This is a genomic window from Paracoccus lutimaris (genome assembly GCF_003337565.1).
GTDB classification, from domain to species: Bacteria; Pseudomonadota; Alphaproteobacteria; order Rhodobacterales; family Rhodobacteraceae; genus Paracoccus; species Paracoccus lutimaris.
Genome location: NZ_QPJL01000023.1, coordinates 1 through 56,400 on the forward strand (window position 1 = coordinate 1; position 56,400 = coordinate 56,400).

The 56,400-nt window shown below is 66.3% G+C and carries 53 protein-coding genes, 1 other RNA gene and 2 pseudogenes (1 of these 56 only partly in view); 33 read left to right on the forward strand and 23 right to left on the reverse strand.

The features are described from left to right. Positions 1-346: 346 nt before the first annotated feature. Positions 347-658: pseudogene (locus DFP89_RS16045) on the forward strand (transposase); the annotation flags it as partial. Between the two features lie 262 nt (positions 659-920). Here DFP89_RS16045 and DFP89_RS16050 read toward each other — a convergent pair. Then, the gene (locus DFP89_RS16050) at positions 921-1,505 is read right to left on the reverse strand and encodes a YceI family protein (RefSeq protein WP_114350403.1); all 585 of its coding nucleotides are present in this window, start codon (positions 1,503-1,505) and stop codon (positions 921-923) included. A gap of 289 nt (positions 1,506-1,794) precedes the next feature. On the opposite strand from DFP89_RS16050, the gene rpsF reads away from it, so the two are divergent. The 4 genes from rpsF to DFP89_RS16070 all read left to right on the forward strand — a co-directional run bounded on the left by rpsF (position 1,795) and on the right by DFP89_RS16070 (position 4,075). After that, positions 1,795-2,229: a 30S ribosomal protein S6 gene (rpsF, locus tag DFP89_RS16055; protein ID WP_114350404.1), complete on the forward strand. Its 435-nt coding sequence runs from the start codon at positions 1,795-1,797 to the stop codon at positions 2,227-2,229. An 18-nt stretch (positions 2,230-2,247) separates the two neighbouring features. Beyond that, complete coding sequence (gene rpsR / locus DFP89_RS16060) at positions 2,248-2,475, forward strand: 30S ribosomal protein S18 (protein WP_020949472.1); 228 nt, start codon at positions 2,248-2,250, stop codon at positions 2,473-2,475. Between the two features lie 12 nt (positions 2,476-2,487). After that, positions 2,488-3,072, forward strand: coding sequence for a 50S ribosomal protein L9 (gene rplI, locus DFP89_RS16065; protein WP_114350405.1), 585 nt, complete (start codon positions 2,488-2,490; stop codon positions 3,070-3,072). A gap of 154 nt (positions 3,073-3,226) precedes the next feature. After that, positions 3,227-4,075, forward strand: a complete 849-nt coding sequence (locus DFP89_RS16070) for a hypothetical protein (protein ID WP_114350406.1) — start codon at positions 3,227-3,229, stop codon at positions 4,073-4,075. A 9-nt stretch (positions 4,076-4,084) separates the two neighbouring features. Here the strand turns inward: DFP89_RS16070 and chrA are convergent, their stop codons facing one another. The 4 genes from chrA to DFP89_RS16090 all read right to left on the reverse strand — a co-directional run bounded on the left by chrA (position 4,085) and on the right by DFP89_RS16090 (position 9,260). Then, positions 4,085-5,452: a chromate efflux transporter gene (chrA, locus tag DFP89_RS16075; RefSeq protein WP_220269856.1), complete on the reverse strand. Its 1,368-nt coding sequence runs from the start codon at positions 5,450-5,452 to the stop codon at positions 4,085-4,087. A gap of 1 nt (position 5,453) precedes the next feature. Further along, entirely contained in the window at positions 5,454-6,290 is an 837-nt protein-coding gene (locus tag DFP89_RS16080) for a chromate resistance protein ChrB domain-containing protein (protein ID WP_114350408.1), read from the reverse strand. 195 nt (positions 6,291-6,485) lie between these two features. Beyond that, positions 6,486-7,820 (reverse strand): trigger factor, encoded by a 1,335-nt coding sequence (gene tig, locus DFP89_RS16085; protein WP_114350409.1) that lies wholly within the window; start codon positions 7,818-7,820, stop codon positions 6,486-6,488. A 543-nt stretch (positions 7,821-8,363) separates the two neighbouring features. Further along, positions 8,364-9,260 (reverse strand): LysR family transcriptional regulator, encoded by an 897-nt coding sequence (locus DFP89_RS16090; protein ID WP_114350410.1) that lies wholly within the window; start codon positions 9,258-9,260, stop codon positions 8,364-8,366. A 144-nt stretch (positions 9,261-9,404) separates the two neighbouring features. Between DFP89_RS16090 and DFP89_RS16095 the strand changes: the two genes are divergently transcribed. Next, a complete protein-coding gene (locus DFP89_RS16095) occupies positions 9,405-9,710 on the forward strand; it encodes a hypothetical protein (RefSeq protein ID WP_114350411.1) in 306 nt (101 codons plus the stop codon). 75 nt (positions 9,711-9,785) lie between these two features. Here DFP89_RS16095 and DFP89_RS16100 read toward each other — a convergent pair whose 3' ends face one another. Continuing rightward, positions 9,786-10,940, reverse strand: a complete 1,155-nt coding sequence (locus tag DFP89_RS16100; RefSeq protein ID WP_114350412.1) for a CaiB/BaiF CoA transferase family protein — start codon at positions 10,938-10,940, stop codon at positions 9,786-9,788. Then, positions 10,940-12,139, reverse strand: coding sequence for an acyl-CoA dehydrogenase (locus tag DFP89_RS16105; protein ID WP_114350413.1), 1,200 nt, complete (start codon positions 12,137-12,139; stop codon positions 10,940-10,942). Before DFP89_RS16105 ends, DFP89_RS16100 begins: the two co-directional genes overlap by 1 nt. Positions 12,140-12,250: 111 nt before the next feature. On the opposite strand from DFP89_RS16105, the gene DFP89_RS16110 reads away from it, so the two are divergent. The 4 genes from DFP89_RS16110 (at position 12,251) to DFP89_RS16125 (ending at position 16,231) form a co-directional block, all read left to right on the forward strand. After that, a complete protein-coding gene (locus DFP89_RS16110; RefSeq protein ID WP_114350414.1) occupies positions 12,251-13,171 on the forward strand; it encodes a LysR family transcriptional regulator in 921 nt (306 codons plus the stop codon). Positions 13,172-13,349: 178 nt separating this feature from the next. After that, entirely contained in the window at positions 13,350-14,405 is a 1,056-nt protein-coding gene (prfA, locus tag DFP89_RS16115; RefSeq protein ID WP_114350415.1) for a peptide chain release factor 1, read from the forward strand. Between the two features lie 6 nt (positions 14,406-14,411). Beyond that, positions 14,412-15,251 carry a peptide chain release factor N(5)-glutamine methyltransferase gene (gene prmC, locus DFP89_RS16120; RefSeq protein WP_114350416.1) on the forward strand — a complete coding sequence of 280 codons (840 nt, stop codon included), beginning with the start codon at positions 14,412-14,414 and terminating at the stop codon, positions 15,249-15,251. A gap of 239 nt (positions 15,252-15,490) precedes the next feature. Next, positions 15,491-16,231: a DUF4167 domain-containing protein gene (locus DFP89_RS16125; protein WP_114350417.1), complete on the forward strand. Its 741-nt coding sequence runs from the start codon at positions 15,491-15,493 to the stop codon at positions 16,229-16,231. A 16-nt stretch (positions 16,232-16,247) separates the two neighbouring features. Here the strand turns inward: DFP89_RS16125 and rsmA are convergent, their stop codons facing one another. The 6 genes from rsmA to lptF form a co-directional block, all read right to left on the reverse strand. After that, positions 16,248-17,096: a 16S rRNA (adenine(1518)-N(6)/adenine(1519)-N(6))-dimethyltransferase RsmA gene (gene rsmA / locus DFP89_RS16130; protein WP_114350418.1), complete on the reverse strand. Its 849-nt coding sequence runs from the start codon at positions 17,094-17,096 to the stop codon at positions 16,248-16,250. Next, positions 17,093-18,058, reverse strand: a complete 966-nt coding sequence (gene pdxA, locus DFP89_RS16135; protein WP_114350419.1) for a 4-hydroxythreonine-4-phosphate dehydrogenase PdxA — start codon at positions 18,056-18,058, stop codon at positions 17,093-17,095. Before pdxA ends, rsmA begins: the two co-directional genes overlap by 4 nt. A 74-nt stretch (positions 18,059-18,132) precedes the next feature. Next, a complete protein-coding gene (locus DFP89_RS16140) occupies positions 18,133-19,404 on the reverse strand; it encodes a peptidylprolyl isomerase (RefSeq protein WP_114350420.1) in 1,272 nt (423 codons plus the stop codon). A gap of 31 nt (positions 19,405-19,435) precedes the next feature. Next, a complete protein-coding gene (locus DFP89_RS16145; RefSeq protein WP_114350421.1) occupies positions 19,436-21,820 on the reverse strand; it encodes an LPS-assembly protein LptD in 2,385 nt (794 codons plus the stop codon). Next, positions 21,820-22,941 carry an LPS export ABC transporter permease LptG gene (lptG, locus tag DFP89_RS16150; protein ID WP_114350422.1) on the reverse strand — a complete coding sequence of 374 codons (1,122 nt, stop codon included), beginning with the start codon at positions 22,939-22,941 and terminating at the stop codon, positions 21,820-21,822. Before lptG ends, DFP89_RS16145 begins: the two co-directional genes overlap by 1 nt. Next, on the reverse strand, positions 22,938-24,086 hold the full coding sequence (lptF, locus tag DFP89_RS16155; RefSeq protein ID WP_114350423.1) for an LPS export ABC transporter permease LptF: 1,149 nt from the start codon (positions 24,084-24,086) through the stop codon (positions 22,938-22,940). Before lptF ends, lptG begins: the two co-directional genes overlap by 4 nt. A 130-nt stretch (positions 24,087-24,216) precedes the next feature. Here lptF and DFP89_RS16160 point away from each other — a divergent pair, with 130 nt between their 5' ends. Together DFP89_RS16160 and DFP89_RS16165 are read left to right on the forward strand one after the other, a co-directional pair. Then, positions 24,217-25,707 carry a leucyl aminopeptidase gene (locus DFP89_RS16160; RefSeq protein WP_114350424.1) on the forward strand — a complete coding sequence of 497 codons (1,491 nt, stop codon included), beginning with the start codon at positions 24,217-24,219 and terminating at the stop codon, positions 25,705-25,707. Further along, complete coding sequence (locus tag DFP89_RS16165) at positions 25,707-26,156, forward strand: DNA polymerase III subunit chi (protein WP_114350425.1); 450 nt, start codon at positions 25,707-25,709, stop codon at positions 26,154-26,156. Before DFP89_RS16160 ends, DFP89_RS16165 begins: the two co-directional genes overlap by 1 nt. Before the next feature lie 90 nt (positions 26,157-26,246). Here DFP89_RS16165 and DFP89_RS16170 read toward each other — a convergent pair whose 3' ends face one another. Continuing rightward, positions 26,247-26,822, reverse strand: a complete 576-nt coding sequence (locus tag DFP89_RS16170) for a retropepsin-like aspartic protease family protein (RefSeq protein WP_114350426.1) — start codon at positions 26,820-26,822, stop codon at positions 26,247-26,249. Beyond that, positions 26,822-27,433 (reverse strand): MarC family protein, encoded by a 612-nt coding sequence (locus DFP89_RS16175; RefSeq protein WP_114350427.1) that lies wholly within the window; start codon positions 27,431-27,433, stop codon positions 26,822-26,824. The genes DFP89_RS16170 and DFP89_RS16175 overlap by 1 nt, the downstream gene beginning before the upstream one ends. A 186-nt stretch (positions 27,434-27,619) precedes the next feature. On the opposite strand from DFP89_RS16175, the pseudogene DFP89_RS21200 reads away from it, so the two are divergent. From DFP89_RS21200 to DFP89_RS16195, 4 genes and pseudogenes are all read left to right on the forward strand, one after another. Next, positions 27,620-27,758 (forward strand): annotated as a pseudogene (locus DFP89_RS21200) (twin-arginine translocase TatA/TatE family subunit); the annotation flags it as partial. Between the two features lie 203 nt (positions 27,759-27,961). Continuing rightward, entirely contained in the window at positions 27,962-28,477 is a 516-nt protein-coding gene (tatB, locus tag DFP89_RS20850) for a Sec-independent protein translocase protein TatB (RefSeq protein ID WP_245948818.1), read from the forward strand. Then, the gene (gene tatC / locus DFP89_RS16190; protein WP_114350429.1) at positions 28,478-29,350 is read left to right on the forward strand and encodes a twin-arginine translocase subunit TatC; all 873 of its coding nucleotides are present in this window, start codon (positions 28,478-28,480) and stop codon (positions 29,348-29,350) included. After that, positions 29,343-30,185: an ATP-binding protein gene (locus DFP89_RS16195; RefSeq protein ID WP_114350430.1), complete on the forward strand. Its 843-nt coding sequence runs from the start codon at positions 29,343-29,345 to the stop codon at positions 30,183-30,185. The genes tatC and DFP89_RS16195 overlap by 8 nt, the downstream gene beginning before the upstream one ends. 245 nt (positions 30,186-30,430) lie before the next feature. On the opposite strand, the gene DFP89_RS16200 is transcribed toward DFP89_RS16195, so the two are convergent. The 6 genes from DFP89_RS16200 to ppk2 form a co-directional block, all read right to left on the reverse strand. Next, a complete protein-coding gene (locus tag DFP89_RS16200) occupies positions 30,431-31,708 on the reverse strand; it encodes a lytic murein transglycosylase (RefSeq protein ID WP_114350431.1) in 1,278 nt (425 codons plus the stop codon). A gap of 86 nt (positions 31,709-31,794) precedes the next feature. Beyond that, positions 31,795-33,567: an SLC13 family permease gene (locus DFP89_RS16205; RefSeq protein ID WP_114350432.1), complete on the reverse strand. Its 1,773-nt coding sequence runs from the start codon at positions 33,565-33,567 to the stop codon at positions 31,795-31,797. A 149-nt stretch (positions 33,568-33,716) separates the two neighbouring features. After that, positions 33,717-34,067, reverse strand: a transfer-messenger RNA (tmRNA) gene (gene ssrA / locus DFP89_RS16210). 173 nt (positions 34,068-34,240) lie between these two features. Next, positions 34,241-35,296, reverse strand: a complete 1,056-nt coding sequence (locus DFP89_RS16215) for an ABC transporter substrate-binding protein (RefSeq protein ID WP_114350433.1) — start codon at positions 35,294-35,296, stop codon at positions 34,241-34,243. A 114-nt stretch (positions 35,297-35,410) separates the two neighbouring features. Continuing rightward, positions 35,411-36,298: a TPM domain-containing protein gene (locus DFP89_RS16220; RefSeq protein ID WP_114350434.1), complete on the reverse strand. Its 888-nt coding sequence runs from the start codon at positions 36,296-36,298 to the stop codon at positions 35,411-35,413. 3 nt (positions 36,299-36,301) lie between these two features. Further along, positions 36,302-37,183: a polyphosphate kinase 2 gene (gene ppk2, locus DFP89_RS16225; RefSeq protein WP_114350435.1), complete on the reverse strand. Its 882-nt coding sequence runs from the start codon at positions 37,181-37,183 to the stop codon at positions 36,302-36,304. 74 nt (positions 37,184-37,257) lie between these two features. On the opposite strand from ppk2, the gene lepB reads away from it, so the two are divergent. Further along, positions 37,258-37,923 carry a signal peptidase I gene (gene lepB / locus DFP89_RS16230; RefSeq protein WP_114350436.1) on the forward strand — a complete coding sequence of 222 codons (666 nt, stop codon included), beginning with the start codon at positions 37,258-37,260 and terminating at the stop codon, positions 37,921-37,923. On the opposite strand, the gene DFP89_RS16235 is transcribed toward lepB, so the two are convergent. Next, positions 37,920-38,843, reverse strand: coding sequence for a homoserine O-succinyltransferase (locus DFP89_RS16235; protein ID WP_114350437.1), 924 nt, complete (start codon positions 38,841-38,843; stop codon positions 37,920-37,922). The genes lepB and DFP89_RS16235 overlap by 4 nt on opposite strands. Continuing rightward, entirely contained in the window at positions 38,843-39,706 is an 864-nt protein-coding gene (locus DFP89_RS16240) for an ATPase (RefSeq protein WP_114350438.1), read from the reverse strand. Before DFP89_RS16240 ends, DFP89_RS16235 begins: the two co-directional genes overlap by 1 nt. Before the next feature lie 229 nt (positions 39,707-39,935). On the opposite strand from DFP89_RS16240, the gene DFP89_RS16245 reads away from it, so the two are divergent. The 16 genes from DFP89_RS16245 to DFP89_RS16320 all read left to right on the forward strand — a co-directional run. Further along, positions 39,936-41,105: an FtsW/RodA/SpoVE family cell cycle protein gene (locus DFP89_RS16245; RefSeq protein ID WP_114350439.1), complete on the forward strand. Its 1,170-nt coding sequence runs from the start codon at positions 39,936-39,938 to the stop codon at positions 41,103-41,105. Continuing rightward, positions 41,102-42,193, forward strand: a complete 1,092-nt coding sequence (locus DFP89_RS16250; RefSeq protein ID WP_114350440.1) for a UDP-N-acetylglucosamine--N-acetylmuramyl-(pentapeptide) pyrophosphoryl-undecaprenol N-acetylglucosamine transferase — start codon at positions 41,102-41,104, stop codon at positions 42,191-42,193. The genes DFP89_RS16245 and DFP89_RS16250 overlap by 4 nt, the downstream gene beginning before the upstream one ends. Continuing rightward, positions 42,190-43,617 carry a UDP-N-acetylmuramate--L-alanine ligase gene (gene murC / locus DFP89_RS16255; RefSeq protein WP_114350441.1) on the forward strand — a complete coding sequence of 476 codons (1,428 nt, stop codon included), beginning with the start codon at positions 42,190-42,192 and terminating at the stop codon, positions 43,615-43,617. Before DFP89_RS16250 ends, murC begins: the two co-directional genes overlap by 4 nt. Then, a complete protein-coding gene (locus DFP89_RS16260; RefSeq protein ID WP_114350442.1) occupies positions 43,614-43,889 on the forward strand; it encodes a DUF2484 family protein in 276 nt (91 codons plus the stop codon). Before murC ends, DFP89_RS16260 begins: the two co-directional genes overlap by 4 nt. A gap of 10 nt (positions 43,890-43,899) precedes the next feature. Next, positions 43,900-44,286, forward strand: a complete 387-nt coding sequence (locus tag DFP89_RS16265) for a hypothetical protein (RefSeq protein ID WP_114350443.1) — start codon at positions 43,900-43,902, stop codon at positions 44,284-44,286. 190 nt (positions 44,287-44,476) lie between these two features. Further along, the gene (locus tag DFP89_RS16270) at positions 44,477-44,758 is read left to right on the forward strand and encodes a hypothetical protein (protein WP_114350444.1); all 282 of its coding nucleotides are present in this window, start codon (positions 44,477-44,479) and stop codon (positions 44,756-44,758) included. A 63-nt stretch (positions 44,759-44,821) separates the two neighbouring features. Then, on the forward strand, positions 44,822-45,742 hold the full coding sequence (gene murB, locus DFP89_RS16275) for a UDP-N-acetylmuramate dehydrogenase (RefSeq protein ID WP_114350454.1): 921 nt from the start codon (positions 44,822-44,824) through the stop codon (positions 45,740-45,742). Positions 45,743-45,872: 130 nt separating this feature from the next. Then, positions 45,873-46,796: a D-alanine--D-alanine ligase gene (locus tag DFP89_RS16280; RefSeq protein ID WP_181870366.1), complete on the forward strand. Its 924-nt coding sequence runs from the start codon at positions 45,873-45,875 to the stop codon at positions 46,794-46,796. Further along, on the forward strand, positions 46,784-47,803 hold the full coding sequence (locus tag DFP89_RS16285) for a cell division protein FtsQ/DivIB (protein ID WP_114350446.1): 1,020 nt from the start codon (positions 46,784-46,786) through the stop codon (positions 47,801-47,803). Before DFP89_RS16280 ends, DFP89_RS16285 begins: the two co-directional genes overlap by 13 nt. Positions 47,804-47,824: 21 nt before the next feature. Next, positions 47,825-49,159, forward strand: a complete 1,335-nt coding sequence (gene ftsA / locus DFP89_RS16290) for a cell division protein FtsA (RefSeq protein WP_114350447.1) — start codon at positions 47,825-47,827, stop codon at positions 49,157-49,159. A 219-nt stretch (positions 49,160-49,378) separates the two neighbouring features. After that, on the forward strand, positions 49,379-51,061 hold the full coding sequence (ftsZ, locus tag DFP89_RS16295; protein ID WP_114350448.1) for a cell division protein FtsZ: 1,683 nt from the start codon (positions 49,379-49,381) through the stop codon (positions 51,059-51,061). A gap of 234 nt (positions 51,062-51,295) precedes the next feature. After that, positions 51,296-52,234 (forward strand): UDP-3-O-acyl-N-acetylglucosamine deacetylase, encoded by a 939-nt coding sequence (gene lpxC / locus DFP89_RS16300; protein WP_114350449.1) that lies wholly within the window; start codon positions 51,296-51,298, stop codon positions 52,232-52,234. Between the two features lie 131 nt (positions 52,235-52,365). Continuing rightward, complete coding sequence (locus tag DFP89_RS16305; protein WP_114350450.1) at positions 52,366-53,208, forward strand: outer membrane protein assembly factor BamD; 843 nt, start codon at positions 52,366-52,368, stop codon at positions 53,206-53,208. Positions 53,209-53,238: 30 nt separating this feature from the next. Further along, on the forward strand, positions 53,239-54,888 hold the full coding sequence (gene recN, locus DFP89_RS16310) for a DNA repair protein RecN (protein WP_114350451.1): 1,650 nt from the start codon (positions 53,239-53,241) through the stop codon (positions 54,886-54,888). 244 nt (positions 54,889-55,132) lie between these two features. Further along, positions 55,133-55,783, forward strand: a complete 651-nt coding sequence (locus DFP89_RS16315; protein WP_114350452.1) for a DsbA family oxidoreductase — start codon at positions 55,133-55,135, stop codon at positions 55,781-55,783. Between the two features lie 126 nt (positions 55,784-55,909). Then, positions 55,910-56,400, forward strand: partial view of an adenosylcobalamin-dependent ribonucleoside-diphosphate reductase gene (locus tag DFP89_RS16320; RefSeq protein ID WP_114350453.1) — the beginning only. It continues 1,774 nt past the right edge of the window; only the first 491 of its 2,265 coding nucleotides appear in the window; the start codon lies at positions 55,910-55,912; the stop codon falls past the right edge of the window.

Genomic DNA, 56,400 nt, shown 5'->3' on the forward strand with positions numbered 1-56,400 from the left:
GCCAGTAAAGGTTGCTCATCATCACCCCCGTCAGTTCGGGAGCTTGAATCACGCAGGCAGACCAGCCTCAAGCCGATTAATGGGTCCTGACCCTAAGTCCCAAAACCTAAGCAAGCTCTGGATCTTTCGAATGCAAATAAAAACCAATCAAGCGGTATCTATTTGCGTTGACATATTAAATATACTCACAGCGAATCGTTATTCGATCAAGCCTTTTCTGCTATCTTCATGATCGCTCAATGAATGGTTGTATTTGAATTCTGTCCGGCGTCAGGGCCTATGGGACAGATTTGGTTGATTGATGATGGGAGGGTTTCTGGCTCATCGTAGCTTTCAAGGAGCGCAGATGAGCGAGAAACTCTTTGATCAGAAGAAGGCTGCCGATCATGTGGTAAGAGATATCCGCCGCGCGACAAGAAAGGTCCATTCGGCCGAGGAAAAGATCCGGATCGTCCTGGCCGGCTTGCGCGGCGAGGACAGCATTGCCGAGCTATGTCGGCGAGAGGGGATCGCCCAGAGCGTCTATTTCAGCTGGTCCAAGGAGTTCCTCGAGGCTGGCAAGAGGCGTCTGGCGGGCGATACCGCCCGCCAAGCCAACAATTCCGAAGTAAAGGATCTTCGTGCCGAGGCTGCAGCACTGAAAGAGGTCGTCGCGGATCGGCGGTCTTGATCCGGGCAAGGTGGTCGGGCAGCAAGGCCATACCCGGATTCCCGCCTTCCGGCAGGTCTTTGCGACCGGCCTTTTGTCTTCTCCTGATTTGATGACGCGCACCCGATAAGCGTTCGACGCTTAATCCGATTTCGGTCACCCTCCGGTCAGGAAAGTGCGGCGCAAAGCTCAAGCCTCATGCGGTCCGTTCTCCGGGGATCGGCGCAAAAAAAAGGGCCTTTCGGCCCTTTCTCTTGCGTGTATGCCGTGATCACTCGGCCTTGACGGCCTCTATCGAGATGCTGATCTCGACCTCGTCCTCGACGGCGGGGGCGAACTGGCCCAGGTTGAACTCGCTGCGCTTGATCTCGGTCTCGGCGTCAAAGCCCGCAGCTTCCTTGCCGGTCATCGGATGGGCCGCGATCTGGTTCAGATCGACATCCAGCACCACCTCTTTGGTGACGCCGTTCAGGGTCAGATCGCCCGTGACCTTGGCTTCCTTGTCGCCATTGGGTTCAACCTTGGTCGATTTGAAGGTGGCGACCGCCGCAGCCTTGTCAGTGTTGAAGAAATCCGGCCCGAACAGGTGGCCGTCCAGCGCCTCGGCGACGGTGCGCAGACCGGCCATCGGGATCGTCGCCTCGACGGTCGAGGCGGCGGGGTTTTCCGCGTCCAGCACCAGCGTGCCGGTCAGGCCGTTGATGATGCCGGTGCTGGTCGAAAAGCCCATATGGGTATATTCGAACACCACCTGGCTGTGATCGGGATCGAACTGATAGGTCACGGGTGCGGCCATGGCGCTGGTGGCACCCAGCAGGGCGGCAAGAGCGGCGACGGGGGCGAGAACGGTTTTCATCGGGGACTCCTGATTGATTTTCTCGTGAACGAATTCCACAAGGAATGCCGCAATGGCAACAAGGGTTTCCCCAACAGGGCCTGACATTTTCGTGTTTCGCCACGGCGCCGAAACACTGTCGCCGGGGTGGCGAATATCCGGGGATTTTCGCGGTTTCGCCTTGCATTCCGCGAGGCGGTGGCTATAAGGCCGCATCCTTCCGCAAATGCGAAACCGGCGCAGCCTCTCGTGGCGGGGCGCGGAGGGATTGTCCCGCCGTTGAAATGCGCCCCGAAGAAAAGGTGCAGACATGCCGCTTTATGAGCATGTGCTGATCGCCCGTCAGGACCTGTCGAACACGCAGGCCGAAGGGCTGATCGAACATTTCTCGACCGTTCTTGCCGACAATGGTGGCAAGGTCGTCGAAAACGAATACTGGGGTGTGCGCACCCTGGCCTACAAGATCAACAAGAACCGCAAGGGCCATTACGCCTTCCTGCGTTCGGACGCGCCCTCGGCCGCCGTGCAGGAAATGGAGCGTCTGGCCCGCCTGCATGACGACGTCATGCGTGTGCTGACCGTCCGCGTGGACGAGCACAAGGAAGGCCCGTCGATCCAGATGCAGAAGCGCGAAGAGCGCGGTGAGCGTGGCGACCGCGGGGATCGCGGTGACCGTGGGGATCGCGGCGACCGTGGTGATCGTGGCGAGCGCCGCGAGCGTCGCGACCGCGACGACCGGAACTAAGGGAAAGGAACCAGTATCATGGCAAACAAACCCTTCTTCCGCCGCCGGAAAGTCTGCCCCTTCTCGGGCGAGAACGCTCCTGCGATCGACTACAAGGACACCCGTCTGCTGCAGCGCTATATCAGCGAACGCGGCAAGATCGTGCCGTCGCGCATCACCGCCGTCTCGGCCAAGAAGCAGCGTGAGCTGGCCCGCGCCATCAAGCGCGCCCGCTTCCTCGCCCTGCTGCCCTATGCCGTGAAGTAAGGAGAGACGAACATGCAAGTCATCCTGCTGGAACGCGTGGCCAAGCTTGGCCAGATGGGCGAAGTGGTCAAGGTCAAGGACGGATTCGCGCGCAACTTCCTGCTGCCGCAGGGCAAGGCGCTGCGCGCCTCGGACGCCAATATCGCCGCTTTCGAGGCCCGCAAGGCGGAACTCGCGACGCGCAACGACGAAAGCCGTGCCGACGCGCAGAAACTGGCCGAAAAGATCGACGGTCAGGTCTTTGTCATCATCCGCTCGGCTTCGGACGCCGGCGCGCTTTACGGCTCGGTCACCCCGCGTGACGCCGCCGACGCCGCCGCTGCCGAAGGTTTCGCCGTCGAGCGCCGTCAGTTCGTGCTGACCGCCCCGATCAAGGACCTGGGCCTGCATGACGTTCGTGTGCACCTGCACCCGGAAGTCGATGCGACGATCCGCCTGAACGTTGCCCGCTCGGCCGAAGAAGCCAAGCTGCAAGCCTCGGGCAAGTCGATCCAGGAACTGGCCGCCGAAGAGGAAGCCGCCGCGGAATTCGAGATCGCCGAACTGTTCGACGATATCGGCTCGGCCGGCCGCGACGATGACGAAGCCGGCAACTGATCGCCGCCTTCGGACTTTGGAACACGGAAAAACGCGCCGCATCCCGGCGCGTTTTTTCATGCCTGATGCTCTGCAGGGGAAAGCGCCGGGAACATTCCCCCGCCCTTGTGGGTTGAAGGGCTGATGCGACACTTCGCCCAAGGATCTGCCCGCCATGTCCCGCAATGACGACCAGCACGACGCCCCGCCGATCACCCGGACCGAGGCCGACGCCACCAGCGAGACCCGTTTCGGCCCGCGCCCGGTCCCCGAGGGGCACCGCCATCCCGCCGGTCCCAGCGAATCGCGTCGCATCCCCCCACAGGGCGATGTCTCGCCCGACGGGCGCCGGGTCTGGCCGCGGCCCTCGCCCACGGCGAAATGGCTGGTCTGGGGCGGCACCGCGCTGGCCGCCGCCGCCGTGACCGCCGGCACGGTGATCGCCGCGCGCCATCTGCTGGATGCTGTCTCGGGGCCCAAGCGCCGGGATGGCCCGGAACGGTCCATGGCGCCCCGCTTTGCCGATCTGTCGCCCGAAGAGCGCGCCGCCATGCGCCGCCGCGTCCGCGACCGCGACGCCGAGGATGCCCGCCACTTCGCCAGCCTGCGCGCCGAGGCCGAGGCCGGGTTGTCGGGGGCAGGGGCCGCGCAGGACCGTCCGCGCCGCCGTCCCGCCCCGCGCCCCAGCCTGATGGAGGAGGTCGAGGCGAATACCGCCGGCCTTCAGAACGGGCTTGAGAATGTCATGCAGACGCTGAACACGGCCGTCAGCGGCTTTCGCGCTGTGGCCGGTCAGACCGGCTCGATCCTGCGCGAATTCGATGGTGCCGCCGAAATGATCCGCGGCATCTTTGCCTGCAAGGAGGCTGGCGCGGCGTCAAACCCCCGATCCGCCCGGCAGGACGCGCCGATGCCCGACCTGCGCGACGATCCCCTGACCCATGATCCGCTGGCCCATGATCCTCGGAACGGCGCGGATACAGAGCAGCCAACCGACCGCAACCCGCGCCTGCACCGGCTGTAAGCGCGGCGCTCAGGCCAGCCCGGCCAGCCGCAGACCCAGCCCAAGCCCCGCGCAAAGCGCCAGCACCCGGACCGTGCCCATCTGCCCGCGAAACACCGCCAGCAAGGCCAGCCCGGTCAGCGCGGCCGCCGCCAGATCGACCGAGGACAGCACCGGAACGCTGAGCCGCAGCCCGAAGCCGGCAATCTCGCGGGTCTGGGTAAAGATCACATGCAGCCCGAACCACAGCGCAAGGTTCAGGATCACCCCGACCACCGCCGCCGTCACCGCCGACAGTGCCGCGCCCAGATGGGGATTGCCGCGCAGCCGCTCGATATAGGGGGCGCCCAGGAATATCCAAAGGAAACAGGGCGTAAAGGTCACCCATGTGCTCAAAAGCCCGCCCAGCGTTCCCGCAAGCAGGGGCGGAAGATTGCCCGCATCGCGCAGTGCGCCCATGAAACCGACGAATTGCGTGACCATGATCAGCGGCCCCGGCGTCGTTTCGGCCATGCCCAGCCCGTCCAGCATCTCGCCCGGCGCCAGCCAGCCGTAATGCTGCACCGCCTCTTGCGCGACATAGGCCAGAACCGCATAGGCGCCGCCGAAGGTCACCACCGCCATGGTGCTGAAAAACCCGGCGATCTGGCTGAAGACATTGCCGGGGCCAAGCAGCACAAACAGCGCCGCGACCGGACCCAGCCACAGCGCCAGCAGCACGCCCGAGATGCGCAGCGCCCAGGCCCGGTTCACCCGCGCATGATCGGGGGTTTCCTCGCCCAGCAGCGTATCGGCATCGGCGACCTGAGTGCCGCCGATCCGGCCATGGCCGCCCGCTTCGGCAAAGCCGGGCCAGCCCGCGCGCGAGCCGGCATAGCCGATCAGCCCAGCCACCAGCACGATCAGCGGAAACGGCACCGCAAAGGCAAAGATGGCAATGAAAGACGCCGCGGCGATGGCCAGCATGGCACGGCTTTTCAGCGCCCGGCGGCCGATGCGGATGACAGCCTGCACGACAATGGCCAGCACCGCCGCCTTGAGGCCGAAGAACAGCCCCCCGACCAGACCGGTCTGGCCCCAGATCGCATAGATCCAGCTCAGCACCATGATCGAGACCATGCCGGGCAGCACGAACAGCAGCCCGGCGATGATGCCGCCGGCCGTGCGATGCATCAGCCAGCCGATATAGACGGCCAGCTGCTGCGCCTCGGGGCCGGGCAGCAGCATGCAATAGTTCAGCGCATGCAGGAACCGCTTTTCGCCCAGCCATTTCTGTTCCTCGACCAGAACGCGGTGCATCAGCGCGATCTGGCCCGCCGGGCCGCCAAAGCTGAGCAGGCCGATGCGCGCCCAGATGCGGGTCGCCTCGGCAAGGGTCGGGTATCCGGGCTTTGGCATGTCAGGCCCTCGGCTTGTTGGTCGGCCAGTTATGGGTCTCGTCGCTGGCATCACGCGCCCAGCGATACAAGGCGTCATAAACCAGCATCCCGGCATCCAGCTGCTCATGGTCATTGGCATAGATCCGCGACAGGCCAAGCGAGATTGCCAGCAATCCCGCCGCCTCGGGTTCCAGATCCAGCCGCGCCGTGTCGGCCCCGCGCACGATGCGCGCCAGATGGTCCAGCGCCGGAATCGTCAGGCCGAATTCGACCAGCATGGTGTCGAAACTGCAAAGCTCGCCGCGATGACTCCAGAATACGCCCTCGACATCGAAGGGCGTAGCGTCAAGGCGCTCGGCCACGCCCAGCACCTCGGTCGGGGCGACAAACAGGATGACCGCGCGCGGATCGAGAAAGCGGCGGATCAGCCACGGGCAGGCGATGCGGTCGATCTTGGGCCGCGCCCGCGTGACCCAGACCGTGCGCCCCTGCACGTCGCGCGGCGGCAGCTTGTCGGGCCGGATCAACGGCAGGTTCACCGCGCGCCAGGCGTCGATGCCGTTCTCCAGATATTCGCAGCCGATACCTTCGGCGCGCAGCCATGCCGCCGCGCCCTGGCTGCGGCGATGGCCGCCCTGGCAGATCGTGACGACTGAGGAGGGCGCGGAATGAGCGGCCGCGGAAAGCCGCGCGAGCAGCTGATCCAAAGCCTGATCGTCAGCCCGGACCGAGCCGGGGATCATGCGCGGATCGGCCTGATAATCGGCATCCGAGCGGACATCCAGCAAGAGCGGCGCGCGGGCCGTGCCGATCAGCCGGGCAAGCTTGTCACTGGAGATGGCGTTGGGCGCGGGCATATGCGTTCCTGTCATGTTGAGGATGGAACGCGATCTTTGGCTGGCGCCTCGTGGGGGGTCGCGGCCCCCATGAAGACAGTAAACCAATTCGCACCTGCATCGTCAATGACGCCCGCAGATTGCCCGGCCCCGCACCGACATGAAAAAAGCCGCCCCGAAGGGCGGCTTTCCGATGCCAGGGCAAAGCCGGGCGGATCAGACCTGATCCAGCGCCTCGATGGCCTTTTCCAGATCGTCCTTGCTGATCGACTTGTCCGAGACCTTGGCCCCTTCGACGATGTGATCGACGACCTTGTCCTCGAAGATCGGGGCGCGCAGCTGCTGCTGGGCCTGCGGGTTCTTCTGGATGAACTCGAAGAAGGCGCGTTCCTGGCCCGGGTATTGACGGGCCTGCTGCAGCACGGCCTGGGTCATTTCCTGATCCGAGACGGTGATTTCGGCTTTCTGGCCGATTTCAGCCAAGAGCAGGCCCAGACGCACGCGGCGCTCGGCCAGCGACTTGTGCTCGTCCGTCGGCTCGATCTCGCCATGGTTATGGCCGTGCTCTTCGGGGTGCTCTTCGTGCCAGAGCTGGTGGGCGATCTGATTGGCCTCGGCCTCGACCAGCGATTCGGGCAGGTCGAACTTGACCAGCGCGTCCAGCTTGTCCAGCAGCGCCCGCTTGAGCACCTGACGTGCGGCGCCCTTGTATTCGGCCTCAAGACGGCCACGGATCTGGGTCTTCAGCGCGTCGAGGCTCTCGGCGCCGAATTTCTTCGCCAGCTCGTCATCCAGTTCGGCCGCTTTCGGGGCTTTCACGGCCTTGACGGTGGTTTCAAAGATCGCGTCCTTGCCGGCCAGCGCCGGGTGGCCGTAATCCTCGGGGAATTTCACCTCGACCTTGACCTCATCGCCGGCCTTGGCGCCGGTTAGCTGGTCCTCGAAGCCGGGGATGAAGCTGCCCGAACCCAGCACCAGCGGGTAATCCTCGGCCGAGCCGCCCTCGAAGGCTTCGCCATCGACCATGCCCTTGAAGTCGATGACGACCTGATCGCCGGCTTTCGACTTGGTGCCCTTCTTGCGGTCCTCGAAGGACTGGGCATTCTTGGCGAGGTTTTCCAGCGCCTCGTTCACCTGCTCGTCGCTGGCCTCGACGACCAGACGCTCCAGCTCGACGCCCGACAGGTCGGCCGCGGGGATCGCGGGCAGCGCCTCATAGGCGACGGTGACGACGACGTCGTCGCCTTCTTTCCAGGTCTCGCCATTGACCATCTCGATCTGCGGCTGCAGGGCCGGGCGGTCGCCGGTCTTTTCCAGATGGTCGCGCATCGCCTTGTCGATGGCTTCCTGCATGGCATCGCCCAGAACGCGCTGGCCGAACTGCTTTTTCAGCAGCGCCATCGGCACCTTGCCCTTGCGAAAGCCCTTCATTTCGACTTCGGGCTGGGCTTCTTTCAGCTTGGCATCGACCTGCGCCGCGAGATCGGCGGCGGGCAGGGTGAACTCATAGCCGCGCTTCAGCCCCTGGTTCTGGGTTTCCTTGACCTGCATGTGTGTTCCTTCATCCATCCTAGCTGCGGGCAGACGCGCATCGCGCCCCTGAGCGGCGCTGCGACCATTTCAGCTTGCGCGCCCCCGCGTGTTTCAGCGCGCTAGCTAGGTGATTTTGCCGCCCATAGCAAGGTCCAAGGCGGATATGACGCGGCTTGCCGCCGGGCGGCGGACGTGCTGGCCGCCCGGTTCCCGAGGGGCGGCGCGCCCCGCCGCTTCAGGGCCGATTCACGCGCCCGCCGCGTCACGCGGCTTGATGCCGGAGCGACCGATTTTTGGCCCTCGCGGCACCACCTGCAGGTTGTGTCATGAAAAGCAGATAGATAGTGAAAACAACGTCATTGAGCATGACCTAACTTAAAGTCAAGTTCCCTTTTCGGCCGCCGTGGAAAATGATGGGGCGCAGTTCAAGTGGTTGTTTGTTCGGTATTGTGGACGGTTACTGGTTATGTTCATGCCTGACTGGCCGAGCGGGGTAAAAATCCGCTCGGCCGGTTGTCTTTTTGCGCCGGGCCCATGCTGCCCGTCGCGGCCTCGATCGCCTTATGGCTGAATCGCGCCGCGCCAGCCCTTCGCCTCATTCTGAAGAAAACGCGCGAAGCCGCCGACCTTGTTGCTGCGGTGCAGATCGACATGGGTCACCAGCCAGACCGGCGATATCCATTCCGGCGGCGAGAAGTCGGGAAACAGTTCGATCAGGTCGGGATCGGGCACGGCGCGGTTGAGAAAGCCGATGCCCAGCCCATGCGCCACCGCCCAATAGGCGACCGAGGGCTGAGGCGTGTGCAGGACAAAGCAGCCCTCGGGCAGGCGATCCAGCAGCCATTGCTGAAACGGCGCGCGGGCATAGTCGCCCTCGGCCCCGACAAGGCGGTGCGCGACCAGATCCTCGATCGAGGCGGGACGGCCATGGCGCTCAAGATAGGCGGTCGCGGCAAACAGCCCCGCCCGCAGATCCGCCAGATGCGCGACGACATAATCGGGATGATCCGGCCTTGGCCCGACGCGCAGCGCCACATGCGCCTCGCCCGAGGCCATTTCATAGGGCCGCTCGTCCGAGCGGTAATGCACCCGCAATTGCGGATGCTCGGCCTGAAAGCGGCCGATGGCGGGCAGCACATAGCGTTCGAGCGAGGGCAGGGCGGTCACGATCAGCTGTCCCGAGACCTGCTGGTCGGCCGCCTCGATCCGGCCAAGCATCTGGACGAACTGCTCATCCACCCGGCTGGCGGTGCGCAACAGCTCGGCGCCGGCCTCGGTGGGGGTGTAGCCGCGCGCGTGACGCTGGAACAGCTTGGTGTGCATCCGCTCCTCGAGCAGGTCGATATGGCGGATGACCGAGGAGTGATGCATTCCCAGCGCCTCGGCCGCCGCGCTGACCCGGCCCAGTCGCGCAACCTGCGCGGCGGTGCGAATCTCGGTCCACATGTTCAACCGCATGATCGCCTCAGTTTTGCACAGTCGTTGTCTATTTTGGCCAGTTTCAGCGCAGAACGGCAATACCGATATGCAATGCAAGCCAGCAAGGAACCATCGTGCCTTTGCCGCAAAGAGATTGTTAACCCTTAGTCAGGAATCGCAAAAATGCTCAACAAGATCGTTCTCGCCGCCGCAGCCACCCTGATCGCCCTGCCCCTGATGGCGCAGGAGGTAAACCCCGGCAAGGTGGCTCTGGCCAGATCGCTGGGCCTTGACCCCAATGCCTATACGCTGAGCGAGCTGACCGCGATCAACGGCGAATTCACCCCGGCCGAACGCGCCAACCGCATCCGCTATATCAACGAGCAGCATGCCCGCGGCAAAAGCGGCACCTCGCATATCCGCTCGACGCCGCGCCACCAGTCGCGCTTTCTGTCGCAGCGGCAGGGCATTGGCCGCAACGATTACTGATCCGCATCCTGTCCTGAAGAGCTCCGAACCGACGGGATCAAGGGGCCGCCCCAGCCGGGCGGCCCCATTTGTCTGTCAGGCGCCGGGGCCCGAGAACCGCCACTCCCCCTCGCCCAGAGCCGGTGCCGCGCGATCTGTGACCAGCGGGCTGCGCGAGAATTGCATCGGGCTGCGCAAACCGGCGATGCCCTCGGGTGCGATCTGCAGGCCGCGCGCCGCGACCTGCGGATCGGCCAGCGCCTCGGCCACGTCATTGACCGGGCCGCCGGGCACCCCTGCCCCCTCCAGCGCGGCGATCAGATCGGCACGGCTCATGCGCGCCGTCGCCCCGGACAGCATCGGCACCAGCCGGTCACGGTTCGCCACCCGCGCCGGGTTGGTCGCGTAATCCGGGTCCTGCGCCAGATCGCCCATGCCCAGCACCCGGCACAGGGCGGCGAATTGGCGGTCATTGCCGCAGGCGATGATCAGATGCCCGTCCAGGGCCGGGAAAAGCTGATAGGGCACGATATTGGGGTGCGCATTGCCCAGCCGGTGCGGCACCTTGCCCCCCAGCAGGTAATTCGTCGCCTGATTGGCCAGCACCGCCAGCCCGCAATCCAGAAGCGACAGATCCAGATGCTGGCCCTTGCCCGAGCGCGCCCGTTCGGCCAGCGCGGCCTGTACGGCGATGGTGCCATAAAGTCCGGTAAAGATGTCGATCCAGGCCACGCCGACCTTTTGCGGCTCGCCATTCGGGTCTCCGGTCAGATCCATGATCCCCGACATGCCTTGTATCAGGAAGTCATAGCCCGGCTGCGCCGCGCGCGGACCGTCCTGCCCGAAGCCGGTGATCGAGGCATAGACCAGCCCCGGATTGCGCGCGGACAGGGCATCATAGTCCAGCCCGAATTTTCGCAACCCGCCCAGCTTGAAATTCTCGATCACCACATCGGCCTGATCGATCAGCGCCTTCAGCCGCTCCAGATCCCCCGGATCGTTGAAGTCGCAGATGACCGAGCGCTTGCCGCGATTGGTCGCATGGAAATAGGCGGCGACGTTTTCCGTCCCGCCATCCGCACGGGGCCGCTCGATGAACGGAGGCCCCCAGCGACGGGTGTCGTCGCCCTCGGGGGCTTCGATCTTGATAACCTCGGCACCCAGATCGGCCAGCGTCTGACCGATCCAGGGACCGGCCAGAATGCGGGCCAACTCGACGACCTTGAGCCCCTTCAGCGCCGGCTCGGCCATCACGAAAACGCCTGCAACCCGGTCTGCGCGCGGCCAAGGATCAGCGCATGGACGTCATGCGTGCCCTCATAGGTGTTCACGGTTTCCAGATTCTGCGCATGGCGCATGACGTGATAGCCGATCTGGATGCCGTTGCCGCCATGCATGTCGCGGGCTTGCCGGGCAATATCCAGCGCCTTGCCGCAATTGTTGCGCTTGATCAGCGAGATCATCTCGGGCGCGAACTTGCCCTCGTCAAACAGCCGCCCGACCCGCAGGCTGGCTTGCAGGCCAAGCGCGATTTCGGTCTGCATATCGGCCAGCTTCTTCTGATAAAGCTGGGTCGCGGCCAGGGGGCGGTTGAACTGATGCCGGTCCAGCCCGTATTGCCGGGCGCGGAACCAGCAATCCTCAGCCGCGCCCATGGCGCCCCATGAAATGCCGTAGCGCGCGCGGTTCAGACAGCCGAAGGGCCCGCCCATCCCCTCAGCATGGGGCAGCAGTGCGTCCTCGCCGACCTCGACATTCTCCATCACGATCTCGCCGGTGATCGAGGCCCGCAGGCTCAGCTTGCCCTCGATCTTGGGCGCGGACAGGCCCTTCATGCCCTTGTCCAGCACAAAGCCGCGCACCTTGCCGCCATGCGCCTCGGACTTGGCCCAGACCACGAATACATCGGCGATCGGCGCATTCGAGATCCACATTTTCGACCCGTTCAGCACATAGCCGCCTGCGGTCTTTTTCGCGACCGTGCGCATCCCGGCGGGGTCCGAGCCGGCATCCGGCTCGGTCAGGCCAAAGCAGCCGATAAACTCGCCCGAGGCCAGTTTGGGCAGGTATTTATGCTTCTGCGCCTCGCTGCCGTAAGCTTCGATCGGGAACATCACCAGCGAGCTTTGCACCGAGGCCATCGACCGGTAGCCGCTGTCGATCCGCTCGATTTCCCGCGCCACCAGACCGTAGGCGACATAGGACGCGCCCACCCCGCCATATTCCTCGGCGACAGTGACGCCTAGCAAGCCGGACTGGCCCATTTCGCGGAATATCTCGGGGTCGGTGGTCTCGTTCAGATAGGCGGCCTCGACGCGCGGGGCCAGCCGGTCGGCGGCAAAGGCCGCGGCGGTTTCGCGGATCATCCGCTCTTCCTCGGTCAACTGGTCATTCAGCAGGAACGGATCGGACCAGGAAAACGGGACACCCTTATGCGATTTCGTCGTCACGTCATGCCTCTTGCGATGAGATGGCCCGGCGAGGGGCGGCTGGATCATTCATTACAGCTTTCAAAACCCCTCGCAAAATGGATAATCCTCATCAGTTGATGCATGGGATGAATGATCTTGCGGCAAAGGCGCTTTCTTCCGAATCTCAGCCTGCTTCTGGCGTTCGACGCGGTGATGCGCCGGGGCTCGGTCACCGGGGCGGCGCAGGATCTGGGGCTGACGCAAAGCACGATCAGCCGCCTGCTGCAAAGCCTTGAGGCGCAACTGGGCCAGAGCCTGTTCACGCGTCACAAGAAACGCCTGACGCCCACCGAGGCGGCCCAGCGGTATTTCCGCGACATCTCGGGTGCGCTTGACATCATCCAGCGCGCCGGCATGTCGCTGATCGCCAATCCCGATGGCGGCACGCTGGATCTTGCGGTCTTGCCCACCTTTGCCACCCGCTGGCTGGCGCCGCGCCTGCCGGATTTCCTGTCGCAGAATCCCGGTATCTCGGTCAATCTGGCGACGCGCTTCTCGACCTTCAGCTTCGAGACGGAACCCTTTGATGCGGTGATCTTCTTTGGCCGCGACGACTGGCCGGGGGCGAAGCATCTGAAGCTGTTCGAGGAACGCCTGACCGCCTGCGCTGCGCCGCAGTTTCTGGCCACGCACCCCATTGCGCAGGCCGAGGATCTGGCGGGTTGCGTGCTCTTGCAGCTGGCGACGCGCCCCGGCGCATGGGCGGATTGGTTCGCGGGTCAGGATGCCACCCGCCCCGAGGGGGTCAGCGGCATGGTCGTGGACCAGTTCTCGATGATGATCCAGGTGGCGATTTCGGGGCTGGGGGTAGCGCTGCTGCCCGACTACCTCGCCCGGATTGAGATCGCCGAGGGCCGGTTGCAGCCGATCCTGCGCCCGGGCGTGCCGGGGCGCGGCGCATATTGGCTGGCCTGGCCGGACCGCAAGGCGGGGCTGAAGCCGCTCGAGGCGTTCCGCGGCTGGATCGCGGCGCGGATGGCGCGGGACGGGGTTCATGCAGATCAGGCATGAGCCGCGACTATGCCGCGCAACCCGGCCAGACAGATCATTCCGCCCCTGCACCGCCGCAGCTTCCGCACGCAGCCGTCGTCGGGCCGGCCGTCCTTTACCCGGCATAAGCCCCATATGTCTGTGCCGCGCGGTCTCAAAGCGGCTTGCCCCCCCGCCGCCCAGCAGCTAATCCCCTGCCATGCTGCCACAGGACCGCCTTTCCCAGATCGTCGCGCGTTTCGAATATCTCGAGGCGCGGCTGAATGACGGCCCGGCGCCGGACGAGATCGCCACGATCAGCCGCGAATATGCCGAGCTGAAGCCGGTGGTGACCCAGATCGCCGAATGGCGCGACGCGCAGGAAGGCATCCGCGAGGCGCAGGCGATGCTGGCCGATCCCGAGATGCGCGAGCTGGCCGAGGACGAGCTGTCGCGCCTGCGCGCCTCGCTGCCCGATCTGGAACACGCGCTGCGCATCGCGCTGCTGCCGCGTGACGCGGCCGATGCCCGGCCGGCGATCATGGAGATCCGTCCCGGCACCGGCGGCGAGGAGGCGGCGCTGTTCGCCGGCGATCTTCTGGGCATGTATCGCCGCTTCGCGGAATCGCAGGGCTGGCAGTTCCAGTTGCTGGAACTGGCCGAATCCGACCTTGGCGGCGTGCGCGAGGCCGTCGCCCGGATCGAGGGCGAGGGGGTCTTTGCCCGGATGAAATACGAATCCGGCGTGCATCGCGTCCAGCGCGTGCCCGAAACCGAATCCGGCGGCCGCATCCATACCAGCGCCGCCACCGTCGCCGTCCTGCCCGAGGCGGCCGAGGTCGATATCGACATTCCCGCCGGCGATATCCGCATCGACACCATGCGCGCCAGCGGCGCGGGCGGCCAGCATGTCAACACCACCGATTCCGCCGTGCGCATCACCCACCTGCCGACCGGCATCGTGGTCACCAGTTCGGAAAAGTCCCAGCACCAGAACCGCGCCAATGCCATGGCCGTGCTGCGCGCCCGGCTTTACGATCTGGAACGCTCGCGCGCCGATGCCGAGCGCGCCGCCGACCGCAAGTCGCAGGTCGGCTCGGGTGACCGCTCGGAACGCATCCGTACCTATAATTTCCCGCAAGGCCGCATGACCGATCACCGCATCGGGCTGACGCTCTATTCGCTGGACCGGATCATGCAGGGCGACCTAGCCGAGATCGTCGACGCGCTTCTTGCCCATGATCAGGCCGAGCGGCTGGCCGCGCAGGGCGGCTAGAGCCGGATGCCCGGGGCTCGTACCGCAATCGAGACATTGCGCGCGGGAATCGCGCGGCTGACCGAGGCCGGCCTGCCCGATCCCACGGGGGACGCTCGCCTGCTTCTGGCCCATGCGCTGGCCCTGCCGCGACATCATCTGAGCGGAGCGCTCTCGCAACCGATGCCTGCTGACGCGCTGCGGCTTTTCGACGCGGCCCTGCTGGCAAGGGCTGCGTGCCAGCCGATCAGCCAGATCACCGGACGCCGGGCCTTCTGGAAGCACGAATTCCGCGTCACCCGCGACACGCTGGACCCACGCCCCGACACCGAAACACTGGTCGAGGCGGCGCTGGCCGAGCCCTTCACCTCGGTCCTTGATCTGGGCACCGGCACCGGGGCCATCCTGATCTCGCTTCTTGCCGAGCGTCCGGACGCACGCGGCACCGGCACCGACATCTCGGCGGCGGCATTGGCGGTGGCTAAAGAAAATGCTGTCATGAACAATGTTTGCGCAAACTTCCTTGAAGCGGACTGGTTCGCGGGCGTCGCCGGTCAGTTCGATCTGATCGTCTCGAATCCGCCCTATATCGCATTGGACGAGATGGCCGGCCTTGCGCCCGACGTCCGCAACTGGGAGCCGCGACAGGCCCTGACCGACGAGGGCGACGGGCTCACCGCCTATCGGGTCATTGCGGCCGGCGCTCCCGCACATCTTCTGCCCGGCGGCCGGTTGATGGTCGAGATCGGGCCGACGCAGGGCCGGCAGGTCGTGGCCTTGATGCAGGCGGCGGGATTGGCCGATCCGCGCGTCCTGCCTGATCTGGATGGCCGTGACCGCGTCGTACATGCGCGAAAACCGGGCTAGACCGGCAATGATTCGCAGCTTTCGCAGCAATTTGCGAAATTTTTGCTTGTGCCTGCCGCTGTGGCATGTTTATTCGCATTTGTGACGGGGGCTCCGCCCACGCACGGGTCACTTATGCTCAGCCATTAACTGGTAATAAGGGGAAGGGAGCGAAGCTCCGCTTCCAGACGGGTATCAACCGTCGATCTGACCCCAACCTCAGCCGGCCTTAAGCCGGTGTATAACCGACAACAAAGCTGATGAGATCATCCAAATCCCGTTCGCGGAACAAGTCGAACAGACAACGCACCCTGGGCAATGTCGTCAACCGCGTCTTCGATTCCTCTGGACCCGAGGGCAAGGTGCGTGGCACCCCCCAGCAGATCATCGAGAAATACCTGACCCTTGCCCGCGATGCACAACTGTCCAACGACCGCGTCGCCGAGCAGAGCTTCCTCCAGCACGCTGAACATTACACCCGCATGCTGGGCGAGGCGCAGCGCGAACAGGCCGAGCGCCAACAGCACCAGCAGCCGGGCCGCGACGACGACATGCGCGATTTCGGCGCTGGCGACAACGGCAATGGTCAGGGCAACAACCGCCATGACCGCGGCGAGCGCAACGACCAGCGCGAGGATCGCCGCGACTATCGCCGCGATGACCGCAGGGAAGATCGCCGCGAGGACCGCCAGCAGGCGCCGCGCCACGAAGCCCAAGCCGACGATCAGGACGACAGCCGCGGCATTGCCCTGGGTTTGCCGCCGGTCATCTCGGACGAGGAAGACCGTGGCGGCCCTGTCGCGACCCCCGAAAGCGTGACCTCGGAAAGCGCGGCTCCGGATTCTGCCGCGCCTGAAGCCGCGGCCGAACCCCAGGCCGAGGCGGCCGCCGCGCCCCGTCGGCGCACCCGTGCGCCAAGCGCCACGCCGCGCGCACCGCGTCCGCGCAAGAAAGCCGCTGATTCAGAGGCCGCACCGACCGACAAGGCCTCCGGCGAATAAGCCTGGGCCAACAAGATCAGCGCGGCGCGGCGGCCAGACCCCGCGCCAGCGCGCAAAACTGCTCCAGCCCGATTTCCTCGGCCCGCGCAGTCGGCGCAATCCCCGCCTCCAGCAGCAATTCCTCGATCCGCGGATGCAGCCCCTTCAACGAGGCGCGCAGCATCTTGCGCCGCTGGTTGAAGCCGGCGGCGACGACGCGGTTCAGAACCGCCGGATCGGCCGGATAGCGCGGCTCGGGCAGGGCGGTCAGATGCACCACCGCCGAATGGATCTTGGGCGCCGGCACGAATGCCTCGGGCGGCAGGGTCATGACGATCCGCGCGTCCGAGCGCCATTGCGCCAGCACCGCCAGCCGGCCATAGGCCTTGCCGCCGGGGCGGGCGACGATGCGCTCGGCCACTTCCTTCTGGAACATCAGCGTCAGCGACTGCCAGAAGGGCGGCCAGGCGGCGGGCGTCAGCCAGCGGATCAGCAGCTCGGTGCCGACATTATAGGGCAGGTTGGCGACGATGCGGATCGGCGGCGTCAGATGCGCCAGGGGGTCGATCTCCAGCGCGTCGCCATTGATCACCGTCAGCCGCCCCGGATAGGCGTCCGAGATCTCGGCCAGGGCCGGCAGCGCGCGGGCATCCTTTTCGATGGCCAGCACATGGCGCGCGCCCTCGGCCAGCAGGCCTCGGGTCAGACCGCCCGGACCGGGGCCGACCTCGATCACGTCGCAGCCGGTCAGATCGCCCGCCGCCCGGGCGATCTTGGCGGTCAGGTTCAGGTCCAGCAGGAAATTCTGCCCCAGCTGCTTCTTGGCCCGCAGATCGTGGCGCGCGATCACCTCGCGGAGCGGCGGCAGCCCGTCGATGGTGCTCATGTCCGACGCCCCGCCATGTCATGGGCCATGCGCAGCGCGGCGATGACGCTTTCCGCATCGGCGATGCCCTTGCCCGCGATGTCAAAGGCGGTGCCGTGATCGGGCGAGGTGCGCACGAAGGGCAGGCCCAGCGTCACATTCACGCCCCCGGCAAAATCCAGCGTCTTGATCGGGATCAGCGCCTGATCGTGATAGGCGCAAAGCGCGGCGTCATAGCGCGCCCGCGCCGGGGCATGAAACATCGTGTCCGCTGGCAAAGGCCCGGCCAGATCAAAGCCCTCATCGCGCAGATGCGCCAGCAAGGGCGCGATCCACAGCCGTTCCTCATCGCCCATGACGCCATTCTCGCCAGCATGGGGGTTCAGCCCGGCAACGGCCAGACGCGGCCGGTCAATCCCGAAATCGCGTTGCAGGGCTGCATCGGTGATGCGGATCGCCTGCTCCAGCGCCCCGGGTGTCAGTGCGCCCGGCACCTCGCTCAGCGCGATATGGATGGTCACCGGCACCACCCAGCAAGGCGGCGTGACCGTGGTCGAGGCCAGCATCATCACCACCGGCACATCGCCCGCCAGATGCGCCAGATATTCGGTATGGCCGGGAAAGGCGAAACCGGCACCGCGCTTCAGCGCTTCCTTGTTGATCGGCAGGGTGCAGATCCCCCCCGCCGCGCCCGAGCGCGCCAGTTCGACCGCCCGTGCAATCACGTCGATCACCGATTGCGCATTGGCGGGATCGGGTTGCCCGGGCACGGCCGGCGCCGGGAAATCATGGCGCAACACCGCCAGCACCCCCTCGGGCACAGACCCAGAGGGCGCGGCCACCTCCTGCCATCGCACCCCTGCGGCTAGATGCCGGGGATCACCCAGAAACACGAAGGGGACGCCGGCGGCCAGCGCCTTTGGCGCCAGTTCCGGTCCGACCCCCGCCGGCTCGCCACAGGTCAGGACGATCGGTTGCGGCATGGCCTGTCTTCTTTCATGTCCAAATATCCTCTGGGGGTCCGGGGGGCGAAGCGCCCCCGGCCTTGCCAGCAGATTCAGGGGCGCCGGATGACGGCATTCGCCCGCAGCTCGGCCAGATAGGCGTCTGCCGCCTGACCGACCTTGCGGTTGAAGAGCTGGTTGCGGACCTCGTCCCGCTCGGGCAGGGCGTTCGGATCGGGCGCAGGCGGCTCTTCGCCCGGCGCGGTCGCGACCGGTGCCTCGGGCGGGTTGGCCATCAGCGCCGGCTGACGCTTGCACAGCATCAGCAGTTGCACCGCGCCGCCATAGCTGACGATGGTCGTCTCATTGTCGTCCAGCACCGCCAGACGGATCGCCTCGCCGGTCGGCACCTGTCCCTGCGGCAGGTTCAGATGCTCGATCTGCTGGGCCGGCAGGCCGCGGGCCTGCACGAAAAGATCGGCGCAGGTATCCGCGGTGGCGGCGATGCGCGCCGCCTCCTCGGTGCTGGCCAGCGTGAAGCGGACATAGTCCAGCACCTGTTCCTCGGCCCCGGGGCGCAGCGTGCCGCGGGTGTCGCGCAAAAAGAACAGCACCACCGCGCCGGGCACGGTCAGCGGCTGGCTGGTCTGGCCGGGCTGCATCGACAGGATCAGCGGCCGCAGCGCGGGCGGCAGATTCGCCAGCGGCGTCCAGGGCAGCCGGCCGCCATTCTGCGCCGAGGGCGTGGCGGAATAGCGGCGCGCAAATGCGGCGAAGTCGCCTTCCGAGCGGGTGCCCGCGACGACCTCTTCGGCACGGGCCATGGCGGCCGCCTCCTGCCCCTCGGGGGCGGGGATGATCAGCTCGGACAGGGCCACATGGGTGATCTGCGGCGTCTCGATGATCTTCTGCATTTCCTGATCGACTTCGGCATCGGTCACCCGGACCTGCCCCAGAAGATGCTGGCGCACGACCTGGCGCCAGACCACGCCCGAGGTGATGAAATCGCGAAACGCCTGCCGCTCGACGCCGGCCTTGGCCAGCGCGGCGGTGAACTGCTCGACATCCATGTTCGCGCGGCCGGCAAATTCGGCCAGACCGGCATCGATCTGCTCGTCCGTGGGGGTGATCCCCATCTGCCGGGCGGCGGACATCCGCAGCCGGTCCTCGATCAGCGCCTTTTCGGCGGCCTGCACACCGGCCTCGGGCGCGCGCAGCACCTCCATGAAGCGCAGGCGCTGGTCCAGCTCATAGCGCGTGATGGCCGAATCGTTGACATAGACCAGCGGTTGGAACGGATTGCCCTGTGCCTGCACCTGCGTCGGCCCCAGACCCGTCCCGGCCAGAATCGCGGCCATCGCCGCCCCCAGAAGAATTCGCCGCATCAGCTCCCTCGCCGCATGGTTTTGCGCGACATTAGCGCAGGCAGGCGCGGCGCGCCACCGTTCCCGGACCGGCCTTTTGCTGGCCGAATCCGCCCAGCCGGATACCCAGATCAAAGCTGGTTTCGGCATTCAGTTCCTCGGAGGAGGTAAAGCGCCGCTCGACCGACATTTCCACGGTGACGCATTCATTGCGATATTGCAGCCCCAGCTCGGCCTTTTGCGCGCGGTTGGCGGTAAAGTCGTAGCGCGTCTCGGCCGAGGCCCACCAGCCATTGGTGATCTGCCAGCCGGCAATGGTGGTCAGTTCCGAGACATCTTCAAGCCGGTCCTCGCGCAGATCCGAATCAAGCCACAGATAGCCGGCCGAGATCTGCAGCCAGGGCTGATACCAGCCCAGTCGCAATTCGTTGCGGCTGAGCGAGAGATTGTCGTCAAACAGCGCCCGGTTGGCGATGGCCAGCCCGTTCGAGCCCGAATAATGCGCTGCCAGCAGCCAGTCTGAGCTTTTGCCGCCCACCGGCCCGTCGCCGAAGAGGGCCGGATCTTGATCGCTGCGCAGGATGCGTCCCGCGGTCAGGCCGATAGACCAGCCGGCGGGGTCGATCCGCGTCCAGCTGATGCCCAGATTGGCCCGCAGCCCCGATTCCCGCGCGTCCCAGCCCGAAAAGCGGTTGAGCGAGAACAGGTTCCCCTCGTCGAACTCGACCAGATAGCTGTCCTCGTTCGGGACCTCGTCGTCATATTCGCGCTCGGGCGACCAGATCAGCTGGGCGACCGGCTCGACAATATGGGTGACGCCGCCGGAATGGCGCGCCAGCGGCCAGCGCAGCTCGACCGCCAGCGCCGGGTCCGCGCGTGTCACCCAGTCATCATATTCGCTGTCCTGATTGATGCGGTAGATATCGGCATTCACCTGGCTCTGGATCGTGCCCAGAAGCCCGCCGGCCAGGATCTCGCTGCGCCGCCAGTCCAGCTGCATCGAGCCGCGCGCCATGTCGCGGCCCAGGATATCCTCGTCCGACGAGCGCCGATGCGCGTGCAGCGACCATTCCAGGCTGGCGATGCCGCCGATCCGGTCGGGTGTCCAGCGCCGCTTCCACAGCGCGTCGGCGACCAGCGAGGGGCTGGTGTCGTTGGGCTCTTCCTCGCGCAGCGATTCGTATTTGCCCACCCGCGCCATCACCATGTGTTCGCGGCGCACCCGGTCAAGCGTGATCCCGCTCCACAGCCGGTCGGCATCAGAGATGTCGTAATCCAGTAGATAGGCGCGGTCGGTGGCGGTTTGCAGCTGAAAGCCCAGCATATATCCGCGCGGCAGCTCGAACCGGCCGGCGCCGAACAGATAGCTGCGGGTCTCGCCCTGTTCGATGTCGTCGCGGGTGACGGCGCCGTTCCATTCCATTGCCCCGTTCGAGAAGGCCTGCCGATAGCGCAGCTCCAGCGTACGGGTGCGGCTGGCCGAGACATAGGGCGTGATGGTGATGTCGGCGTGATCGCCCAGCGTCACGAAATAGGGCAGCTTGATGCCGAACCCAAGGCTTGAGGTGGTGCGGAACTGCGGCTGCAAAAAGCCGGTCATGCGGTCCACTGTCGGGTCGGGTGCGGTCAGCCAGGGCAGCGAGACCACCGGCATGCCGAAGGCACGCAGCTGCGGATGGTCGAAATGCAGCTGCCGCTTGGTGGCGTCATGGGTGATCGCGCGGGCGCGGATCTCCCATAGCGGTATCGGGTCCTCGGCGCAGACCTGGCAGCTTGAGGCGACGACATTGTCCAGCCGGGTGATATTGCCATTGTCGCGGCGCTGCATCTGGCGCGAGGCCAGCTGCAACTCGCGCGCCAGAACCAGCCGTGCTCCTTGCAGGATGCCGTCCTGCAGGTTCGGCTCAAGCTGGGCGCTGTCGGCGATCAGGATGGTATCATCAGCGCTGCCGGCGCGGCCCGGCTCGGTCAGGTGGATCGGGCCCTCGATCACCGCGCCGCCGGTTTCATTGTCATAGATCACGCGCGAGGCCACCAGCCGCGCGCCCTGATGCCAGATCACCACCCCCCCCGAGGCGGTCAGCCGGTTATCGGCATCGAGCGTCACCTGATCGGCCAGAAGCGTGGCCGGGCTGCCTTCGCTGGGCGCACCGCTGTCGGTGATGCGGACCGAGCTTCGCCGCGACGCCACATCGGTGATATGGGCGGCCTCGGTGCCGTCGGCATAGCGGGCGTCCGCGTCGGGGTTCTCGGTCGGAGCAAGGGCCGGGCCGCGCGGCAATTGCAGGAAAGGGTCGGGCGCATCATAGGCGGGCAGGGTCTGGCCATCGCTGCTGAGGCTTTGCGCGAATGCCGCAGTTGGCAGCAGGGCCGCCAGAATCGCCGCGCGGGCGGCTGTCTTGCCGCGCCTTTTGCCGCGCCTGATCTGATGCGCCATTATCCGTCCTCCAGCCGCAGCAGGGCGCCAAGGGCAAAAAGCAGCGCCACGATCGGCGGTGCCCAACCCGCCAGCGCCGGGGGAATGCCGCCATTGTCGCCCAGAACCTGCGCCAGATTGCGCAGGAAGAACAAGCCGATCCCGCAACCAAAGGCGCAAAGCACCAGAATGCCGGTCTTGCGTCCGCGCATATGGCGCATGGTGAAGACGGCGGCAATGGCGACCATCGCCGCCAGCAGCAGCGGCCGGGCCAGTTCCATCTGGAACCAGACCTTGTGGCGCTGTGCCGAAAAGCCGGCGCGCTCCAGCCCGCGGATAAAGGCGGGCAATTGCCAGACCGGGATCGCCTCGGGCTTGCCGAAACTGTCGCGGATGCGCGCCGCCGTCAGGTCGGTGGGCAGTGCCAGCCGGGGGGCGGTGCGGGCCATGGCCTCGGGATTGGGCTGGGTCAGCGGCCATTCCTTGGTGTCGGTCAGCTGCCATGCGCCATCGCTGAGCCGCGCCTCTGCGGCATCGATGCGGCGCGAGGGGCCGGTATCGGGCGCAAAGACCATGAAGGTCGCGTCGTAAAGCGTGGTCGCGTCTGGGCTGGCGCGGGTGGCACGGATGACCACCTGGCCCTGGGTCTCGGTGCCGTCGGCGGCGCGGGTGGGCAGGGCCTGGCGCATCCAGACGGCATTGTCGCCGACGCTGATGGTCTGGCCGCCGCCGGTCTTCATCCGCGCCACCGCGTCGTCATAGCGTTTCGAGGTCGCCGCCACCATCGGGTTCAGCACCATGACCGCGATGGCGCCGATCAGCGCCGCGGTGACCGCCGGCGCCGCCAGCACCCGCAGCCCCGACCGCCCCGAGGCGCGGATTGCCACCAGTTCCGAGCTGCGCGACAGGCTGAGAAACAGCGCGATCCCGGCCAGAACCGCCATCAGAGGCATGATCGAATAGAAGCTGGCGGTGATGTTGAGCAGGGACAGCACCGCCGCGCCCGACAGCCCGATATCCTCGTCCGAGAAACGCCGGATCTGCTCGACAATGTCGATCAGGAACAGGATGGCGCCAAAGATCGCCGCGATGATCAGCAGCAGCCGCAGGAAGCGGCGCGCGACATAGGCCGACAGGATCATGCCGCCGCCTCCGTCACCGGGGCGGTCCGGCCCTTGTCTCGCAGCCGTCGCGGCTTGGCCGCCAGCCACAGCAGGAACAGGCTGATCAGCGCGCCCACCAGCGGCGAGACATAGATCAAGGGCCAGCGCCCGGCGTCGCGCGCCACCTGGCTTTCCGCCGCCGTCGCCAGGAATTGCACCGCGATCAGCGCCACCACGGCCCAGATCACCTGCCGCCAGACGCCAAAGCGGCTGTAGCCGCCGATCAGCAGCGTCGCAAAGCCCAGCATCGCCGCGATCGGGGCCTGAAAGGGCTTGGCCAGCCGCTCATGCGCCTCGGCGCGGGCCTTGTCGGAAGTGGCCCCGGTGGCCTCAAGCAGCGCGGCATCGGCACGCATCAGCTCCAGCGTGGAATAGGTGCGCAGGTCGCGCTTGCGCGAGGATTCGGTGCTGATCAGCGTCGCAAGGTCATAGGCAAGCTCGGAAAAGCGCGTCACCGACAGGCTCTGGCGCTCGCCCGTGCGGCGCAGGGCCTGCACCATGCCCTGCATCAGCACCAGACGCGGGCCGGCCTCGGTCCTGACCACCAGCGCCTCGGTGGCGGTATAGGTGATCTGGTCATTCGGGTCGCGCCCGTCCTCAAGGAAGAAATCCATCAGCCGGCCGTCATCGGCGATCTCGCGGATATAAAGCGTGACGCCCCGCACCGGGTATTGGAACGAGCCCGCGCGCAGGAATTGCGCGGTGACGTTCTGGGCAATCTCGGCCTGGCGGTCGGCAAGGCGGGCGCGGGCCAGAGGGACCAGCGAATGCACCAGCATCGCCACCATGACTGCGACCAGAAGGCCAAAGACCAGCACCGGCCGCGCCAGCCGCCAGGGCGACATGCCGGCGGCCTGCATCGCCACCAGTTCCGATTCCGACGACAGCCGGTTGGTGCCATAGGCGCTGGCGGCAAAGGCCGCGATGGGTAAGACGACCGAAATCACCAAAGGCAGCGTCAGGGCGGTGAACTCCAGCACGACCAGCGCCGTCTGCCCGTCCGAGATCAGCTGCTCGAACAGCGAGACCGCCCGGTTGATCCAATAGACCGAGACAAGGACCAGCGCGAAGAACCCGAACAAAGTCAGGAATTGCGACAGGATGTAACGATCGATACGGGGCATGGGGGCCTTCGCGGTCACTGACCCGGAAATGATTAGCCGTTGCATGGGCTTTGGGAAAGCCCCGGCTCTGGTCAAGGCGCTGATGCGTGACTAGTTTCCTGCACAAAGGACACATGCGAAAGGCAGGACCATGACACACCCGGTGGAAATCTCCTTCATCCAGACCGATCTTTCGGGATTGGCAAGCTGGCCGGGCCGCGTCGCCATTCTGGTGGCGCAGAACGGCAAGCTGCCCGCCGGCCTGCCGCGCCCCACGCGCGAGGCGGCGCTGCGGGCGCTGGCGTCAGACGCGTGGAAGGGCGTAAAGCCCGGCAAGGCGCTGGATCTGGCCTTTCCCGCCGGTCTGGCGGCCGAGGCGCTGCAACTGGTGAACCTGCCGCGCAATGCCGACGCGCTGACCGCGCGCAAGGCCGGCGCCGCCATCGGTGCGAAACTGGGCAAATCCGATCTGCTGGTCGCCGCCGCCGACCACCCCCGCGCCGCCGAGATCGCGCTGGGGCTGGCGCTGCGGGCCTATGATTTCTCGGCCTACAAGAGCCGCAAATCCGAAGATGGCGCCGGGGATGAAGCCCCGAAACGCGGCCGGGTGAATTTCATGCACAAGGACCCCGAGGCCTTGGGCAAGGCCGCCGCCGATGGCGCGGCGCTGGCCGAGGGGGTCTTCTTTACCCGCGATCTGGTCAGCGAGCCGGCCAATGTGCTGACCACCAGCGATTTCGCCGACCGCCTGCTGGCCATACGCGAGCTGGGGATCAGCGTCGAGGTGCTGGACGAGGACGAGCTGGCGGAACTGGGCATGAGGGCGCTGTTGGGGGTCGGGCAGGGCTCGGAAAGCCCGTCCAAGGTCGTGGTCATGCGCTGGGATGGTGGTGCCAAGGACGAGGCGCCGCTGGCGCTGGTCGGCAAGGGCGTGGTCTTTGATACCGGCGGCATCTCGATCAAGCCCGCCGCCGGCATGGAGGAGATGACCATGGACATGGGTGGCGCCGGTGTTGTCGCGGGCGTCATGCGCACGCTGGCGCTGCGCCGCGCCAGGGCCAATGTCGTCGGTCTGGTCGGTCTGGTCGAGAACATGCCCGACGGCCGCGCCCAGCGTCCGGGCGATATCGTGAAATCCATGAAGGGCGACACGATCGAGGTCATCAATACCGATGCCGAGGGGCGGCTCGTGCTGGCCGATGTGCTTTGGTATGCGCAGGAACGCTTCAAGCCCGCCGCCATGGTCGATCTGGCGACCCTGACCGGCGCCGTCATCATCGCGCTGGGACATGAAAATGCCGGGGTGTTTTCCAATGACGACGCGCTGGCGGATGCGGTGCTGAAGGCCGCGAAAACCGAGGGCGAGGGGGCATGGCGGCTGCCGCTGGCCCCGGCCTATGACAAGCTGATCGATTCGCGGCTGGCCGATATCAAGAATACCGGTGGCCGGCCCGCCGGCTCGATCACCGCGGCGCAGTTCCTGCAGCGCTTTGTCGCCGAGGGCACCCCTTGGGTGCATCTGGACATTGCCGGGGTGGCGCTGCCGCCGGGCGAAACCGCGATGGCACCGAAAGGCGCGACCGGCTGGGGCGTGATGACGCTGGACCGGCTGGTGCGCGACCGCTTTGAGGCCAGGGGCTGATGGGCAGCGCCCTGTTCTATCACCTGACCCGCTCGGGTCCGGGGCAGCTTTTGCCGATGCTGATCGGCAAGAGCCTGCAGGCCGGCTGGCGGGTCGAGCTGCGGGGCAGGGACCGGGCGCGCCAGGTGGCGCTGGACGAGGCGCTGTGGCAGGGCGAGGGGTTCTTGCCCCATGGCCTTGCCGGCGGGCCGCATGATGCGTGCCAGCCGGCGCTGCTGACCGTCGAGGGGCAGGCGGCGGCGAATGCGCCGCGCTGCCTGATCGCGCTGGACGGGGCCGAGGTCTCGGGCGCGGAATGCGCGGGGCTGGAGCGGGCCTGCATCGTCTTTGACGGCAATGACCCCGAGGCGCTGGAGCGCGCGCGGGTGCAATGGCGGGCGCTGAAAGAGGCAGGGGTCGCTTCGGAATACTGGTCCGAGGCGGATGGCCGCTGGGAGCGCAAGCAGTAAGAGGGGGCGCTGCCCCCCTCGGAGCTGTCGCTCCGAGTCCCCCGGGATATTTTTGCATGAAAGAAGCCGGGGGCCGGGAAGGGCGCGGGGCTAGCGTTCGAGGATCAGGCGGTTGCTCTCGATGCTGACGCGGGCGAAGCGCGAAAGATACGACATGCCCATCAGCGATTGTTCCAGATCGGCGCGCAGGACCACGGCGGGCACGCTTTCGTCGCGGATGTCGCCGATGGTGACGCTGTCGAGGTTGACGGGGGCGGTTTCGACCGTGCCGTTGGCGGTCTGCGCCTCGCCGATATAGGCAAGGTTTTCGGGGTCGATGCCGATGCGCTCGGCATCGCGGGGACCAAGCGCGATGCTGCTGGCGCCGGTGTCGATGACGAAGCGGATGGCGGTGCCGTTCACCTCGGCTGTCAGGTGGTAATGGCCGTCATCGCCGATGGGGACCTCGATGCGGCCGCCGTCGAGCATGCGGGCCTCGGGGATGATGGCGTTGCGGATGTCGGGCCAGAGGCCAGAGAGTGCGATGGCGCCCAGAAAGATCATCCCCCAGGCCGCCGCCATGCGCAGGGTCTTGCCGGGGCGCTCGCGCAGCTCGACCAGCAGGAAGCCGCCCACCGCAATGAGCAGCAGCACCAGATAGGCGAGGCGGCCGAAATCATCCCCCATCAGAACAGTCCCGAGCCCTTGAGCCCGTCGATGACGAACTGGATCGAGAGTGCCGCGAGCAGCATGCCGAAAAGCCGTGTCAGCACCATGGTCCCGGTGCGGCCCAGCAGGCGCGCGATCGGGTCGGCCAGCGCAAAAAGCGCCGCCGCGATCCCCAGAACCGCCAGCATGGCAAGCTGGATCACCAGCATATGGGTGGCGTTGGCATCCTGCCCGACCAGCAGGATCATGGTGGCCAGCGCGCCGGGGCCGGCCAGCAGCGGCGTCGCCAGCGGAAAGACCGAAGGATCGTCCTCTTGCGTCGGGGCCTGACCCTCGCGCCGTTCAGTCCGGCGCTCGAACAGCATGTCAAGCGCGGTCAGAAACAGCAGCATCCCCCCGGCGATCTGGAAAGCCGGCAGCGAAATGCCGATCGCGGTCAGGATCGATTCGCCCGCCAGCCCGAAGATCAGCAGGAGTGCGGCCGCGATTGCCAGCGCCCGCCAGCCGATTCGGCGCCGGCGTTGCGGCGTCATGTCGCGCGTCAGCGCAATGAACAGCGGCACCAGCCCCACGGGGTCGATCACAACAAAGAGCGTGACAAAGGCGCTGATGATCTGCGTGCTGTCCATGATGTCGTTATATCGCCCGGATTGTCGGCAGAGAAAAGCGTGCTCGTGCCCCAATTCGGCGCGACCCGACGGGTGATGCTGGGGCGCGATCACGCGTTTGGGGGTTTCGATCCGGCCCGTCAGCACCTATATCGAGTGAAAACATGCTATACTGGGGCAGGAACGTCCCGGTTACGGAGGAAACACATGCACGCACCTTCACCCATGGCGCTGTTGCTGATCGCAATCGTCGTTCTGGTCCTTTTCGGTCGCGGAAAGGTCTCGTCCCTGATGGGCGAGGTCGGCAAGGGGATTACCGCCTTCAAGAAAGGCGTCAAGGAAGGGGCAGAGGATGTCGATGCCGCTGCCCGCGGCGAGGCCAAGGAAGTCGAGATGAAGTCCTCGGAAGACATCGATCGTGCCCGCGCCGAAATCGCTGCCGAACGTGCCCGGCTTGATGCCGACCGCGCCCGTGTCGCGGCTGATGGCGCGCTGCGCGACGTGACGCCGTCCGATACGACCAAGTCCTGATCGGTCTGCACCACCGTCATGCTGGATATCGGCTGGAGCGAGCTTCTGCTGATCGGCGTTGTGGCGCTGATCGTCATTGGTCCCGAGGATCTGCCCAAGCTGTTCCATACGCTGGGACGGTTGACCGCGCGCGCGCGGTCGATGGCGCGCGAATTCAGCAGCGCCATGGAGGATGCCGCAAAATCCTCGGGGCTGGATGATGCCGCCAAGACGCTGAAGGATGTCAATTCGCTGACCTCGAAGCGTGGGTTGGGCCTGGATGCGCTGGAGCGCGCGACCGAGCGTTTCGAGAAATGGGATCCGCTGACGCCGCGTGAAGAGACTGCCCAGAAGACACCGCTGCGCGACCCCTCGGCGCCGCGTCCGCTTGCGGCCGTACCTGCACCCGCTGCCGCTGCCGAGGCGGCCGAAGGAGCGGCCGTCGCGACCAGCGTGGAAATTGCCGCGCCGGGCAAGACCGCACCCGGCCGCCGCCGCCTGCACGCCGTAAGGCGTTCGGATGTTGCGGCGGATCAAGACAGGAAGGGCCCCTGAGTGGCGAGCAACTCTCCCAATTCTGCCCGGCCCGACGATATTGATGACAGCTCGGCACCGCTGATCGAACATCTGGCCGAGCTGCGCACGCGGCTCATCTGGTCGGCGCTGGCTTTCGTGATCGCGATGGTGCTGTGCTATTTCGTCTATAAGCCGGTCTTCGATTTTCTGACCGTGCCGATCTGCGATGCGCTTGAAAAGCGCGACCAGGCCTGCGGCCTGATCCTGCTGAAATTGCAGGAAGGTTTCTTCGTCGCCATGCGCATCGCCTTTTTCGGCGGGTTCGTGCTGGCATTCCCGGTCGTCGGCTACCAGCTCTGGCGGTTTGTCGCCCCGGGGCTTTACCGTAGCGAGAAGAACGCGCTGCTGCCTTTCCTGCTGGCCTCGCCGATCATGTTCCTGCTGGGCGCGGCCTTTGCCTATTATGTCATCCTGCCTTGGGCCTTCGATTTCTTCCTGGGGTTCCAGCAGGGGCCGATCTCGGCGCCCGCCGATGGCGCGGCGGCAGGTGGCGCCGCTCCGGCCGGCACCGGGCCGGATGACCGCTGGGCCGGGATCGTGTTCCAGGGTTCGGTCGAGGAATATCTGCGTCTGACCACGAAATTCATTCTGGCCTTCGGGCTGTCCTTCCAGCTGCCGGTGGCATTGACGCTGATGGGCAAGGCCGGGCTGGTCTCGTCCGAGGGTTTGGCCAGCGTACGCCGCTATGCGGTGGTGGTGATTCTTCTGCTGGCCGCCATGGTCACGCCGCCCGATGTCATCAGTCAGGTGGTGCTGTTCTCGGTCATCTATGGGCTTTACGAGATATCGATCTATCTGGTCCGCCGGATCGAGCGCAAGCGCGCGCTGGAGGAAGAACAGGCCGATGTCTAAAAACCTGCTGGCCCGTATCGCCGGCGCGCTGGAACGGATGGCGCCGCCGCCCGCCCCCGCGCCGACCTTTACCGAGGCCAGCGCCTATGTCTGGCATCCCGATCCCGACCGGCTGGAGCCGGTCGAGACCGTGAACCGGGTCGATCTGGTACAACTGATCGGCATCGACCGCGCCAAGGACACGCTGCTGGCCAATACGCTGCAATTCGCGCGCGGCCATGCGGCGAACAACGCCCTGCTTTGGGGCTCGCGCGGGATGGGGAAATCCTCGCTGGTCAAGTCCGTCCATGCCGAGGCTGTGGCCCAGGGCCTGCCGCTGGTCCTGGTCGAGATCGCGCGCGAGGATCTGGGCTCGGTCGGGCGGCTGCTGGCCATTCTGGGCCGCGCGCAGGACCGGCGTTTCCTGCTGTTTTCGGACGATCTGTCCTTCAGCCATGACGATACGCAATACAAATCGCTGAAAGCGGTGCTGGATGGCGGCATCTCGGGGCGGCCGGCGAATGTGATCCTGTATGCGACCTCGAACCGGCGCCACCTGATGCCGCGCGACATGATCGACAATGAGCGCTCGACCGCGATCCATCCCGGCGAGGCGGTCGAGGAAAAGGTCTCGCTGTCGGATCGTTTCGGGCTGTGGCTGGGCTTTCATCCCTGCTCGCAGGACGAATATCTGGCCATGGTGCGCGGCTATTGCGAGGCCTACGGCGTCAAAATCGCCGAAGACCAGCTGCGGGCCGAGGCCATCGAATGGCAGGCCACGCGCGGCGCGCGTTCGGGCCGCGTGGCCTGGCAGTTCTTTACCGATCTGGCCGGGCGGCAGGGGATCTCGGTCTAGGATCTATCTGGGGGTCGTGACCGCGCCCACCGTGGCCCCGGCGACGGCCCCGACCGGACCCGCGACAATCGCGCCGCCGAGCCCGCCCGTCGCCGCGCGTTCGGTGACATTGCTGCCACAAGCTGTCAGTGCGGCGATAGTGGCACCGATCAGGCAAATCCTCCGCAAGCGCATTTCAGAAAACTCCGCATTGCCCCAAAAGGATACCCGCGCCCCGGTTTCAGGGCGCGGGATTGGTATGCGTCTCAGCCCCGGCGCAATTGCTGCAAGAGCTCGGCCGAAGGCTCGCCCGTCACCGGCAGCCCGCGCGATTGCTGATAGGCGCGGATCGCCGAAATGGTGTTCGAGCCGACATTGCCATCGACGCCTTGCGTGTCGAAACCGCGCGCGGTCAGCAGTTCCTGCATTTCCTTGCGCTGCTCGATCCGCAGGCCGGGGTGATCGGCGGGCCAGGGATTGGCCAGCCCGGGATAGCCCTTCAGCCGGTCGGCCAGATGCGCCACCGCCAGCGCATAGCTGTCGGCATTGTTATAGCGCAGGATGGCGTGGAAATTGCGGGTGATCAGGAAGGCCGCGCTATTGCGGCCACCGGGCACGATCAGCTCGGCCGAGGCCGAGCCGGGCGGCAGCGGGCGCGAGGTTGCCTGACGGACGCCCAGCGATTGCCAGTCGGCGACCGAACGGCGCTTGCCCTTGCCCGACAGCCCCATGTTGAAGCCGGCGGGCAGGGTCACCTCGACCGCCGCCGGCAGGCCCGGCTGCCAGCCCGATTTCGCCAGATAATTCGCGGTCGATGCCAGGGAGTCGCTGGGATCGTTCGACCAGATGTCGCGCCGCCCGTCGCCGGTGAAATCGGCGGCATAGGCCAGATAGGTGGTGGGGATGAACTGGGTATGGCCCATGGCCCCGGCCCAGCTGCCGCTCATGCGCGAGGGGTCCACATCGCCCGCCTGCAGGATGCGCAAGGCGCCGACAAGCTGGCTACGGAAGAAGTCGCCGCGATAGCCCTCATAGCTTAGCGTCGACAGCGCCTCGATCACCGGCATGTCGCCGCGCCGCTCGCCATAGGTGGATTCCATGCCCCAGACGGCGGTGACCACTTCCTTGTCGACGCCGTAAGTCGCCTCGACCCGGCTCAGCACGCCGCCATATTGCGAAAGCGCCGCGCGGCCATTGGTCTGACGCTTTTCGGAGACGGCGTTTTCCAGATATTCCCACAGCGATTTCTTGAATTCGGCCTGGTTCTGGCTGCGGCGGACCACCTCGGGGTTATAGGTCACGTCGCGGAAGGCCGCGTCCAGCGTCGCGTCGCTGATGCCCTGCGCGCGGGCCGAGGCGCGGAAATTCTGCACCCAGCCCTGCATGCCGGCGACCTTGGCGGCGGGCGGGTTCTGATAGCGGCCCCATTTGATTTCCTGGCTGACCTGCGAAATGCCGCCGGGGCTGTAATTGCCGACCGAGCACGAGGCAAGGATCATGGTCATGGCGGTCAATCCCGCCGTCAGCTTCAATCGAAAACGCATTGCTGTCCCCTGCTTTCTGATTTGCCGCCAGCCTAGCGTGGCAAGGGGCGCACCGAAAGACGAAAGGCGCAGGACGAAAGGCGCGCCTAAAGCGGCCAGACCACCAGCAACAGCGGCACCGCGACCACCACCACGATGATTTCCAAGGGCAAGCCCATGCGCCAGTAATCGCCAAAGCGATAGCCGCCCGGCCCCATGACGATGGTGTTGTTCTGATGCCCGATCGGGGTCAGGAACGCGCAGGAGGCCCCGACCGCAATCGCCATCAGATAGGTGTCGGGATTGGTGCCGGTGCGTTCGGCCAGACTTAGCCCCACCGGCGCGGCCAGAATGGCGGTGGCGTTGTTGTTCAAGACATCCGAGATGCACATGGTGGCGACCAGCAGCAAGGTCAGCGCCACCCATGGCGCCTGCCCCTCGGTCGCGCGGGCCAGAAGATCCGCGATCAGGTCCGAGGCGCCGGTTGTCTCCATCGCCAGACCCAGCGGGATCAGCGCCGCCAGCAGCACGATCACCGGCCAGTCGATATGGTCGTAAAGTTCCTCGGCGCTCAGCACATGGCCAAGGACATAGCCGATCAGCACCAGCCCCAGCGCCACCGGCATCGACATCAGGCCCAGACTGACGGCGGCAATGGCAAGAACGAACAGCGCGATGGCAAAGCGGGCGCGGCTTTCCTTGACCACCGGCTCGGCCCCGTCCAGAGGCAGGACATGCAGCCATTCGACGACCTGCTCGCTGCGCGCCTCGGGGACCAGCATCAAAAGGATATCGCCCGGCTCGATCGGGGTGTCGCGCAGCCGGGCGCGGATGGTGCGGCCCTGACGGATGATGCCCAGCAGCACGGAATCGTAATCCTTGCCCAGCCGCAACTGCCGCGCGGTGCGGCCCATCAGGCGCGACTGGCGGGTGGCGACGACCTCGATCATGGCCTGACCGGCGCTGGCGATCAGCGGCGCATCCGCATCGCGCCCGTCGGGATAGGCAAGGCCAAGATCGACGCGCAATTCCTCAAGCGCGGCGGGGGCGGCGTGAAACAGCAAGATGTCGCCCAACTCGGCGGTGACCTGATCGGGCGGGCCATAGACGCGGCGGCCGCGTCTGGTGATGGCGACCACGGTGGCGTCGGCCTTTTCGGCGGCGGCCTCAAGCGCGCTGCGGGTCATGCCCACGCTGCGGCTGTCCTCGGGGACGACGAGTTCGGCGACATAGGCGCGCATCTGCTTTTCGACGCCCTTTTCCAGCGCCTCGCGCCGGGGCAGCAGCCGCCAGCCGAAGAGCGCCAGAAAACTGAGCCCCGCCAGCGCCACGGCGCCGCCGACCAGCGTGAAGTCGAACATGCGGAAGGGCTGGCCGGTGGCCTCGGCCCGAAAGCCCGAGACGATCAGGTTCGGGGGCGTGCCGATCAGCGTGACCATGCCGCCCAGAATGGTGGCGAAGGCCAGAGGCATCAGCGTCGGCCCCCCCGCGCGCCCGGCCTTGCGTGCGGTCTGGATGTCCAGAGGCATCAGGAGCGCCAGCGCCGTGACATTGTTCATCACCGCAGAGAGTGCCGCGCCCGCGCCGCCCATGCGCAGCAGATGCAGCCAGACCGGCGCCTCGGGGCGGGCGAGATGGCGGCCCAGAAGATGGATGGCGCCGGTCCGCATCAGGCCGGCCGAAACCACGAGGACCAGCGCCACCGTGACCACCGCCGGATGGGCAAAGCCCGAAAACGCCTCGCGCGCGGGGACGAGGCCCAGAAGGACGCCCGCGAGCAGCCCGGCAAAGGCCACGATGTCGTGGCGCAGGCGTCCCCAGATCAGGGCCGCGATCAGCACCGCGAAAAGGCCGAAAAGCGCGATCTGGTCCTGGGTCATGGCAATTGTCCGAAATGAAAGGGACGCAGATGGCCGCGCCCTCGCGGCCGGACATGCACAGCGCCAGCATGCGCCGCGCATAAGCCAATGTGCCAGATGGAATTTCGTTCCCGGTTCGCGGGCCCTGCGGATGGCGATTTCGAGGGGAAAGTGCAGGCTTCTGTTGCCAGGTGCCTGCGAACCCCGCCTTACGCGGCTAAGCGCAAGGGCTTTAGTTTCGATCTTGCGAACTGCTTACGCAGCCAGCGCGACCGGAGCACGGTTGTCGTTGGCAACTGTACATTTTGCACCGATAACGGTGGTAGCTCACCGGGACAAAGATCAGCTCGTTCACAGTCTGTCGATCCTGTTTCACCCCCATAGGCCCCCAACGAAGGGAATTTGGTGGAGGTGTCGGCTTCGCAGCCGAGTCCAGTCCAGCTAGTAAAACTGCCGTTTATGTCCATAGCCCCCGAGGGAGCAGAAGAAAGATAAGGGGGCGGGGGGGCAGCGTCAAGGTAGCCTGCCGGATGCGGGCGGGGGAAAGCAGGGGAACCTCTGGTTCCCCTCCCGGCCCCGGGGGGCCGGTTCACCCCTCCGGGGATATTTGGGCATGAAAGAAGGCGCGGGCCGGGTCGGGCCGCGCGCCTGTTTTTGGGGGCCGGCGCATTGGGGCGCCGGGCGTGGGGGCAGGTCAGAAGCCGGCCTTGATCTTTTCGAACTCGGCCAGCTGCTTTTCACGCTGGGCGGGGTCGTTCGGGGTCTGGGCGAGGATCGGGGCGTCGATGGACGAGAGGTTGTCCTTGACCGCCTGTTCGTCCTTGATCGTCTCCATCGCGACGGTTGAGGCATGGCCGTAGCCGATCGTGTCCAGAAGCCCCTTTGCGGCCGGCGGCGCAAGCCAGGCGTTGATGAAGTCATAGGCCTTGTCTTCGCTGCCCGGCCCGTCCTTGAGGTTGATGTAGCCGCAGAAGAAGGTCGAGGAGCCTTCCTTGGCGCTGCGCTGGAAGCCGACCGGGTAGCCCTCTTTTTGCAAAAGCACCACGGCGTCCTGCCAGGACCAGGCGACATCGACCGCGCCGGAGGCCATCAGCTGCGATTGCTGCGCCGGGTCCGCCCAATAGGCGTTCACGTTCAGATGCGCCTTGCGCAGCCAGTCGGCGGCGGCCTGGAATTGTTCGTCCGTCACCTTGGTCCAGTCGGTCACGCCGGTCGCCAGATAGGCCAGCGCCCAGGCGTCATCGGCCGAATCGGGCAGCGAGGTGCGGCCCTGATATTTCGGGTCGATGAAGATGTTCAGGCTGGCCACGTCCTCGGCCGGGACGTTTTCGGTGTTATAGGCGATGGCGGTGGCGCCCCAGTCGGTGGGGATATACCAGACGCCCTGATCGTCCTTGAAGATCGGCGAATCCAGGAATTTCGGGTCGATTGTGTCGAAGGCCGGGATCTTCGATACGTCCCAGGGTTCGATCAGCCCGGCATCGCGGTATTTCGACACCATCTGCGCGCAGGGATGCGCGACATCGGCTTTGAAGCCCGAGGCGAGCTTTTGGTAGGCTTCGTCATCGTCGCCATAAAGCGCGAAGGTCGGGGCGTCGCCATTCTTGTCGGCATAGCCCTGCCAGATCGCGGGTTCCTCGAAACCGGCCCAGTCAAAGACGGTCATCTCGGAATCGGCGGCGCGGGCAGGCAGGCTGATTGCGGTGCCGGCAAGCACCAGCGCAATGGCGGAAGAGCGCAGGAGTTTCATCTGGGGCCTTTCGGTATGTGGCAGATTGAGGAAACGCTAGCCGCGCAGGCCTGTTCCCGCAAGTCTCGGCTGCGTGAGGAAAAGCCTGTCCTTTCGACGGGTCGGCAAGCGGCCCTACCAGCGCCCCGAAGCACCGCCGCCCCGCGACGAGCCGCCGCTGAACCCCGAGGATCCACCGCCGCCGGGGCCGGATCGTGAGTTGCGTTCGCTGCGGATGCGGGTGCCGTCTGCGCCATACCAGATGCTGTTGCGGTTGGTGCGCTGCCGGGTGTCGCTCCAGCCGCAATGGCGGCAGGTCCGGGTCACGTCATCGGAACTGACGCGATAGCCGCCCTCGGGCAATTCCTCGCGATGGGGGCTGCGCGAGGTGGTGAAGTCGCGCTTGCCGCATTGGGGGCAGCGGTTGCGGCGCCAGACATGGCGCCCGATCAGCGCCATGATCGCCGCCCAGATGCCAAAGCCGATGATCTTGGGGGCCAGCGGCTCGTCGGGGCGCCGCACGGCCTCGCCGCGCGTGGTCGGCAGGACGATATGCGTGATGATGTCCTGCGTGCCGTTGCGGATGCCCTGCGACATGCGCCCGTCGCGAAAGGCCGGCAGCAAGGTCCCGCGCGTGATGTCCTGCGCGATGATATCGGCGTCATTTTGATAGCCGCGGCCCAGTTCGATCCGCGCCTCGCGGTCGTTTGTCAGCACCAGCAGCATGAAGCCATTGTTGCGCTGCGCGTCGCCGACGCCCCAATGGTTAAAGAGTCGGGTGGCAAAGGCTTCCAGCCCGTCCGCGCCGCCATGGCGCGCGCGGTCGGTCAGGGTGACCACAGTGCCCTCGACGCCGGTTTCGTCGCGCAGATCGCTTAATGCGGCATCCAGTGCATCGGCGTCCTCGGGGGTCAGCAGCCCCGCGAAATCGTTGACGGTGGTCGATTCCCATTGCGGCAGGTCCTGCGCCGCGGCGGGCAGCAGGCCGGCCAGCAGGATCAGGACGGCCAGCAGGCGGCGCATGGCTCAGACCCCCAGAATATCCGGGCCGCCGGCGATTTTCGGATCGGGCGTGCCGATCAGCCTGTCGTCGCGGCCGGCGAAATCGACGCTGCGCAGGATGGTCTGGATCGCGGCGATACGGGCGCGTTTCTTGTCGTCCGAGCGGATCACCGTCCATGGCGCGATGCCGCTATGGCTGCGGCTGAGCGTGTCGCGGATGGCAGTGGTGTAATCGTCCCATTTCCCCAGCCCGTCCACATCGATCGAGCTGAGCTTCCATTGCTTCAGCGGGTCCTTTTCGCGGTCGAGAAAGCGCTTGAGCTGCTCGGCCCGGCCCACATTCAGCCAGAGCTTGACCAGAATGATGTCGTCATCGACCAGCATGTCCTCATAGGGGGGCAGTTGGCGGAAAAAGGTCTCGCGCGCGGCGGCGTTGGAAAAGCCGAAGACCCGCTCGACCACGCCGCGATTGTACCAGCTGCGGTCGAAGAGCGCGATCTCGCCCTTGGCGGGCAGCCAGTCGGTATAGCGCTGGAAATACCATTGGTCGGCTTCGCGTTCGCCGGGCTTGGGAAGGGCCACGATATAGGCCGAGCGCGGGTTCAGGTTCTCGCGCACGCGCTCGATCGTGCCGCCCTTGCCGGCGGCGTCGCGGCCCTCGAACAGCACGACGAGGCGCTTGCCGGTCCGGATGACATCATGCATCAGCCGCACCAGCTGCAATTGCAGCCCGGCCATATGGGGGTCGTATTCCTTGCCCTTCATCTCCTCTCGGTAAGGATATGAGGGATCGAGGATATCGTCCTTGCCGGCTTTCTCGATGGCCTTGCGGATCGCCTTGGGGGCCGATTTTTCGAAGTATTTGGTGATCTCGCCCACATAGGGCAGGTCGTGCTGCTGGCTCATTGACGTTCCGCCATTGTGTGATGGGGTGACGCTGGCGATTATGGTCAGGAACGGGAACGAGACAAGGCGCGACGATGCTCTCACGACGAATGGCTGGCATGCTGGCGCTGGCGCTGATGCCGGGGCTTGGGGTTCCGGGTGGCGGCGCGGCCTTGGCGCAGGGGCTGTGCATCTGTCCGCTTTGCGCGCTGGGACAGGAAAAGATGTATCGCCAAGGCAGCGAGGCCATGGCGCCGGGGCTGCGGGCCGGAACCTGCCTGAGGGTGAGGCTGGGGGCCAAGGGCGCGGTGCCGGGGGCGGTCATCTCATACCAGACCGATGCCGGGACCGATCACCTGATGCGTGTCGTCGCGACAGCGGGTCAGCGCATCGCCGTGATGGCCGGGGTGCCGGTGATCGACGGCGTGGCCGCCCGGCAGGAGCCGCTTGCCGATGTCGAGATGCCGGCGAAGGACGCGGGTTCGGTGGCGGGGTGCGACGGTGCTGGCCCCTGTGCCATCGCGCGGTTTCGCGAGACGCTGCCCGGTGGCGCGAGCTACGAGGTTCTGGATGCCGGACCGGGCAGCATGACCGACGACATGGCCGAAGTGACCGTGCCTGCGGGGCATGTCTTCGTCATGGGTGACCATCGCGACAACGCCATGGACAGCCGTATCGGCCCGGAGCTTGGCGGGCCGGGGATGGTGCCGCTGGCGCGGGTGGTCGGCGCCATGATCGTCGCGCCGGCGCCCGCGCCCTAGCCGCCGATCTTTGTCAGGTCGAACTCGGTCGTCTGATAGATCTCGTTGATCCAGTTGCCGTAAAGCAGATGCGCATGGCTGCGCCAGCGGTTGCTGGGCGGCTGGGTCGGGTCGTCATCGGGATAGTAGTTTTCCGGCACGTTGATCGCCTTGCCCGCCGCCACGTCGCGGTCATATTCGTCCTTCAGCGTCGTGCTGTCATATTCAAAGTGGTTGAACACATACAGCGCACGGTGGCTGGCGTCTTCCAGCAGGCACGGTCCCGCCTGATCCGAGGCGATCAGTGTTTTCAGTGCCGGCGTGGCATCGACCTGATCCTGACGCACCTCGGTCCAGCGGCTCACCGGCACCAGCACGTCATCCGAGAAGCCGCGCAGATAGGGGCTGGCCGGGAACAGGTTGCGGTGGCGGAAACAGCCAAAGGCCTTGTGGTCCAGCGGGTGCTTGATCAGCCCGTGGAAATACCAGGCCATGGCCATGCCGCCCCAGCAAACGCCAAAGGTCGAATGCACATGGCTTTGCGTCCAGTCGAAAACCCGCGTCAGCTCGTCCCAATAGGTCACTTCCTCAAAGGGCAGGTGCTCGATCGGGGCGCCGGTGATGATCAGGCCGTCGAATTTCTCGCCGCTCGCCTCGACATCGGCAAAGCGGCGGTAAAAGGACTGCATGTGATCGGCGGCGGTGTTGCGGCTTTCATGGTCCGACATGCGGATCAACTGGAAATCGATCTGCAGCGGCGTGGCGCCGATCAGCCGGGCGAACTGGTTCTCGGTCTGGATCTTTTTCGGCATCAGGTTCAGCAGCGCGATGCGCAGCGGCCGGATGTCCTGCATGGCGGCACGACCCGGCGACATGACCATGACGCCTTCGTTTGACAGGATGTCAAAGGCGGGCAGATCATTGGGCAGGGTAATGGGCATCATGCGTCCTTTCTGTCGATGGCTTTGCCGATCAGCTGGATCAGCTGTTCGGGCGTCCTGATCCCGGCGACTTCCTCGGCCAGAACCGTCACGCCGCGCCGGGCCATGGCCTCGTATCGGGGCTGGCGATGCGCGAGCGCCCGGGCATAGGTCCAGCGGATGAAGTCGTCAGGGTTGACCTGATCCTCGCGCAGACCCTTTTCGACGCGGTAATCCGTCCAGGCCCGGTCCAGGAAATCGGGCTGGTAATACATGGGCTTGGGCGCGCGGTCGAAACGGCGCACCAGTTCCTCGGTATGCGCGTCCGAGCCCTTGATCCAGATCAGCAGCAATTCGCGCTGCAAGGCGTCCAGAACCGGATCCTGCGCGGCATAGGGGTCCACCACCTCGCAGACCGAGCCGCCGGAATCGCAGACGAAATTCCCCAGATTATAGATTTCCTGCGCCCGGCGGATGAAATGGCCGCTGTCCAGCAGCGCCGCGATCTCGGCGCTGCGGTGCTGGTCTTGACGGCGCATGTATTCCTCGAATTCCAGCCCGCCCCGGGTCACGCTGCCGGGCTTGCCCAGATAGGTGGACAGGGGCGCGAGGTTCTCGAAGGTGATGTTGCTGGCGATATAGACCGAATCCGACAGCAGCAATTCGCGCAGGAACGGCACCTTCATCGCCTCGCGCTTGAAGTTGTCGGCGATCAGCTCGCCCATGTAGCGGGTGCCGATGCGGTAATCGACCGAGTAATGGAACCATTCCCCGGTCATGCGCAGCATCGAGGCCAGATGCGTCTTGCCCAGACCCGACATGCCGAAAAACAGCACCCGCTTGCGCGGTGCCGCCAGCCATTCGGCTTTGGTCTTGTAAAGCATGGGCGCTCCTTGCTGTCGTCCGGGGTTAGTTAAGCGCATGTGGGCGCTTAGGGAAGTCCCCGGCGCCGGGGAGCGTCGGGCTGTTCCGGGGGGTGCGCCCCCTTTTGGGTGGGCGGCGTTTCTCGCCCCGGCGACGAATCCGCTGTAGCGCGGCCCATATATTCAGGCTATGATTCGCCTCAGACCCGGAAAACGGGCAATGTATTGAGGCAGTGACGGCGGTAATCCCATGACCGAGATGGTCTTTGGCACCACGCCCGTGCGGGCGGGTGATCCGATTCTTCCACGCTGGTGGCGCACGGTGGACCGCTGGTCCCTGGCCTGCGTGCTGGGGCTTTTCGCCATCGGGCTGCTTCTGGGGCTGGCGGCCTCGGTGCCCTTGGCCGAAAAGAACGGCTTGCCGCAATTCTATTACGTCATCCGGCAGGCGGTGTTCGGCGGTATGGCGCTGGTGGCCTTGGTCGTGGTCTCGACCTTTTCGCCGCGCACGGTGCGGCGCATCGGCGTTGCGGGCTTTGCGGCCGCGATTCTGGTGGTTCTGGTCCTGCCCTTTATCGGCACCGATTTCGGCAAGGGCGCGGTGCGCTGGCTGCGGCTGCCCGGCGGCATGTCCGTCCAGCCCTCGGAGTTCCTGAAGCCCTGTTTCGTCGTCATCTGCGCCTGGTTCATGGCCGCGAGCCAAGAGGTCGGCGGCCCGCCCGGCCGGGCCTATTCGGCGGTGCTGGCGGCGCTGACCGTGGTGCTTCTGGCCCTGCAGCCCGATTTCGGTCAGGCCTCGCTGGTGCTGTTTTCGTGGTGCGTGATGTATTTCATCGCCGGCGCGCCGCTGATGCTGCTCTTTGGGGTGATGGGCGCGGCGGTGCTGGGCGGGTTCTTCGCCTATGGCGCCTCGGACCACTTTGCCCGCCGCATCGATGGCTTTCTGATCGCCGATGTCGATCCGCGCACCCAGCTTGGCTACGCCTGGAACGCCATTCAGGAGGGCGGCTTCTTTGGCGTCGGCGTCGGTGAGGGCACGGTGAAATGGTCGCTGCCGGACGCCCATACCGATTTCATCATCGCCGTCGCGGCCGAGGAATACGGCCTGATCATGGTCATCGCCGTGATCCTGCTTTACGGCACCATCGTCGTGCGCTCGCTGCTCAGGCTGCAAGATGAACGCAACCCCTTTGCCCGCATCGCCGGCACCGGGCTTGCCTGCGCCTTTGGCGTGCAGGCGCTGATCAACATGGGCGTGGCCGTGCGGCTTTTGCCCGCCAAGGGCATGACGCTGCCCTTTGTCAGCTATGGCGGCTCGTCGGTGATCGCCTCGGGGATCGCGGTGGGGATGCTTCTGGCGCTGACCCGCGCGCGTCCGCAGGGACGGATGGGCGACGTTCTGGGACGGGGCCGGGGATGAACGCCGCCGCGCCTCTCTGCCTGATCGCCGCCGGGGGCACCGGCGGCCATATGTTTCCGGCGCAATCGCTGGCCGAGACGCTGCTGGCGCAGGGCTGGCGGGTCAAGCTCTCCACCGATGAGCGCGGCGCCCGTTATGCCGGCGCCTTTCCCCTCGAGGTGGTGCGCGAGGTGGTCAGTTCGGCCACCACCGCGCGTGGCGGGGCGGCGGCGAAACTTGCCGTGCCCTTCCGCATCGGTGCGGGCGTTCTGGCGGCGATCCGCGCGTTTCGCGCCGACCGCCCGGCCGTGGTGGTGGGTTTTGGCGGCTATCCGACCATTCCCGCCATGTCGGCGGCCTATCTGCTGAAGATCCCGCGCATGATCCATGAACAGAACGGTGTCATGGGCCGGGTGAATGCGGGCTTTGCCCGCCGCGTGGACCGCGTGGCCTGCGGCACATGGCCGACCGTGCTGCCAGCGGGCGTGCAGGGCATCCATACCGGCAACCCGGTGCGCCGCGCTGTGCTGGATATGGCCGCCACCCCCTATCACCCCCCGGGCGAAGGGGTGCTGAACCTGCTCGTGATCGGCGGCAGCCAGGGCGCGCGGGTGCTCTCGGATCAGGTCCCCGAGGCCATCGCGGGCCTGCCGGACGAGATGCGCGCGCGCCTGAATGTCAGCCATCAGGCCCGGGCCGAGGACGCCGCCCGTGTAACCGAAGCCTATGCCCGCGCCGGCATCACCGCCGAGGTGCAGCCCTTTTTCGACGACGTGCCGCGCCGTCTGGCCGAATGCCAGCTGGTGGTCAGCCGGGCAGGGGCCTCCTCGATCGCGGATATCACCGTGATCGGGCGGCCCGCGATCCTTATTCCCTTTGCCGCCGCGACCGGCGACCACCAGACCGCCAATGCGCGGGCCGTGGCGGAATCCGGTGCGGCGGTCGTTTTGCCCGAATCCGTGCTTGACGCCGAAAGCCTCAGGCGCGACATGCGGGATATCCTTTCCGACAGCGCCCGCGCCGCCTCGATGGCCGCTGCCGCGCTGAAGCTGGGCCGCCCCGACGCGGCCCCGCGCCTTGCAGATCTAGTGACGGAACTGACCCGATGAACGCAGCGACCAAACTCCCGGGCGAATTGGGCCCCATTCATTTCATCGGCATTGGCGGCATCGGCATGTCCGGCATCGCCGAGGTGCTGATGACGCTGGGCTACCAGGTGCAGGGCTCGGACGCGAAAAAGTCCAAGATCACCGACCGGCTGGAAAAGCTGGGCGCCACCGTCTTCGAGGGCCAGCGCGCCGAAAACATCGGCGAGGCGGGCGTGGTCGTCATCTCGACCGCGATCAAGAAGGGCAATCCCGAGCTTGAGGAAGCCCGCCGCCGTGGCCTGCCCGTGGTGCGCCGCGCCGAGATGCTGGCCGAACTGATGCGCCTGAAGTCCAACGTCGCCATCGCCGGCACGCATGGCAAGACCACGACCACGACCATGGTCGCGACGCTTCTGGATGCGGGCGGCATCGACCCCACCGTGATCAACGGCGGCGTCATCCACGCTTACGGCAGCAACGCCCGCGCCGGCGCCGGCGAATGGATGGTGGTCGAGGCCGACGAATCCGACGGCAGCTTCAACCGCCTGCCCGCGACCATCGCCATCGTCACCAATATCGACCCCGAGCACATGGAGCACTGGGGCAGCTTCGATGCGCTGCGCAAGGGCTTCCACGATTTCGTCTCGAACATCCCGTTTTACGGCCTTGCCGTCTGCTGCACCGACCACCCCGAGGTGCAGTCGCTGGTCGGCCGCATCAGCGACCGCCGCATCGTGACCTTCGGCTTCAACGCCCAGGCCGATGTGCGCGCCCTGAACCTGCATTACGAAAACGGCATCGCGCATTTCGACATCGCCCTGCAGGGCGAGGCCGAGCTGAATGACGGCGAAGCCCCGGTGATCGAGGGCTGCACCCTGCCCATGCCCGGCGATCACAATGTCTCGAACGCTTTGGCCGCCGTGGCCGTCGCCCGCCATCTGGGCATGAAACGCGCCCAGATCCGCGAGGCGCTGGCCAAGTTCGGCGGGGTCGGCCGCCGCTTCACCCGCGTGGGCGAGGTGAATGGCGTCACCATCATCGACGATTACGGCCACCACCCGGTCGAGATCGCCGCCGTCCTGAAAGCCGCCCGTCAGGCGACCAGGGGCCGCGTCATCGCCGTCCACCAGCCGCATCGCTATTCGCGCCTCTCGAACCTGTTCGAGGATTTCTGCACCTGCTTCAACGAGGCCGACGTCGTCGCCATCGCCGAGGTCTATTCGGCGGGCGAGGACCCCATCCCCGGCGCCTCGCGCGACGATCTGGTCGCCGGGCTGATCGCCCATGGCCACCGCCATGCCCGCGCCGTGATGGACGAAGAGGACCTTGCCCGGCTGGTGCGCGAACAGGCCCGTCCCGGCGACATGGTCGTCTGCCTTGGCGCCGGCACCATTTCGGCCTGGGCCAATGGCCTGCCGGAAAGGTTGCAGGGGAAAGCGGCGTGAGCCTGCTTGCCACGCATCCGCTGCTCGCCGTGATTGCCGCCGTGCTTTGGGTGGCGGCGGCCTGCCTGATGCCCTTTATCCGCCTGCGCTGGCGTTATGTGGCGCTGTGGGTGCTGGTGATCTGCGGCGTGCCGGTGCTGGGCTGGCTGACCTATCTGGGCGGTCCGGCCTGCGGGGTCCTGTTCCTGCTGCTGGGCCTGTCGCTTCTGGTCTGGCCCCCGGTCGAGGCCCTGCGCCGCCGCCGCCACCATCCCCAGCGCGGCGCGCATTAGGGGCTGACAGTTGATCATCTATGCGCTCTTGGCGGTCGTCGTGTTTCTTGCCGGACTGGCCTGCTGGAGCGCGACCCTTCGCATCGCAGCCCGCTCCTATGCGCCGCTTGTGGCAATCCTTGTGGTGCTGCTGGCTGGGGCGGGGCTATGCGCGGCGATCTCGGAGGTGAAGACGGGGGGATTTCTGTCAGGGATCGTCGGCTATCTGTTCGGCCTTGGGCTGCTTTGCATCGCCTCGGGACTGGTTCTGGGCGCGGTGCTGCGGCTGGCCTGGCGCTGGCTTGGCCGCGAGGATTCGTCCACCCTGCTGCGCCCCGCGCCCACACCCGCGCCATGGGACCTGATCGGGTTTTCAGCCCTTGCGCTGATCGCGGTGGTGCTGAGCGCGCTGGAGTAGGGGCCGCGCCCTGTGTCCCCGCTCCGGGGAGCGATCGTTTTGGTACGCGGCCCTCATTCTGCCCGACCCGCCCGCCCGGGCGCCGCCCTTCCCCTGTTTCACCTTGTCGCAGTCCCGGCTCTGCGCTTGCTGCATGGCCCTTGCGGGGCTACCCTGACGCCACCAACTCAACCACAAGGCCAAGGACCCGATGCAAGACCTCATCCTGCCGACCCTTGCCGCGTTCACCCTGCCGGGGATCGCTGCCTGGTATCTGGGCCGCCGCTACGGGCTGGGGGTGTTCTGGGCCAGCCTGATCGTCGGTGCCATCGTCATGATCTATGGCTGGATCACCGCGCGCCCTGATATCGCACCCGAACTTGCCGGCCAGCATACGCTGACGATCTATTTCGTGCTGCTGCCGGCCTTCATGTCGCTGGTTCTGGGCGCGATTCTGGGCGCATGGCAGCATCGCATGCGGATCGTTGCCTGAGGGATGCACCCGCGCAATGCGCGCCGCATTGACGCCCCGCGCAACGCCGATTACCAGCGCGCCATGACCCAGACACTTCCGACCCCCCGCGGCACCCTGACCCCGAACCGCCCTCTGGCCGATCTGACCTGGCTGCGTGTGGGCGGACCCGCCGACTGGCTGTTCCAGCCCGCCGATCCCGAGGATCTGGCGGATTTTCTGCGCGATCTGGACGCCTCCGTACCGGTCTTTCCGATCGGGGTCGGCTCGAACCTGATCGTGCGCGATGGCGGCATTCGCGGGCTGGTGATCCGGCTGGGGCGCGGTTTCAACGGCATTGAAATCGCAGGGGAAACGGTGATCGCCGGTGCCGCCGCGCTGGACGCGCATGTGGCCCGCAAGGCGGCCGAGGCGGGGTTGGACCTGACCTTCCTGCGCACCATTCCGGGCAGCATCGGCGGGGCGGTGCGGATGAATGCCGGCTGCTATGGCGCCTATGTCGCCGATCACCTGATCTCGGTCCGCGCCGTGGCGCGCGACGGCGGCATTCACGACATTGCCGCCGCCGACCTGCGCCTGGCCTATCGCCATTCCGAGATCCCCGAAGGCTGGATCCTGACCGAGGCGCGCTTTCGCGCCGATCCGGGCGATCCCGCTGAACTGGCTGCGAAAATGGCCGATCAGCTGGCGCGGCGCGATGCCAGCCAGCCGACGAAAGATCGCAGCGCCGGCTCGACCTTCCGCAACCCGGCGGGGTTTTCCTCGACCGGGCGCGCCGATGACAGCCCTGAGCTGAAGGCATGGTCCCTGATCGACGCCGCCGGCCTGCGAGGCCATCGGCTGGGCGGCGCGCAGATGTCGGAAAAGCATCCGAACTTCCTGCTCAATGCCGATGGCGCCACCGCCGCCGAGCTTGAGGCGCTGGGGGAACTGGTGCGCCAGCGCGTGCGCGAGACCAGCGGCCACGACCTGCAATGGGAAGTCATCCGCGTGGGTGCGCCGTAATCCGCCGCAATCCCCGGTTTTGTCCCGAAAATATCGCCCAAAGGGCGAAAAGGGACTTTTGCGATTCCGTCCGACCGGCTATCCTGCCTGCATAATGACCCGGATCAACCGGGTGAATGAGGCAAGTACATTGGCGGGCAGGTCGAGCAGGACAGCCCCGAAAGTCGTGGTCCTGATGGGCGGACCCTCGGCCGAGCGCGAGGTTTCCCTCTCGTCCGGGCGTGAATGCGCGCAGGCGCTGCGGCAAGCGGGCTATGAAGTCACCGAATTGGATGCGGGCAGGGATCTGCCCGCGCGTCTGGCCGAAATCGCGCCGGATGTGGTCTTCAACGCGCTGCATGGCCGCTGGGGCGAGGATGGCTGCGTTCAGGGCCTGCTGGAATGGCTGGGCATCCCCTATACGCATTCGGGCGTGCTGGCCTCGGCGCTGGCCATGGACAAGTCGCGCACCAAGCAGCTTTTCCGCGAGGCCGGGCTCCCGGTCGTCGAAAGCGTCATCGCCGTTGCCGACGAGGTGCGCGCCCGCCACGTCCTGCCGCCGCCCTATGTGGTGAAACCCAATAACGAAGGCTCCTCCGTCGGCGTCTATCTGGTCCATGAGGCGGCGGATGCGCCGCCGCAACTGTCCGACCAGATGCCCGCCCGCGTCATGGTCGAAACCTACGCGCCGGGGCGCGAGATGACCGTGGCCGTGCTGGGCGACCGCGCCCTTGGCGTGACCGAGATCATCACCACCGGCTGGTATGATTACGACGCGAAATACAAGCCCGGCGGCTCGCGCCACGTGATCCCGGCCGAAATCCCCGAGGATATTGCCCAGGCCTGCCGCGACTATGCGGTGCGCGCGCATGAGCTGCTGGGCTGTCAGGGCTTGTCGCGGACCGATTTCCGCTGGGATGACAGCCGCGGTCTGGCCGGGCTGATCATCCTTGAGACGAACACCCAGCCCGGCATGACGCCGACCTCGCTGGCGCCCGAACAGGCGGCGCATGCCGGCATGGACTTTCCGGCGCTGTGCCGCTGGATCGTCGAGGAGGCGCTATGCAGGGACTGAACCCGTTCAGCCGCATGCAGGGTGAAGGCGGGCGTCCCGCCCCGGCCCGGCCCGTACCCGCGCGGCCTGCGCCCGCGCAGCAGCGCGTGCAGCGCCGCGACCCGGCGCCCTCGCGGTTGGCTTACCGGCTGAACCGGATGATGCTGCGCCCGATCGTGCGCCGGCTGGTGCATATCGGCATTCCCGCCTTTCTGGCGGCGCTGGTCGCGGGGATCTGGCTCTCGGACGAGACGCGCCGCGCCAATCTGACCGGCGGTATCGACGGGATCGTGGACAAGGTCCAGCACCGCGAGGCTTTCATGGTCAAGATGATGACCATCGAGGGCGCTTCGCCGGTGGTGGACAAGGGGTTGCGGGCCATGGTGCCGGTGGATCTGCCGGCGTCCAGCTTTGACATCGATCTGGACACGCTGCGCGAGCGGGTGCTGAAGCTCGATGCCGTCGAGGCGGTCGATCTGCGCATCAAGCCCGGCGGCATCCTGTCGGCCGTGGTGACGGAACGCGTGCCGGTGGTGATGTGGCGCCATGCGCGCGGGATCGAGCTTCTGGACAAGACCGGCCATCGTGTCGCCTCGGCCACCTCACGCGAGGTGCGGGGCGATCTGCCGATCATCGCGGGTGAGGGGGCCGACCGCGCCGCCGCCGAGGCGCTGGCGCTGATCGATGCCGCCGGTCCGATCCTGCCGCGCCTGCGCGGGCTGGAACGGGTGGGGGAACGGCGCTGGGACGTGGTTCTGGACCGTGGCCAGCGCATCAAGCTGCCGGCCGAGGATGCCCTGCAAGCGCTTGAACGCGCCATCGCGCTGGATCGCGCGCAAAGCATGCTGGACCGCGATATTGCCGTGATCGATCTGCGCCATGCCGCGCGCCCGGTGGTGCGGCTGGGGCTTGAGGCGCAAAACGCCATCCGCGTCGCGCGGGGCCAGCCAAAGCTGGATGCGAACGGTCAGCCGATCGATCCGGAAATCGCGAAAAAGACCGATAAAAATTCGAAGAATAACGGGTAATACATTGAGAGGGCGGGGGAAATGAGGGATCTTTGTCAGGGTCAGCGGGCCATGCGAAGCATGCGCCGTCAGGCCATGCAGCGCGGCGTGATCGCGGTTCTTGACATCGGCACCTCGAAAATCGCCTGCCTCGTGCTGCAATTCGATGGCCCCGGCCAGTTCCGCGAAACCGATGGTGTCGGCCCGATGGCCGGCCAGTCGAATTTCCGCGTCATCGGCACCGCCCATACCCGTTCGCGCGGCATGCGCTATGGCGAGATCGAGACCATGGCCGAGACCGAGCGCGCCATCCGCACCGTCATCCAGTCGGCGCAGAAGGTGGCGGGGGTCCGCGTCGATCACGTCATCGCCTGCATCTCTGGCGCGCGGCCCGCGTCCTATGGGCTGGCGGGCGAGATTTCGCTAAGCGCGGGCAAGGTGACCGAACAATGCGTGGCCCGGGTGCTGGGCGCCTGCGACGTGCCGGATTTCGGCCGTGGACGCGAGGTGCTGCACGCCCAGCCGGTCAATTTCGCCATCGATGGCCGCTCGGGCCTGTCGGACCCGCGCGACCAGTCGGGCAACAAGCTGGCCTGCGACATGCATGTGCTGACCATCGACGGCGACGCCGCCGGCAATCTGGTGCATTGCATCCGCCGCTGCGACATGGAGCTGGCGGGGGTGGCCTCGGCCTCATACGCCTCGGGGCTGGCGGCGCTGGTCGAGGACGAGCAGGAACTGGGCGCGGCCTGCATCGATCTGGGCGGCGGCACCACGGGTGTCTCGGTCTTTATCCGCAAGCACATGATCTTTGCCGATGCGGTGCGATTCGGCGGCGAGCTGATCACCCAGGATATCGCCAAGGGCCTGCGCGTCAGCCATGCCGTGGCCGAGCGGCTGAAGACGCTGCATGGCGGGCTGGAGGCCACCGGCCGCGACGACCGCGAGATGATCGAACTGGGCGGCGAGACCGGCGATTGGGACACCGACCGCCGTGCCGTCAGCCGCGCCGACCTGATCGGCATCATGCGCCCCCGCGTCGAGGAAATCCTTGAGAAAGTGGGTGAGATTCTGGACGCAGCCGGCTTTGATTTCATGCCTTCTCGTCAGATCGTGCTGACCGGCGGCGGCAGCCAGATCCCCGGTCTGGACGTGCTGGCCTCGCGCATGCTGGGGCAAAGCGTGCGCATCGGCAGACCTTTGCGCATTCAGGGCCTGCCCCATAACGCGACCGCGCCCAGCTTCTCGTCGGCCATCGGGCTGGCGCTGCTGACGGCGCATCCGCAGGACGAATGGTGGGATTTCGACATGCCCACCGAACACTATCCGGCGCGCAGCCTGCGCCGTGCCTATCGCTGGTTTCGCAACAACTGGTAGTTGAGCGAAACGCCGATGCGGTGGTGGCGGTTGATCCCCCCACCAGATGCTGGAGAATGGGCAATATACCGCCGATACTTAGCGGCCAAACCGCCATATTTTGTGGGTCTCCCGTGTTTTTCGGGTGACGCTCGACGCGAATCTGGCTAGGCTCGAGCCAATCTAGGGGATTCGACCGGGCACCACGTCCGGCGCAAACATTACGAGGGCAGGCGAGACATGGAACGGCAGATCCATCTGATGCTGAACGATGACCAGGAGCTGAAGCCGCGCATCACCGTTTTCGGCGTGGGTGGGGCAGGCGGCAACGCGGTCAACAACATGATCGACAAGCAGCTTGAGGGCGTGGAATTCGTGGTCGCGAATACCGATGCGCAGGCGCTGCAATCCTCCAAGGCCGACCAGCGCATCCAGATCGGTCCGAAAGTGACCGAAGGTCTGGGCGCGGGCGCCAAGCCCTCGATCGGCGCGAAAGCCGCCGAGGAAACCATCGAGGATATCGTTGACCACCTGATGGGCGCGCATATGTGCTTCATCACCGCTGGCATGGGCGGCGGCACCGGCACCGGCGCCGCCCCGATCATCGCGCAGGCCGCGCGCGAGATGGGCATCCTGACCGTCGGCGTGGTGACCAAGCCCTTCCAGTTCGAAGGCTCCAAGCGGATGCGTCAGGCTGAGGAGGGCGTCGAGGCCCTGCAGAAGGTCGTCGACACGCTGATCATCATCCCGAACCAGAACCTGTTCCGTCTGGCCAACGAAAAGACCACCTTCACCGAAGCCTTCGCCATGGCCGATGACGTGCTCTATCAGGGCGTCAAGGGTGTGACCGACCTGATGGTGCGTCCGGGCCTGATCAACCTCGACTTCGCCGACGTCCGCGCGGTGATGGACGAGATGGGCAAGGCAATGATGGGCACCGGCGAAGCCTCGGGCGAGAACCGCGCCGTGCAGGCCGCCGAGAAGGCGATCGCCAACCCGCTCTTGGATGAAATCAGCCTGAACGGCGCCAAGGGCGTGCTGATCAACATCACCGGCGGCTATGACCTGACCCTGTTCGAAATGGACGAGGCGGCCGAAAAAATCCGCGAAAAGGTCGATCCCGACGCGAATATCATCGTCGGCTCGACGCTGGACCCGTCGCTGGACGGCGCCATCCGCGTCTCGGTCGTGGCAACCGGCATCGATGCGGCTGTGGCCGAGATCCCCGCGCCGCGCCGTGGCATGAAAGAGCCGCTGACCCAGAACCCGGTCGTGGCCCAGAAGCCCGCCGAGGAAGATCTGCCGGTGCCGCCGCGCCGCTCGGCCCCGGTGGCCGAGACCGTCGAGCAGCCGGCCCCGCGCCCGCAGCAGGCCGCCGCCCCGGCGCCGCGCTATGACGCGCCCCGCTATGACGAGGAAGAGATGATGCCGCGCCCGGCCTATCAGCCGGCGGAACAGCGCCAGCCCGAGCAGCGTCAACCCGCCCCCGCGTCGCAGGCTGACATGCTGAACGGTGACGCCAGCGGTTTCCTGGCGCCGACCCGCCGTGCGCCGCAAGCGCCCGCCGGCACGCCCTCGGACGCGGTGATGCAGCGTCTGGCCGCCGCCGTGCAGCGCGCACCCGAACGTCAGGCCGCCGCCGCGCAAAGCCGTCAGGCTGCGCAACCCCAGCAGCCCGCACCCGAGGCCCCGCGCGCCAATCCCGGCCGCATGGCCGGCCTGTCGCGCATGCTTGAGCGCATCTCGGGCCATGCCGAGCCGACCGAGAAACCCGCCCCGGCGACCATCGCCGAGCGCGTGAACGAACGCGTCGCCTCGCGCTCGCGCAGCGGATTCGATGCCGGTTTCGACGATCTGGCCAGCCCGGACCGCGCTGACGACAATGTCGAAATTCCGGCTTTCCTGCGCCGTCAGGCAAACTGATCCGTTCACGTTTTTTATGACGATAAACCAAGAGGGACCACTTCGGTGGTCCTTTTTCTTTTGAATCTTAAAGGTTTGCCGCGCTGCGGCGCAAAGGCGCCGGAGTCCCGGTCCGATTGTTACATGCCGTTACAATTCGTTAATTGAGTGACGGGGGGTGCGTGCCTAACTGAGGATCAGCAGCGGGGGACAGTCCCTGGATGCATAGCGAATTCTGAAACGGCAGGCAGACTCATGCAGACGACAATTGCTCAGAAAGCCCGGTTCCGCGGTGTGGGACTGCATTCGGGTGCGGCTGTCCGGCTGGCGATCCTGCCGGCCCCTGCAGATCACGGCATCGTCTTCGTCCGCACCGATCTGGACGGCGTCCGCATTCCGGCGCGCTGGGACCATGTGACGCCCTCGCAGCTTTGCACGCTTCTGGACAATGGCCAGGGCGTCACCGTCTCGACGGTCGAACATGTCATGGCCGCGCTGATCGGCACCGGCATCAACAATGCCGTGGTCGAGGTGAACGGGCCGGAAATCCCGATCCTCGACGGCTCGTCGGCGCCCTTCGTGCAAGGCATCCTTGAGGCTGGCCTGCGCCGCCAGCTGGCGCCGCTGCGCGCGATTCGCGTGCTGCGCCCCATCGAGGTGCGGGTCGGCGAAGGTTTCGCCCGGCTCTCGCCCGCCGATCACCTGCAGATCCATTTCGACATCGACTTCACCGATGCCGCGATCGGCCATCAGGAAAAGCAGCTGGACATGGCCAACGGCACCTTCGTGCATGAGCTGATGGACAGCCGCACCTTCTGCCGTCAGGCCGATGTCATCCAGATGCAGCAGAATGGTCTGGCGCTTGGCGGGACCTATCTGAACGCGGTTGTGATCGATGGCGACAAGGTGCTGTCGCCCGGCGGCCTGCGCCACGCCGACGAAGCCGTGCGCCACAAGATGCTGGACGCCGTGGGCGATCTGGGTCTGGCGGGGGCGCCGCTGCTGGCGCTTTATACCGGGCACCGTGCCGGTCACGCGATGACCAACAAGCTGCTGCGGGCGTTGTTTGCCGCGCCCGACGCCTGGGAATGGGTGACCCTGACCCCGGCGATGGAGCAGCAGCTTCCGGGCGCCGGGGTTGTTGCCTCGGGCGCGCGGATCGCGCCGCGCGTGCATGAGCTGGCCTTCGCCTGAAGGCGGCGGTCCGCACAGCGAATTTTTTCCGGTTTTGGCATTTTGCGCAGCCAGATTTTCTGTGCTAGGACGTCCGGGCTGTGCAGGCATATCCCTGCGGGGCGGCGTAAGATTCTGACGGGCAGGGTAGAATGACAGTCTTCAGATCGGGGTACTTGGTCGCGGCTGTGCTGTCGGTCGGCCTTCTGGCGGGATGTGGCGGTGGCGGCGGCAATACGTCCGAATCGTTCGAGAATTTCACCGCCGAGGAAATCTACAAGCGCGGCGAATACGAGCTTGAGAACTCCGGCAAGCCCAAGGACGCGGTGAAATACTTCACCGAGATCGAGCGGCTTTACCCTTATTCCGAATGGGCCAAGCGGGCGCTGATCATGCAGGCCTATTCCTATCACCGCGCCCATGACTATGAAGAGGCGCGCGGCGCCGCCCAGCGGTTCCTCGACACCTATCCGGGCGACGAGGACGCGGCCTATGCGAAATACCTGCTGGCGCTCAGCTATTATGACCAGATCGACGAGGTCGGCCGCGACCAGGGCCTGACCTTCCAGGCGCTGCAATCGCTGCGCGAGGTGATCGAGGAATATCCCGACAGCGAATATGCGCGCTCGGCGATCCTGAAATTCGACCTGGCCTTCGACCATCTGGCGGCCAAGGAAATGGAGATCGGGCGCTATTACCTCAAGCGCGGGCACTATACGGCCGCCATCAACCGCTTCCGCGTCGTGGTCGAGGAATACCAGACCACCACCCATACGCCCGAGGCGCTGATGCGTCTGGTCGAGGCCTATCTGGCGCTTGGCCTGAACGATCAGGCGCAGACGGCAGGGGCGATTCTGGGCCATAACTTCAAGTCCTCACCCTTCTATGTCGATGCCTATGCGCAGCTGCGCGGTCATGGTCTCAGCCCGCAGGCCAAGGGCGACAGCTGGCTGACCGGGGTCTATCGTCAGGTCGTGCAGGGCAAGTGGCTGTGACGGGGCGCTGACGCGCCGACAGGTGGGGCGATGCTGCGTTCGCTGGACATTCGCGACATGCTGCTGATCGACCGGCTGGAACTTGATTTCCAGCCGGGCCTCAACGTGTTGACCGGCGAGACCGGGGCCGGCAAGTCGATCCTTCTGGACTGTCTGGGTTTCGTGCTGGGCTGGCGCGGGCGCGCCGATCTGGTGCGCGCTGGTGCCGCGCAGGGCGAGGTCACGGCGGTCTTTGACCTGCCTGCCGGCCATCCCGCCCGCACGGTTCTGGACGAGGCCGGCTTTCCCGTCTCGGACGAATTGATCCTGCGCCGCGTCAATGGCGGTGACGGGCGCAAGACCGGCTGGATCAATGACCGCCGCGCCTCGGGCGAGGTGCTGCGGCTCTTGTCGGAAACGCTGGTGGAACTGCATGGCCAGCATGACGATCGCGGACTTCTGAACCCGCGCGGGCACCGGCTGCTGCTGGACGCCTTCGCCGGTGTCGATCTGCCCCCCCTGCGCGCCGCATGGACCGCCCGGCGCGAGGCGCGCGCGGCTTTTACCGAAGCCGAGGCCGCCCTGGCCGCCGCCCGGGGTGAAGAGGAATTCCTGCGCCACGCCGTCGCTGAACTCGACAAGCTCGACCCGCAGCCCGGAGAAGAGGCGGAACTGGATGCCCGCCGCCGCGCCATGCAGGGGGCCGAGCGCATCCGCGCCGATGTCGCCCGTGCTTTGCAGGCTCTGGGCTCTGACGGGGCCGAGGGGGCGATGCTGGATGCCGCGCGTTGGCTGGACGGTGCCGCCGAGCGGGCCGAGGGCCGGCTTGAAGCCCCCGCAGGCGCGCTGCAACGGGCACTGATCGAGCTAGGCGAGGCCGTATCCGGCGTCGAGGCGGCGCTGGAGGCGATGGATTTCGACCCGCGCGACCTTGAGGCCACCGAAGAGCGGCTTTTCGCGTTGCGGGCGCTGGCGCGCAAGCATGACGTTCTGGCCGACGATCTGGCGGGACTGGCCGAGACGCTGCGCACCCGTCTTGGCCGCATCGACGCGGGCGAGGGCAACCTTGCCCGGCTGACTGACGCGGTCGCCACGGCTGACGCAGGCTATGACAAGGCAGCCTTGGCGATGACCGCCGAAAGGGTGGCGGCCGCCAAGCGGCTAGATGCCGCGATGGCGGCCGAACTTGCGCCCCTGAAGATGGAGCGCGCGATTTTCGAGACCCGGCTGGCCGAGGCCGAGCCCGGCCCCGAGGGGCGCGATGCGGTGGCTTTTACCGTTGCAACCAACCCCGGTGCGCCGGCTGGCCCCTTGGACAAGATCGCCTCGGGGGGCGAGCTTTCGCGCTTTCTGCTGGCGCTGAAGGTCTGTCTGGCGCGCGGCAATGACGCGCTGGTGCTGATCTTTGACGAGATCGACCGCGGTGTCGGCGGCGCGACGGCCGATGCGGTGGGCCGGCGTCTGGCCCGGCTGGCTGAGGGGGCGCAGGTGCTGGTCGTCACCCACAGCCCGCAGGTCGCGGCTTTGGGCGGCAATCACTTCCGGGTGGCGAAATCGGTGGAGGGCGGCATGACCACATCTGAGGTCGCGGCCCTGACCGACAGCCAACGCATCGAGGAAATCGCCCGCATGCTGGCCGGCGAGGAAATCACCCCCGCCGCCAAAGAGGCGGCCAAGGTGCTGCTTGAGGGCCGCGCCTAGGCGACGCGCAAGCCCCTGCCGTCAGGACGTCACCATATGGCCCGGTCCTGATGGTTTCCGATCTCAACAATCTTGTTTTCAGTGATCCGCCGAACCCGGCCATGCCGCGCGATGACCTGCGCCGCGGCCCTTGCCCGCCGGGGGCGGACGCATGATCGCGGCGGCTCGACGCCGCCCTGCGCCGGTGACATGATGCCGCTTGACGCCTTCTGCACAAGATCAAGACCCAGATAAAGGACAGCCCATGACCGCCGCCGCCACCGGACAGATCCGCCTCGACATCTTCGCCGATCCGGTCTGCCCCTGGTGCCTGATCGGCAAGGCCGAACTTGACCGCGCGCTTGAGACCCGCCCCGGCCACCCCTTTGCCATCACCTGGCAACCCTTTCGGCTGGACCCGCAGATGCCGCCCGCCGGCATGCCCTATACGGCCTACATGAAGATGAAATTCGGCAATGAGGCCGGCATCATCGCGGCGATGAAGCCGGTCATGGAGGCCTCTGAGCGGCTTGGCCTCTGGATCAATCCCTCGCTGATCGAACGGGTGCCGAATACGCTCAACGCCAATCGCCTGCTTTATTGGGCGGGGCTCGAGGAGGTGCAGACACCGGTCATGTCGGCCTTGATGCGGGCCTATTGGCGCGAGGGGCAGAACCTCGCGAACCCGGATGTTCTGGTCGCCATCGGCGAAAAGGCCGGGATGCGGGGCGAGATGATCCGCCGTCTGCTGGCCTCTGACGCCGACCGCGACGAGGTCCAGCGCCGGGAGCTGCATGCTCGCGAACGCGGCATCACCTCGGTCCCGACCTTCATCGTCGCCGACAGCCATGTGGTGACCGGCGCCCAGCCCGCCGCCTTGTGGCAAAACGTCATCGACGAGCTGACCGGGAAATGATCGGGCGCATCTGCTTCGGGGCTGACCTTTCGGTCGCGCGACGGCCAGCCACGATGCGGACTTCAACCCGCGCCATGTCGTGATTATCTGTTATCCTCGGCCCGAGACCGCGCCCAAGGATAGATCATGACCCGCTTCGCCGCCCCCATCGCCGAACAGATCTGGGACAGTAAATACCGGCTGAAACAGGCCGATGGTACGCCCATCGACCTGTCGGTCGAGGATAGCTGGCGCCGCGTCGCCCGCGACCTTGCGCGCATGGAGGCCGACCCCGCCTTGTGGGAGGACCGCTTTTACGCCGCGCTTGAGGATTTCCGTTTCCTGCCCGCCGGCCGCATCCTTGCCGGTGCCGGCACCGGGCGCGAGGTGACGCTCTTTAACTGCTTTGTCATGGGCACCATCCCCGACAGCATGGAGGGCATCTTCCAGGCCCTGAAAGAGGCCGCGCTGACCATGCAGCAGGGCGGCGGCATCGGCTATGATTTCAGCACCATCCGCCCCAAGGGCGCGCCGGTCCACGGAGTCGCGGCGGATGCCTCGGGGCCCTTGTCGTTCATGGATGTCTGGGACGCGATGTGCCGCACCATCATGTCGGCGGGCGCCCGGCGCGGCGCGAT

Coding starts and splice junctions, on each gene's coding strand:
- DFP89_RS16165 (WP_114350425.1), top strand. CDS start 25,707: ATGGGCAGCGCCCTGTTCTATCACCTGACCCGCTCGGGTCCGGGGCAG.
- lptG (WP_114350422.1), bottom strand. CDS start 22,941: ATGATCCTGTCGGCCTATGTCGCGCGCCGCTTCCTGCGGCTGCTGCTG.
- ppk2 (WP_114350435.1), bottom strand. CDS start 37,183: ATGAGCCAGCAGCACGACCTGCCCTATGTGGGCGAGATCACCAAATAC.
- rsmA (WP_114350418.1), bottom strand. CDS start 17,096: ATGAGCACCATCGACGGGCTGCCGCCGCTCCGCGAGGTGATCGCGCGC.
- pdxA (WP_114350419.1), bottom strand. CDS start 18,058: ATGCCGCAACCGATCGTCCTGACCTGTGGCGAGCCGGCGGGGGTCGGA.
- lpxC (WP_114350449.1), top strand. CDS start 51,296: ATGCAGACGACAATTGCTCAGAAAGCCCGGTTCCGCGGTGTGGGACTG.
- DFP89_RS16140 (WP_114350420.1), bottom strand. CDS start 19,404: ATGCGGCGAATTCTTCTGGGGGCGGCGATGGCCGCGATTCTGGCCGGG.
- rpsF (WP_114350404.1), top strand. CDS start 1,795: ATGCCGCTTTATGAGCATGTGCTGATCGCCCGTCAGGACCTGTCGAAC.
- DFP89_RS16110 (WP_114350414.1), top strand. CDS start 12,251: ATGATCTTGCGGCAAAGGCGCTTTCTTCCGAATCTCAGCCTGCTTCTG.
- DFP89_RS16235 (WP_114350437.1), bottom strand. CDS start 38,843: ATGCCCATTACCCTGCCCAATGATCTGCCCGCCTTTGACATCCTGTCA.
- DFP89_RS16095 (WP_114350411.1), top strand. CDS start 9,405: ATGCTCAACAAGATCGTTCTCGCCGCCGCAGCCACCCTGATCGCCCTG.
- DFP89_RS16175 (WP_114350427.1), bottom strand. CDS start 27,433: ATGGACAGCACGCAGATCATCAGCGCCTTTGTCACGCTCTTTGTTGTG.
- DFP89_RS16240 (WP_114350438.1), bottom strand. CDS start 39,706: ATGCTTTACAAGACCAAAGCCGAATGGCTGGCGGCACCGCGCAAGCGG.
- murC (WP_114350441.1), top strand. CDS start 42,190: ATGAACGCAGCGACCAAACTCCCGGGCGAATTGGGCCCCATTCATTTC.
- DFP89_RS16215 (WP_114350433.1), bottom strand. CDS start 35,296: ATGAAACTCCTGCGCTCTTCCGCCATTGCGCTGGTGCTTGCCGGCACC.
- DFP89_RS16170 (WP_114350426.1), bottom strand. CDS start 26,822: ATGGGGGATGATTTCGGCCGCCTCGCCTATCTGGTGCTGCTGCTCATT.
- murB (WP_114350454.1), top strand. CDS start 44,822: ATGACCCAGACACTTCCGACCCCCCGCGGCACCCTGACCCCGAACCGC.
- DFP89_RS16050 (WP_114350403.1), bottom strand. CDS start 1,505: ATGAAAACCGTTCTCGCCCCCGTCGCCGCTCTTGCCGCCCTGCTGGGT.
- DFP89_RS16270 (WP_114350444.1), top strand. CDS start 44,477: ATGCAAGACCTCATCCTGCCGACCCTTGCCGCGTTCACCCTGCCGGGG.
- DFP89_RS16145 (WP_114350421.1), bottom strand. CDS start 21,820: ATGGCGCATCAGATCAGGCGCGGCAAAAGGCGCGGCAAGACAGCCGCC.
- lepB (WP_114350436.1), top strand. CDS start 37,258: ATGCTCTCACGACGAATGGCTGGCATGCTGGCGCTGGCGCTGATGCCG.
- DFP89_RS16070 (WP_114350406.1), top strand. CDS start 3,227: ATGTCCCGCAATGACGACCAGCACGACGCCCCGCCGATCACCCGGACC.
- DFP89_RS16125 (WP_114350417.1), top strand. CDS start 15,491: ATGAGATCATCCAAATCCCGTTCGCGGAACAAGTCGAACAGACAACGC.
- DFP89_RS16195 (WP_114350430.1), top strand. CDS start 29,343: ATGTCTAAAAACCTGCTGGCCCGTATCGCCGGCGCGCTGGAACGGATG.
- rplI (WP_114350405.1), top strand. CDS start 2,488: ATGCAAGTCATCCTGCTGGAACGCGTGGCCAAGCTTGGCCAGATGGGC.
- DFP89_RS16250 (WP_114350440.1), top strand. CDS start 41,102: ATGAACGCCGCCGCGCCTCTCTGCCTGATCGCCGCCGGGGGCACCGGC.
- DFP89_RS16315 (WP_114350452.1), top strand. CDS start 55,133: ATGACCGCCGCCGCCACCGGACAGATCCGCCTCGACATCTTCGCCGAT.
- DFP89_RS16200 (WP_114350431.1), bottom strand. CDS start 31,708: ATGCGTTTTCGATTGAAGCTGACGGCGGGATTGACCGCCATGACCATG.
- tig (WP_114350409.1), bottom strand. CDS start 7,820: ATGCAGGTCAAGGAAACCCAGAACCAGGGGCTGAAGCGCGGCTATGAG.
- ftsZ (WP_114350448.1), top strand. CDS start 49,379: ATGGAACGGCAGATCCATCTGATGCTGAACGATGACCAGGAGCTGAAG.
- prmC (WP_114350416.1), top strand. CDS start 14,412: ATGCCCGGGGCTCGTACCGCAATCGAGACATTGCGCGCGGGAATCGCG.
- DFP89_RS16245 (WP_114350439.1), top strand. CDS start 39,936: ATGACCGAGATGGTCTTTGGCACCACGCCCGTGCGGGCGGGTGATCCG.
- DFP89_RS16100 (WP_114350412.1), bottom strand. CDS start 10,940: ATGGCCGAGCCGGCGCTGAAGGGGCTCAAGGTCGTCGAGTTGGCCCGC.
- lptF (WP_114350423.1), bottom strand. CDS start 24,086: ATGCCCCGTATCGATCGTTACATCCTGTCGCAATTCCTGACTTTGTTC.
- DFP89_RS16220 (WP_114350434.1), bottom strand. CDS start 36,298: ATGCGCCGCCTGCTGGCCGTCCTGATCCTGCTGGCCGGCCTGCTGCCC.
- prfA (WP_114350415.1), top strand. CDS start 13,350: ATGCTGCCACAGGACCGCCTTTCCCAGATCGTCGCGCGTTTCGAATAT.
- rpsR (WP_020949472.1), top strand. CDS start 2,248: ATGGCAAACAAACCCTTCTTCCGCCGCCGGAAAGTCTGCCCCTTCTCG.
- DFP89_RS16090 (WP_114350410.1), bottom strand. CDS start 9,260: ATGCGGTTGAACATGTGGACCGAGATTCGCACCGCCGCGCAGGTTGCG.
- DFP89_RS16205 (WP_114350432.1), bottom strand. CDS start 33,567: ATGACCCAGGACCAGATCGCGCTTTTCGGCCTTTTCGCGGTGCTGATC.
- DFP89_RS16285 (WP_114350446.1), top strand. CDS start 46,784: ATGCAGGGACTGAACCCGTTCAGCCGCATGCAGGGTGAAGGCGGGCGT.
- chrA (WP_220269856.1), bottom strand. CDS start 5,452: ATGCCAAAGCCCGGATACCCGACCCTTGCCGAGGCGACCCGCATCTGG.
- ftsA (WP_114350447.1), top strand. CDS start 47,825: ATGAGGGATCTTTGTCAGGGTCAGCGGGCCATGCGAAGCATGCGCCGT.
- DFP89_RS16080 (WP_114350408.1), bottom strand. CDS start 6,290: ATGCCCGCGCCCAACGCCATCTCCAGTGACAAGCTTGCCCGGCTGATC.
- DFP89_RS16305 (WP_114350450.1), top strand. CDS start 52,366: ATGACAGTCTTCAGATCGGGGTACTTGGTCGCGGCTGTGCTGTCGGTC.
- DFP89_RS16160 (WP_114350424.1), top strand. CDS start 24,217: ATGACACACCCGGTGGAAATCTCCTTCATCCAGACCGATCTTTCGGGA.
- tatB (WP_245948818.1), top strand. CDS start 27,962: ATGCTGGATATCGGCTGGAGCGAGCTTCTGCTGATCGGCGTTGTGGCG.
- recN (WP_114350451.1), top strand. CDS start 53,239: ATGCTGCGTTCGCTGGACATTCGCGACATGCTGCTGATCGACCGGCTG.